At 60.5% G+C, this 49,855-nt stretch carries 45 protein-coding genes; 21 read left to right on the forward strand and 24 right to left on the reverse strand.

All coding sequences use genetic code 11. From position 1 onward, the window contains the following. Nucleotides 1–166: 166 nt before the first annotated feature. A complete protein-coding gene (locus ACQRCA_RS06185; RefSeq protein ID WP_427719526.1) occupies nucleotides 167–1,105 on the reverse strand; it encodes a radical SAM protein in 939 nt (312 codons plus the stop codon). Nucleotides 1,106–1,639: 534 nt separating this feature from the next. Between ACQRCA_RS06185 and ACQRCA_RS06190 the strand changes: the two genes are divergently transcribed. The 3 genes from ACQRCA_RS06190 (at nucleotide 1,640) to ACQRCA_RS06200 (ending at nucleotide 4,563) form a co-directional block, all read left to right on the forward strand. Then, nucleotides 1,640–2,839 (forward strand): MraY family glycosyltransferase, encoded by a 1,200-nt coding sequence (locus ACQRCA_RS06190; protein WP_427719528.1) that lies wholly within the window; start codon nucleotides 1,640–1,642, stop codon nucleotides 2,837–2,839. Nucleotides 2,840–2,998: 159 nt separating this feature from the next. After that, the gene (gene trpS, locus ACQRCA_RS06195) at nucleotides 2,999–4,048 is read left to right on the forward strand and encodes a tryptophan--tRNA ligase (protein ID WP_427719529.1); all 1,050 of its coding nucleotides are present in this window, start codon (nucleotides 2,999–3,001) and stop codon (nucleotides 4,046–4,048) included. Nucleotides 4,049–4,269: 221 nt separating this feature from the next. Continuing rightward, the gene (locus ACQRCA_RS06200) at nucleotides 4,270–4,563 is read left to right on the forward strand and encodes a DUF6485 family protein (RefSeq protein ID WP_195838532.1); all 294 of its coding nucleotides are present in this window, start codon (nucleotides 4,270–4,272) and stop codon (nucleotides 4,561–4,563) included. 420 nt (nucleotides 4,564–4,983) lie between these two features. Here ACQRCA_RS06200 and ACQRCA_RS06205 read toward each other — a convergent pair whose 3' ends face one another. The 6 genes from ACQRCA_RS06205 to ACQRCA_RS06230 all read right to left on the reverse strand — a co-directional run bounded on the left by ACQRCA_RS06205 (nucleotide 4,984) and on the right by ACQRCA_RS06230 (nucleotide 11,539). Further along, a complete protein-coding gene (locus tag ACQRCA_RS06205; protein WP_427719531.1) occupies nucleotides 4,984–5,304 on the reverse strand; it encodes an MGMT family protein in 321 nt (106 codons plus the stop codon). Between the two features lie 193 nt (nucleotides 5,305–5,497). After that, nucleotides 5,498–6,352 carry a DegV family protein gene (locus ACQRCA_RS06210; protein WP_427719533.1) on the reverse strand — a complete coding sequence of 285 codons (855 nt, stop codon included), beginning with the start codon at nucleotides 6,350–6,352 and terminating at the stop codon, nucleotides 5,498–5,500. 119 nt (nucleotides 6,353–6,471) lie between these two features. Then, complete coding sequence (locus ACQRCA_RS06215) at nucleotides 6,472–6,921, reverse strand: MarR family winged helix-turn-helix transcriptional regulator (protein ID WP_154515655.1); 450 nt, start codon at nucleotides 6,919–6,921, stop codon at nucleotides 6,472–6,474. A 169-nt stretch (nucleotides 6,922–7,090) separates the two neighbouring features. Beyond that, entirely contained in the window at nucleotides 7,091–7,810 is a 720-nt protein-coding gene (locus ACQRCA_RS06220; protein WP_427719535.1) for a B3/B4 domain-containing protein, read from the reverse strand. 224 nt (nucleotides 7,811–8,034) lie between these two features. Continuing rightward, nucleotides 8,035–9,705, reverse strand: a complete 1,671-nt coding sequence (gene pckA, locus ACQRCA_RS06225; RefSeq protein WP_427719537.1) for a phosphoenolpyruvate carboxykinase (ATP) — start codon at nucleotides 9,703–9,705, stop codon at nucleotides 8,035–8,037. A gap of 262 nt (nucleotides 9,706–9,967) precedes the next feature. After that, nucleotides 9,968–11,539 (reverse strand): L-lactate permease, encoded by a 1,572-nt coding sequence (locus ACQRCA_RS06230; RefSeq protein WP_427719538.1) that lies wholly within the window; start codon nucleotides 11,537–11,539, stop codon nucleotides 9,968–9,970. A 178-nt stretch (nucleotides 11,540–11,717) separates the two neighbouring features. Between ACQRCA_RS06230 and ACQRCA_RS06235 the strand changes: the two genes are divergently transcribed. Beyond that, nucleotides 11,718–13,292, forward strand: coding sequence for a lipopolysaccharide biosynthesis protein (locus tag ACQRCA_RS06235; RefSeq protein ID WP_427719540.1), 1,575 nt, complete (start codon nucleotides 11,718–11,720; stop codon nucleotides 13,290–13,292). A gap of 317 nt (nucleotides 13,293–13,609) precedes the next feature. Here ACQRCA_RS06235 and ACQRCA_RS06240 read toward each other — a convergent pair whose 3' ends face one another. Beyond that, nucleotides 13,610–14,449 (reverse strand): metallophosphoesterase, encoded by an 840-nt coding sequence (locus ACQRCA_RS06240; RefSeq protein ID WP_427719542.1) that lies wholly within the window; start codon nucleotides 14,447–14,449, stop codon nucleotides 13,610–13,612. Nucleotides 14,450–14,711: 262 nt separating this feature from the next. Here ACQRCA_RS06240 and ACQRCA_RS06245 point away from each other — a divergent pair, with 262 nt between their 5' ends. After that, the gene (locus tag ACQRCA_RS06245; RefSeq protein WP_427719543.1) at nucleotides 14,712–16,412 is read left to right on the forward strand and encodes a potassium/proton antiporter; all 1,701 of its coding nucleotides are present in this window, start codon (nucleotides 14,712–14,714) and stop codon (nucleotides 16,410–16,412) included. A 239-nt stretch (nucleotides 16,413–16,651) separates the two neighbouring features. On the opposite strand, the gene ACQRCA_RS06250 is transcribed toward ACQRCA_RS06245, so the two are convergent. Continuing rightward, the gene (locus ACQRCA_RS06250) at nucleotides 16,652–16,843 is read right to left on the reverse strand and encodes a hypothetical protein (RefSeq protein ID WP_427719544.1); all 192 of its coding nucleotides are present in this window, start codon (nucleotides 16,841–16,843) and stop codon (nucleotides 16,652–16,654) included. A gap of 115 nt (nucleotides 16,844–16,958) precedes the next feature. On the opposite strand from ACQRCA_RS06250, the gene ACQRCA_RS06255 reads away from it, so the two are divergent. The 5 genes from ACQRCA_RS06255 to ACQRCA_RS06275 all read left to right on the forward strand — a co-directional run bounded on the left by ACQRCA_RS06255 (nucleotide 16,959) and on the right by ACQRCA_RS06275 (nucleotide 21,906). Then, complete coding sequence (locus tag ACQRCA_RS06255; protein WP_427719545.1) at nucleotides 16,959–17,315, forward strand: nucleotide pyrophosphohydrolase; 357 nt, start codon at nucleotides 16,959–16,961, stop codon at nucleotides 17,313–17,315. After that, nucleotides 17,308–17,907 carry a GIY-YIG nuclease family protein gene (locus tag ACQRCA_RS06260; protein ID WP_427719546.1) on the forward strand — a complete coding sequence of 200 codons (600 nt, stop codon included), beginning with the start codon at nucleotides 17,308–17,310 and terminating at the stop codon, nucleotides 17,905–17,907. The genes ACQRCA_RS06255 and ACQRCA_RS06260 overlap by 8 nt, the downstream gene beginning before the upstream one ends. Next, nucleotides 17,841–19,049: a DNA/RNA helicase domain-containing protein gene (locus ACQRCA_RS06265; RefSeq protein ID WP_427719580.1), complete on the forward strand. Its 1,209-nt coding sequence runs from the start codon at nucleotides 17,841–17,843 to the stop codon at nucleotides 19,047–19,049. The genes ACQRCA_RS06260 and ACQRCA_RS06265 overlap by 67 nt, the downstream gene beginning before the upstream one ends. A gap of 499 nt (nucleotides 19,050–19,548) precedes the next feature. Then, nucleotides 19,549–20,673 (forward strand): 3-phosphoserine/phosphohydroxythreonine transaminase, encoded by a 1,125-nt coding sequence (gene serC, locus ACQRCA_RS06270; RefSeq protein WP_427719548.1) that lies wholly within the window; start codon nucleotides 19,549–19,551, stop codon nucleotides 20,671–20,673. Nucleotides 20,674–20,742: 69 nt separating this feature from the next. Continuing rightward, the gene (locus ACQRCA_RS06275; protein WP_427719549.1) at nucleotides 20,743–21,906 is read left to right on the forward strand and encodes a phosphoglycerate dehydrogenase; all 1,164 of its coding nucleotides are present in this window, start codon (nucleotides 20,743–20,745) and stop codon (nucleotides 21,904–21,906) included. 348 nt (nucleotides 21,907–22,254) lie between these two features. Here the strand turns inward: ACQRCA_RS06275 and ACQRCA_RS06280 are convergent, their stop codons facing one another. Then, the gene (locus tag ACQRCA_RS06280; protein ID WP_427719550.1) at nucleotides 22,255–23,304 is read right to left on the reverse strand and encodes a hypothetical protein; all 1,050 of its coding nucleotides are present in this window, start codon (nucleotides 23,302–23,304) and stop codon (nucleotides 22,255–22,257) included. A gap of 154 nt (nucleotides 23,305–23,458) precedes the next feature. On the opposite strand from ACQRCA_RS06280, the gene ACQRCA_RS06285 reads away from it, so the two are divergent. Then, the gene (locus ACQRCA_RS06285; protein ID WP_427719551.1) at nucleotides 23,459–24,679 is read left to right on the forward strand and encodes a M20 family metallopeptidase; all 1,221 of its coding nucleotides are present in this window, start codon (nucleotides 23,459–23,461) and stop codon (nucleotides 24,677–24,679) included. Between the two features lie 39 nt (nucleotides 24,680–24,718). Further along, the gene (locus ACQRCA_RS06290; RefSeq protein WP_427719552.1) at nucleotides 24,719–25,396 is read left to right on the forward strand and encodes a DUF1015 family protein; all 678 of its coding nucleotides are present in this window, start codon (nucleotides 24,719–24,721) and stop codon (nucleotides 25,394–25,396) included. 127 nt (nucleotides 25,397–25,523) lie between these two features. On the opposite strand, the gene ACQRCA_RS06295 is transcribed toward ACQRCA_RS06290, so the two are convergent. The 3 genes from ACQRCA_RS06295 to ACQRCA_RS06305 form a co-directional block, all read right to left on the reverse strand. Next, a complete protein-coding gene (locus tag ACQRCA_RS06295) occupies nucleotides 25,524–26,159 on the reverse strand; it encodes a histidine phosphatase family protein (protein WP_427719553.1) in 636 nt (211 codons plus the stop codon). Between the two features lie 17 nt (nucleotides 26,160–26,176). Next, a complete protein-coding gene (locus tag ACQRCA_RS06300) occupies nucleotides 26,177–26,719 on the reverse strand; it encodes a histidine phosphatase family protein (RefSeq protein ID WP_427719554.1) in 543 nt (180 codons plus the stop codon). An 80-nt stretch (nucleotides 26,720–26,799) separates the two neighbouring features. Next, on the reverse strand, nucleotides 26,800–27,471 hold the full coding sequence (locus ACQRCA_RS06305) for a nitroreductase family protein (protein ID WP_427719555.1): 672 nt from the start codon (nucleotides 27,469–27,471) through the stop codon (nucleotides 26,800–26,802). 235 nt (nucleotides 27,472–27,706) lie between these two features. On the opposite strand from ACQRCA_RS06305, the gene ACQRCA_RS06310 reads away from it, so the two are divergent. Together ACQRCA_RS06310 and ACQRCA_RS06315 are read left to right on the forward strand one after the other, a co-directional pair. Next, a complete protein-coding gene (locus tag ACQRCA_RS06310; RefSeq protein ID WP_118099399.1) occupies nucleotides 27,707–28,309 on the forward strand; it encodes an HdeD family acid-resistance protein in 603 nt (200 codons plus the stop codon). Continuing rightward, nucleotides 28,310–28,792 (forward strand): YaiI/YqxD family protein, encoded by a 483-nt coding sequence (locus ACQRCA_RS06315; RefSeq protein WP_154515742.1) that lies wholly within the window; start codon nucleotides 28,310–28,312, stop codon nucleotides 28,790–28,792. A gap of 132 nt (nucleotides 28,793–28,924) precedes the next feature. Here ACQRCA_RS06315 and ACQRCA_RS06320 read toward each other — a convergent pair whose 3' ends face one another. Next, nucleotides 28,925–30,007: a putative manganese transporter gene (locus ACQRCA_RS06320; protein WP_427719556.1), complete on the reverse strand. Its 1,083-nt coding sequence runs from the start codon at nucleotides 30,005–30,007 to the stop codon at nucleotides 28,925–28,927. A gap of 171 nt (nucleotides 30,008–30,178) precedes the next feature. Between ACQRCA_RS06320 and ACQRCA_RS06325 the strand changes: the two genes are divergently transcribed. From ACQRCA_RS06325 to ACQRCA_RS06345, 5 genes are all read left to right on the forward strand, one after another. Next, nucleotides 30,179–31,147, forward strand: a complete 969-nt coding sequence (locus ACQRCA_RS06325) for a 3'-5' exonuclease (protein WP_427719557.1) — start codon at nucleotides 30,179–30,181, stop codon at nucleotides 31,145–31,147. 438 nt (nucleotides 31,148–31,585) lie between these two features. After that, entirely contained in the window at nucleotides 31,586–32,776 is a 1,191-nt protein-coding gene (locus ACQRCA_RS06330; RefSeq protein WP_427719558.1) for a hypothetical protein, read from the forward strand. 411 nt (nucleotides 32,777–33,187) lie between these two features. Further along, complete coding sequence (locus ACQRCA_RS06335) at nucleotides 33,188–33,556, forward strand: ArsR/SmtB family transcription factor (protein ID WP_117794534.1); 369 nt, start codon at nucleotides 33,188–33,190, stop codon at nucleotides 33,554–33,556. A gap of 63 nt (nucleotides 33,557–33,619) precedes the next feature. Then, complete coding sequence (locus ACQRCA_RS06340) at nucleotides 33,620–33,838, forward strand: cation transporter (protein WP_117583778.1); 219 nt, start codon at nucleotides 33,620–33,622, stop codon at nucleotides 33,836–33,838. Between the two features lie 99 nt (nucleotides 33,839–33,937). Further along, nucleotides 33,938–35,890: a heavy metal translocating P-type ATPase gene (locus tag ACQRCA_RS06345; protein ID WP_427719559.1), complete on the forward strand. Its 1,953-nt coding sequence runs from the start codon at nucleotides 33,938–33,940 to the stop codon at nucleotides 35,888–35,890. A gap of 98 nt (nucleotides 35,891–35,988) precedes the next feature. Here ACQRCA_RS06345 and ACQRCA_RS06350 read toward each other — a convergent pair whose 3' ends face one another. From ACQRCA_RS06350 to ACQRCA_RS06385, 8 genes are all read right to left on the reverse strand, one after another. After that, nucleotides 35,989–36,759, reverse strand: coding sequence for a Cof-type HAD-IIB family hydrolase (locus ACQRCA_RS06350; protein WP_427719560.1), 771 nt, complete (start codon nucleotides 36,757–36,759; stop codon nucleotides 35,989–35,991). A 6-nt stretch (nucleotides 36,760–36,765) separates the two neighbouring features. Next, nucleotides 36,766–38,625 carry an ABC-F family ATP-binding cassette domain-containing protein gene (locus ACQRCA_RS06355; protein ID WP_427719561.1) on the reverse strand — a complete coding sequence of 620 codons (1,860 nt, stop codon included), beginning with the start codon at nucleotides 38,623–38,625 and terminating at the stop codon, nucleotides 36,766–36,768. A gap of 297 nt (nucleotides 38,626–38,922) precedes the next feature. Next, a complete protein-coding gene (gene pstB, locus ACQRCA_RS06360) occupies nucleotides 38,923–39,795 on the reverse strand; it encodes a phosphate ABC transporter ATP-binding protein PstB (RefSeq protein WP_427719562.1) in 873 nt (290 codons plus the stop codon). Next, nucleotides 39,792–40,718 carry a phosphate ABC transporter permease PstA gene (gene pstA, locus ACQRCA_RS06365; protein WP_427719564.1) on the reverse strand — a complete coding sequence of 309 codons (927 nt, stop codon included), beginning with the start codon at nucleotides 40,716–40,718 and terminating at the stop codon, nucleotides 39,792–39,794. The genes pstB and pstA overlap by 4 nt, the downstream gene beginning before the upstream one ends. Then, complete coding sequence (gene pstC, locus ACQRCA_RS06370) at nucleotides 40,711–41,619, reverse strand: phosphate ABC transporter permease subunit PstC (protein ID WP_427719566.1); 909 nt, start codon at nucleotides 41,617–41,619, stop codon at nucleotides 40,711–40,713. The genes pstA and pstC overlap by 8 nt, the downstream gene beginning before the upstream one ends. 24 nt (nucleotides 41,620–41,643) lie before the next feature. Continuing rightward, nucleotides 41,644–42,579 (reverse strand): phosphate ABC transporter substrate-binding protein, encoded by a 936-nt coding sequence (locus tag ACQRCA_RS06375; RefSeq protein ID WP_154515770.1) that lies wholly within the window; start codon nucleotides 42,577–42,579, stop codon nucleotides 41,644–41,646. Between the two features lie 292 nt (nucleotides 42,580–42,871). Continuing rightward, on the reverse strand, nucleotides 42,872–44,308 hold the full coding sequence (locus ACQRCA_RS06380; RefSeq protein WP_427719569.1) for a M20 family metallopeptidase: 1,437 nt from the start codon (nucleotides 44,306–44,308) through the stop codon (nucleotides 42,872–42,874). Nucleotides 44,309–44,362: 54 nt separating this feature from the next. Beyond that, complete coding sequence (locus ACQRCA_RS06385) at nucleotides 44,363–45,025, reverse strand: HAD hydrolase-like protein (RefSeq protein ID WP_427719570.1); 663 nt, start codon at nucleotides 45,023–45,025, stop codon at nucleotides 44,363–44,365. A gap of 156 nt (nucleotides 45,026–45,181) precedes the next feature. Between ACQRCA_RS06385 and ACQRCA_RS06390 the strand changes: the two genes are divergently transcribed. Beyond that, nucleotides 45,182–45,340 carry a DegV family protein gene (locus ACQRCA_RS06390; RefSeq protein ID WP_427719572.1) on the forward strand — a complete coding sequence of 53 codons (159 nt, stop codon included), beginning with the start codon at nucleotides 45,182–45,184 and terminating at the stop codon, nucleotides 45,338–45,340. A gap of 187 nt (nucleotides 45,341–45,527) precedes the next feature. Here ACQRCA_RS06390 and ACQRCA_RS06395 read toward each other — a convergent pair whose 3' ends face one another. Together ACQRCA_RS06395 and tgt are read right to left on the reverse strand one after the other, a co-directional pair. Continuing rightward, a complete protein-coding gene (locus ACQRCA_RS06395; RefSeq protein ID WP_427719574.1) occupies nucleotides 45,528–46,286 on the reverse strand; it encodes a TIGR00730 family Rossman fold protein in 759 nt (252 codons plus the stop codon). Between the two features lie 233 nt (nucleotides 46,287–46,519). Further along, entirely contained in the window at nucleotides 46,520–47,659 is a 1,140-nt protein-coding gene (gene tgt, locus ACQRCA_RS06400; protein ID WP_427719576.1) for a tRNA guanosine(34) transglycosylase Tgt, read from the reverse strand. 233 nt (nucleotides 47,660–47,892) lie between these two features. On the opposite strand from tgt, the gene ACQRCA_RS06405 reads away from it, so the two are divergent. Continuing rightward, nucleotides 47,893–49,665 carry a hypothetical protein gene (locus ACQRCA_RS06405; RefSeq protein ID WP_427719578.1) on the forward strand — a complete coding sequence of 591 codons (1,773 nt, stop codon included), beginning with the start codon at nucleotides 47,893–47,895 and terminating at the stop codon, nucleotides 49,663–49,665. The last annotated feature ends 190 nt before the right edge of the window (nucleotides 49,666–49,855 follow it).

Raw genomic sequence — 49,855 nt, forward strand, 5'->3', positions numbered from 1 at the left:
CCGGGGCTTTTTTGACTACTTTTCGGATGTAGCTCGACCCCCACCGGGAGCAGTCTTTTTGGGACGGGGCTTTTTTAGCTACCCAGGCAGATAGCGAAAACGATTTGGACGATTAACGGCAGGGGCAGCTAAAATAGCCCCGTCCCAAAAAGACTGCTCAAAAGAGCTACTTTGCACTGGTGAGGACGCCGGTTGTGTCGAACGCTGGGGTAAAGCTCTCGTCTACCGCGCCGCCCTCTTGCCAGAACATCGTCGTAAAGCCCAGGTCGTCGGCATGGTCGAGCACCCGCTCGTACTCCTCGCGCGTCACGGCTCGCGCCAAGTCGCCGCCCTGCTCGCGCATGAGAGCATTGGGCGTGTACTGGTTCATGACCGAGATCGGCACATCACCCACCGTCTGCCACACCAGGTCTAGCACGCGACACGAATCGTCCGCATGCCCCGGCAACACCAGGTGACGCACGATCATGCCGCGCTTCATGAGCCCATCCTCGTCCACCAGCTCTCCCCCACGGCGCTCAATCTCGCGCGCCATTTGCGCCAAACCCGACACGGCCACACGCGGGTAGTCCTTAATGTGGGAGAGCGACTGCGCAAGCCCCGCATCGGCATATTTAAAGTCGGTTAGCCACACATCGACCAGATCGCCGAGCGCCGCCACGGCACTCGCGCGCTCATAACCGCTTGTGTTGTAGACGATTGGAACAACCAGTCCGCGCGCCCGTGCCGCGGCAATCGCAGCCGGCAGCAGGTGCGCGTAGTGCGTCGCCGTCACCAAGTTAATATTGTTCGCGCCCTGGTCCTGCAGCTCCAACATAATCTCGACCAGGCGCTCGGGCGAAATTTCAAGCCCAAAATTGCCCGTCGAGATCTCGTGGTTCTGGCAATAGACGCATTTGAGCGAGCAGCCGCTAAAGAAAATCGTGCCCGAACCGGCCTCGCCCGAGATAGGCGGCTCCTCCCACATATGAAGCGCCGCACGGGCCACCTTGAGCGTGTCGTTAGCACCGCATACGCCGCGCGCACCCTCATCGCGCGCCGCACCGCAACGGCGCGGACACAAATGGCAGGCGGGCGAAAAAAGTTCGGTCAACGACGTCGGCATAAAAACATGCTCCAAAACAACGATTCAGCAGCTCAAACGCAAAAGGACCAACCGCGCAGACGGCTCGAGCCCAAGGCGCCGTAATCGTCCGACACGATTTTTGTAATGTCAAGACTGGAATCGATAAAGTGCAGCTTTATGATGTAGGTATTCCGCCCCCCGCGGAGCAACTGGGTGAACCGTCGCGTTTATTTAGGGAGCCCACACAGTCGTACGTAGTACAGGTATCCTTCGTTGTTAAGGACGCTGGAACGGTCGATGAGGGCACCCACCTGTTTTAGGTGGGTTCATTTTCGTAACGTGGGGGGTGGTTTTCTTTTGCCGTTTTTGCCAAAAATAGCCATCGCAGATCCCGTATGACACCCAACGGCACTCGGCAGAACCCCCGCCACCATCCCAATATCTGGTAAGCGCGTGATTATCGATCGGCGCGATTCCCCGCACCCCCTTTGGTCGAGTATCATGGGTCAGCTATACCCTTTGCGGCATGGCATCCTTTGACCTTTTCCTTCGACGCTTGGCGGTTTTTGATACATGGCTTCATCCACGAGCTACATACCGTTCCTTTGCGTGGCAGCCGCGGCATATATCACGACCTTCCTTACGGTGCCCCTGGTTAAACGTCTGGCAATCAAGCTCGACGCCGTTGACTATCCTTCAAAACGCCGTATCAACACCAAGCCCATCCCGCGCTTGGGAGGTACGGCGGTCTTTTTGGGCCTGGTCGTTGCCTGCATCGTTCAGATTATGGGCACCTGGCATCTGGGCTGGCCGCCCGTCTTGGTCCCGCATCCGCGCCTGCACATTAGCTACCCCATGCTGGCGCTTTCTTTTACCGTCATTTTTGCGACCGGCGCGATCGACGACGTCTTCCAGCTTAAGCCCAAGCAAAAGCTCGCCGGCCAGGTCCTCGCCGCGCTCATCGCCTGCGTGGGTGGCCTAAAAATCGGCGTCATCGTCAACCCGGTTGCCCCCGGCGAGATTATGCTCGGCTGGCTCGCCTATCCCATCACCGTGGTCTACCTGGTGGCGTTCACCAATATCATCAACCTCATCGACGGCCTTGACGGCCTGGCCACAGGCATCTGCGGCATCGCATCGTTCACGATGTTCTCGATGGCCGTTCTCTCGGGCCGCATCGATGCCGCCGCGCTCTCCATCGCGTTGTTTGGCGCCTGCCTGGCCTTCTTGCGCTACAACTTCAACCCCGCGAGTATCTTTCTGGGCGACTCGGGGTCGCTGCTGCTGGGCTTTGCGCTGGGCTCCATTTCGCTGCTTAATGTGAGCCGCACTGCCGCGCTCACCTCGCTTATCATTCCGCTCATCGTTGCCGGTGTGCCCATCATCGACACGTTTAGCGCCATCGTGCGCCGCAAGCGCGCCCACATTAGCATTGGGCAGGCCGACAAAGGCCACATCCACCACCGCCTCATTCAAGAGGGCTATAACCAAAAGCAGGCTGTGCTGCTTATCTATGCCTGGTGTGTCCTGCTTTCGGCCGGTGCGGCCGCCATCAACCAGGTCGAAGTCCCCATGCGCGTGCTCATCTTTACCGTCCTTGGCATTGGCTCGGCAGCCTTCGCCAAGCACCTGCACCTGTTTGAGCCCGTGCTACGCCACCATTACAACAAGCGCACGCACGAAGACGAGCTGATAACCCCCGACGACCCCGCCTTTAAGCAGGAGGAGCAAGCGGCCGAGGAGCGTAAGGGAGAGCGCCACCACAGGTATTAAGGTTTGCTGCAGAAGGTTGTTCTGCTTACCGTCGGCCGCTCGTGACCGCGCCTCGACCGCCACGCATGCCTCGCCTTACCACCCCCTTGCTCACTTTCGCCCGCCCCTCTCAATAAACGCGTTATTATCTTGACCCATGAACATACGTTAGGAGCAATCATGCCAAACGAGAACAGCTACGAAGTCGCGCTGCAAAAGAGCAACGCCATTCGCGAGGGCCTGGCCAAGACGCCCGAGAAGTTCACCATGCTTTCCGGCGACCGCCCCACCGGCCGTCTGCACCTAGGCCACTACTTTGGCACCCTCAAGGGCCGCGTGGAGTTGCAGAATATGGGCGCCAAGACCAACGTGCTCATTGCCGACTACCAGGTCATCACCGACCGCGACACCACCGAGCACATCCAGGACAACGTGTATAACATGGTCATGGACTACCTTGCCTGCGGTATCGACCCCGACAAGACCATGATCTACACGCACTCCGCCGTGCCCGCCGCCAACCAGCTCATGCTGCCGTTCCTGTCGCTGGTCTCCGAGGCCGAGCTGGCGCGCAACCCCACCGTCAAGGCCGAGATGGAGGCCTCGGGCCACGAGCTCACCGGCCTTCTGCTCACCTATCCGGTACACCAGGCCTGCGACATCCTGTTCTGCAAGGGTAACGTTGTGCCCGTCGGTCGCGACCAGCTGCCGCACATCGAGCTCACCCGTACCATCGCCCGCCGCTTTAACAACCGCTACGGCAAGGTGTTCCCCGAGGTCGACGCGCTGCTGTCCGAGACCCCGCTGCTGCCCGGCCTGGACGGCCGCAAGATGAGCAAGAGCTACGGCAACGCCATCAATATCTCGATGACCGCCGAGGAGACGGCCAAGCGCATCAAGAAGAGCCAGACCGACTCCGAGCGCATGATCACGTTCGACCCCGAGAACCGCCCCGGCGTGTCCGGCCTGCTTTCGACGGCTGCCATCTGCACCGGCCGCTCCGAGGTCGAGATTGCCGAGGAGATTGGCATGGGTGGCTCTGGCCAACTCAAGAAGTACGTGACCGAGGCCGTCAACGAGTACTTCGCACCGATCCGCGAGCGTCGCCAGCGCTATGAGAACGATCTGGACTATGTGAAGGACGTGCTGCACGAGGGCAACCGTCGTGCCAACGAGATCGCCGAGCAGACCCTGGCCGAGGTTCAGGACGCCATGGGCATGGTGTACTAGTCGAGAGCAATAAACAACACTCAAACTAAACCGCCGCGATTGGCACAATCCTCGTTGCGGCGGTTTTGTTTTCTTCAGAGGTCGGTCGCCGAGATATTCAGCCGCTTGGCAGAACCCCTAAGTCGCAAGCACCTTGAGGCTATATCCTGTTAAGCAATGACACCCTATTGTTTAACATGCGGCAGCTTTTACGGCAGACCCGACCGACCGGAAGGAGTCCCATGAGCTCAGTTGCGTTTTGTACCTGCAACGACCGGAAATGCCCATTTAACCCTGTCAACCACGAGAAGGGCTGCACACCGTGTATCGCTAAGAATCTGCACGAGCACGAGATTCCAACGTGCCTGTTCAACGCGATTTCTCCCGATCGGCTTGAGGCCGATAAAGACGAGTGGTCGTGGCAAGCGTTCGCGCGGCATGTAGAAGCATATCTGGGAAGCGACAGCCCAAGAATCCCCGCAGGCGAAGAAGCGCCGCAGGGATTTACCAAGATCGGTTGCTGTAAGCGGGACTAACAATCAAAGTTAGTGCCCCCCCTAAAACCAAACGTCAGTACCTCATTATGGGATAACAGACCTGATGGGTTTGCCCCATGCTTACAGGAAAGCGCCCGCCGACCATGGCAGCCGACGGGCGCTTTCCTGAAGTACACCGTTGAATCGCACAGAGGGGAGGAATGCAATCAAACTCAACAGGGCAGGCTTTTTCATCGCCTATTGCCTGCTCCGTTGCTGCATACAATATAGTTCACCATTGTTTACTTTGCAGTATCAAACCGCGCCGCCACACCTTCTCCATAAGTTAGCCATGGTAAACCTGCCAATTAGGGACAGGTTTATTTTGGCAGGTTTTATCTGGGGAAACATCAATGGAGCCAGCGTTCCACCACAAAGAGGACAGCCAGCTTTGTGGTGGTTTTGGCCACGGCAGAGCCGCTAGAGCCCTGCTGGCCAACGACAGGCGGCCAAGTCGACGTGCACGGGGTCGACAAACGTCACGCCCTCCCCCAGCAGAAGTTCGCGCTGAGCATCGGGGCCGCCAAACGCAAAGCCCTCGCAAATGCTGCCATCGGCAAACACCACACGATGGCAGGGAATCTCGCCGGGGCGCGGATTGCTGTGCAGCGCATAGCCCACGTACCGCGCACTTCGTGGACGGCCGGCGAGCAGCGCCACCTGGCCGTACGTGGCAACCATCCCCTCAGGGATCTGCTCGACTACCTCGTACACCCGCTCAAAAAAGCCCTCAGACGCCATCGATGCTCCTTTCCGCCCGCAACAGCATAAATCAAATGATCCCTCGGGGACGGCAGGGTTGCTGATCATTTGCGGCCTCCGTGAGGCCGATGGTCCGCAACCCCGTCATCGCCGAGGGATCACATGGCATGGCAGGTAGCGTTTGCCCAGATAAAACCTGCCAAAATAAACCTGTCCCTTTTTGGCAGGTCGGTTAGTTGGCAGGTTGGAAGAAGGCTACGGCTACGGCACCGGGGCCTACATGGGTGCCGATGGTGGCGCCGATGGTATGAACGGGCAGCTCGCCCTCGGTGTGGCCAGCCCACAGCGCGGCGCTATCCTCGATATACTTCTTGAGCACCGCATCCGAAAGGCCCGTATAGCCGAGCGCCAGCGGCATGGAAAAGTCGACGCCGCCCGCCTTTTCGACCTTTTGGTTCAGCAGGTTGCGACCGTTCTTGGAACCGCGCGCCTTGCCCAGCTGCACGATCAGACCGTCCTCGGCAGCCACCACGGGCTTTACGTTGAGCAGCGTACCCACGGCGCCGGCCGCAGCAGACAGGCGACCGCCGCGCACCAGGTACTCCAGCGTCTCGAGCAGGCCGATAACCACCACGCGGTCGCGCACGGCCTCAACCGCCGCCGCGATCTGGGCAGCGTCACGGCCCTCGTCCACCAAGCGCAGGGCATACTCGACCAGCACGCGCTCGCCCAGGGTGACGTTGTTGCTGTCTACCACGAACACATCGCCGCCCGGTGCCTCGGCAAGTGCGGTACGGGCACTCTGATTGGTGCCGGAAAGCTTAGCGCCCACGGTAATAATCACGGCCTCATCGCCGGCTTCACGAACCTCGGCGATAGCCTGCGAAAACGCGTACGGGTTGACCTGGCCGGTCTTGGGCAGCTCGTCGCGCTCCACGAGCATCTCGTAAAAGCGCTGGTGATCGATGTCGACGCCATCCATGTACACATCGGTACCAAAGGTAACGGACAGCGGCAGAACAGCCAGTGCCGGGTGCTCCGCCGGCGACATATCGCTTGCGGAATCGGTAATAATGCGGACGGACATAGCGAATCCTTTCTTGCGCAGGTCCCGCGCAGGGAATTTTGACAGCAATGCCCCGGCACGGTATACGCGCTCAAACGGGACGATGCAGTTGTTAATGGGAAGCAAATGCCTAGGCGGCCCTACAGCTCGCGCAGGGTGTCGAGAATCGTACGCAGCGACGCGTACATCTGCTCGCGCTGCTCCACGCCCATGGCCTTGCCGGTGGCGTCGAGCACCTCGCGAATAATGCGATCGGCCTCATTCATGCTCTCGCCGCCCAACGTGGTCAGGCGAACCGGGGCGCGATACTTAACGGCGGCATCGCCCGAATCGTCGACCTCGACGTAGCCGCCCTCTTCCAGATGCGCCAGCGTGCGCGAGACGGCAGCGCGGGTCACGCCTGCCATGCGGGCGAGGTCGGCACCAGTCAAGCCGTCCTTGCTGCGCTCAAGATAGTACAGGCACATGATATCGGAACCCTTAAGGCCCAGCCTTGCGCCCTCAGATGCCTTAATGCGCTGGATCTCCTTGTAGAGCCCGCTAATCAGTCCGACAAAGTCCTCAAAACGTGTCTCGTCGTTCTGCTGCATGGGAGACGACCGCCTTTCGCTTGCATGATGCTAACGGGTAAACATCTTAGCCACATGCCCGAACCCCCGTACCCAAATATCCCAATTGTTAACTCATCAACATAAAAACCACCACAAAGGGGATAGCACCTTTGTGGTGGTTTGGGGCATCAATAGGTTCTAGGCGCCACTACAGTTCCACGCGCGGGTTATCGCGGGTCACAAGCGTCTTAACGACAACCGTCGCTCCCAGATAGCGCTCAAGCAGCTCGGCTAAGCGATCGATCGCGGCCTGACAGTCCCCTATCCGCTCGGGCTCAACACACTCAATCGCCAGGAACGCATCGGCAGAATCGTCGGACAGAGCCGTTCGAACGCCGTCGCGCCAGTTCCAGCAGCGGCACACGGCACCCGCATCATCGATGTAGGCGAGTTCGCCGGGCAGCGTCGGGTCATCCGCCTCCTCGCCAAGCGGCAGGAATGCATCGCCACCGTCGGTCACCTCCAAGCGAAGGTCTCCCTCAATCGCGTGCAAATCCTCGCCTCCCACGGGCAGCGCGTAGGTCAGCGACACCGTGTTGTAAATATCCACCGCCGGTGTGATATGACCGACCGGTTTGCCCTTGAGCACGCGCTTGAGCAAGTTCTCGATCGAGCAGCGGGCGCCCTTTTTAGTCTTGAACAGGCGATAGGCCTCGCGCCATGCCTTGACCGGCGCGTTCTCGCTGATGGTATCGCTTGTCAGGTGGCGCTCCGCATCGATATTGGCGCGATCGAGCAGCGCCGCAATCGCGTCCACGTCCTCTTGAGGAATCGTAGCCGCGGGCTTCATGCCCTCCACGACCACGACGCCGACCGCCGCCTGTGGAAATAGCTCCCAAAATGAATCCTCGGCAATAAAGCTCTTCATACGTGCTCCTTTCGCAATTCGCGCCAACGCGAGCGCCTAAACAAAAAGCGCCCTTACAACGGCCACCTTCAAAGTCCTACGGTGCCGTCACAAGAGCGCTTACGCTGTCCCCATCCGGAGAAGGGGACGATATGTCAGGCGCATTGTAACCCGAGTCATCCACACGAGCAAAACCACCACAAAGGCGCCTGCCTCTTTGTGGTGGATATGGACTCGAGGCGACGCTAGTGGCGGAGTCCCAGCAGGCCGCGGCCGCGATGACGGGCCTCGGCGGACACCTGAGCGTGCGGGCCGGCGGCCTTGACGGACTCGGGCAGGTGCGAGTACTTCTTCTCGAAGTTCTCCTCGAACATCACCGCCAGGTTGTGCGCGGCCTCGTCGTAGCGCGCTGTGCTCTGCCAGTACTGGCGCGGCACCAGGATGCCGTCCGGCACACCGTGGCACGTGGTGGGAATGTCGACATTAAAGATATCGTCGTGCAAGAACTCGCTGTCCTCGATGGTACCGTCGAGGGCGCGTGCGACCAGGGCGCGCGTGTAGGCAAGCTCGATGCGATGGCCCACGCCATAACCGCCGCCAATCCAGCCGGTGTTGAGCAGATAGACGCGGGTGCGACCGTCGGCGATACGCTCGCCGAGCATCTTGGCATAGACCATAGGGTCGAGCGGCATAAACGGCTCTCCGAACAGCGAGGAGAACGTGGGCGTGGGCTCGGTGACGCCGACCTCGGTACCGGGGATCTTGGCGGTGAAGCCCGTCACAAAGTGATACATGGCAGCATCGGCCGTCAGGCGCGAGATGGGCGGCAGCACGCCAAAGGCATCGCAGGTCAAAAACAGCACGACGCTCGGGGTGGTGCCCATGCCCTTGGTCCACGCGTTGGGGATATGCTCGACGGGATAGGCAACGCGCGTGTTGTGCGTGATCGAGACGTCATCGTAGTTGGGCTTGCGGTTCTCGTCGAGCACCACGTTTTCGCAGATCGCGCCAAAGCGAACGGCATTGAAGATCTCGGGCTCGTGAAACTCGTCCAAGCCCTCGCACTTGGCGTAGCAGCCGCCCTCGATGTTGAAGATGCCCATGTCGGACCAACCGTGCTCGTCGTCGCCGATCAGCAGGCGCGTGGGATTGGCCGAAAGCGTGGTCTTGCCGGTGCCGGACAGGCCAAAGAACACCGCGGTCTCGTGCGTGACGGGATCCATGCTGGCCGAGCAGTGCATGGGCAGCACATCGTCCTCGACGGGCAGCAGGTAATTCATGACGCTGAAGATGGACTTTTTAATCTCACCGGAGTAGCCGGTGCCGGCAACCAGAATCACGCGCTCCTGGAAGTTGATGACCACGGCGGCGCTGGAGTTGAGGCCCTTGATGGCGGGGTCGCACTGGTACCCGGGTGCCGCGAGCACGCAAAAGTCCGGCTCGCCGGTGCGCGCAATTTCGCGAGCGAGCGGACGGGCGAGCATCTGCTTAATGAAGAGCGCCTGGCTCGCGCGCTCGCAGGCAACGAGCAGGCGACGCGTGTGGTTGCGGTCGGCACCCGCCATGCCGCGCGTGACGAACACGTCGCGCTCGTTGAGGTAGTCAACGATGCCGGCCTTGATGGCCTCGTAGCTCTCAATCGAAAGCGGGCGGTTGACGGCGCCCCAGGCGATCTTGTCGTGAACATCGGGGGTGTCAACGATAAAGCGGTCGTTGGGAGAACGGCCGGTGCGCTCCCCCGTCTCGATTACCAGCGCGCCGTTGGATGCCATGCGGCCCTCTTCACGGCGGATGGCGTGCTCGACGAGCTCCGCAGCAGGTAGATCGACCAGCAGACGCGGCTGATTCTCGGCGGGATCTTCGACCAGCGTAATACCAAAGTTGGACAGAACTTCTGCAGGGGTAACACCAGGCATGGGGCCTCCTTTAAAAGCGCGTCACGCGGGCGAGGCGCGCACTTTACTCACGTAAAGCCCGTTGTACCCGATATGCAAAAACGTTTTTGTGGCAAGGGGGGCAAGCCCGCCCAACGGTCAAAAATCGCAGGCAAGCGGCCTAGTCATTGGGTAGTCATTGGGGACGTTCTTAAACGACGAGTCGTTGGGGACACTCTTGAACAGGCAACATTCAAGGAGTGTCCCCGGATGCCGGCACAAAAGGAGCGTCCCTAAGTGCCAACTATAGCGGCAAGCCTTGGCCGAGCATGGCGATGGCGCTCATAAGGACCAGCATGCCGGCGGCATAGGGCAGGACCGCGCCCAGGAGCTCGGCATCCTTGCCGCGCACGTGCACGGCGGCCAGGCCAATGGCAAGCGTCTGCGGCGAGATCATCTTGCCGGCGGCGACGCCAAGCGCGTTCAGCGCGACCATCCAGTAGTCGCTCACGCCCAGCGCGGTGGCAGCCTGGCTCTGGATGGGACCAAACAGCATGCCAGAAGACGTGCCCGAACCGGTCACGAACGCACCGACCGCGCCGATCCACGGAGCCAGAATCGGGTACAGGCCACCGGCGACCGCAATGCAAAACGCGCTGATCGAAGAGATCATGCCCGCATAGCCCATAACCTTGGCACAGCCCAGAACCGAAAGCATGGTAATGACCGTCGGCATCATCTGCTTGACGGTCGCGGCCAGCACCTTGCCCATCATGCGCGGCGAAGCACCCTGAATGGCGCCGCCGACAAACGCCGCCAGGAAAATCCAGACGCCCGGCGTGTTGATCCACGAAAACGTGAGCGTGCCGGGGTTCTCGCCGCAATACACCTGCACCTGGCTCGCAAACGGTGCGAGCGCAGCATGCACGGCAGGCACCAGGTTAGACGTTCCCAACAGCAGCACAAAGATCAGGATGAAGCACGACCAAGCCGAAAGCGCCGACTTAGCGGTGAGTTGCTCGCCGGCCTCGATATTCATGTGGAAGCGTGCGTCCAGATGCCCCGACTTCTCGGCACGCATGGCAAGCGCAGCTGTCAGCGCGAGCGAAACGATGGAACCGACGACGACGGCAAGCTCGGGACCCACAAACATAGCAACGACAAGAGCCGCACCGGCAAAGGACACGCCGGAGAGCACGGCGATGCCCGCCACGCCGTTCAGGCGCTCGGCAACGCCCGCAACATTACCCTGGTCATCGGCGACACGACCCGCAACCAGCACGATAAACAGCGGCATCATCACAAAGAAAGGCGCCAGCTGCACCATCTGAACGGTCGCCAAATGTAGCGGATCCAGGCCCACCAGACCGGCAACGGACACCGTGGGAATGCCAATGGAGCCGTAGGGCGTGGGCACGCCGTTGGCCAGCAGACAGATGAGCACGGCGGGCACGGCCTCAAAGCCCAGGCCCGCGAGCATGCCGGCGGGAATAGCAACGGCGGTGCCAAAACCGGCCATGCCCTCCATAAAGCCACCAAAGCACCAGGCCACAAGCAGCGCCAGCAGACGGCGATCGCTGCTGATGGAGGTAATCATGCTGCCGATTACGTCCATGGCGCCCGTGCGAACGCACAGGTTATACGTGAACACCGCGGCGATGATTACCAAAACGATGGGCCACAGGGCCATCAAAAAGCCTTCGAGCGAGGCGGTCGCGATCTGCGCTGCCGGCAGGTGCCACCATGCGAAGGCAAGCACGCACGAAAGGACAAACGATCCGATGGCGGCTTTCCAAGCTGGCCATTTAAAGCACAGCAGCATCACGACAAGCCAAATGATCGGCACAAGAGCCAGCAAGAATGCGGCGACGTCCATAGGTAGAAGCTCCTTGGTGCCGCGCGGGCGGCATCGTGGTGTCACGAAACTTTAACAGGATACCGCACGCTCACCGACAATTTACTGCCGCCCCCCGAAAATATTGAACAATCCGTTCAAAAACATGAGTGACACCGTCGCGTCTATACTAGAACGCAGCAATAGAAAGGACTCCGCCTTGAGCATCTCGCCCCTCGATAGCATCCGCCGCGCCATCGCCCGCCGCAACGGCATCGCCAACCCCGCTGTATCGGGCGGGGCGCACGGACAGGGCGGACGCATCGAGAACGGCCTGTTCCCCGCATCGCACACCGCCGAGGAGCTCGCGCGTATCCAGGAGCTGAGTCAGCGCAACGCCGGCGGGCCAAATAGCGGCCAAGCCACGCGTCGTCGGCGCGAGCGCGATCGCCAGCCCGGCCCCATCCACCGCATGGTCAATGCCTGGTGGAACCGCCTGCTCGGCGCCGTCTACGGCGGCGGCTTCTCCACGCAAGAAGCCGAATACGAGGAGCACGCCACCAGCCGCGACTACCTTTGGAACACCCTGGGCACCGCCGTGTGGGGCATGGCGTTTCCGCTGCTCACTATCGTGTCTACGCAGCTTGTAGGCGCCGAAGAAGCCGGCAAGTTCTCCATCGCCTTTGTCACCGGCACGCTCATCATGATCGCGTGCAACTACGGCGTACGCAATTTTCAGGTCTCGGACATCGACGAGAAGACGTCCTTTGCCTCCTACCAGCTCAACCGCTGGCTTTGCGGAGCTCTCGCCCTAGGCTGCGGCCTCATGTACAGCAGCGCCCGCGGCTATGACGCGCAGATGGCGACGATCGGCCTGGGCGTCTACCTCTATAAGGTGATCGACGGCATCGCCGACGTGTACGAGGGCCGCCTGCAGCAGGCCGACAAGCTCTACCTAGCCGGCATGAGCCAAACGCTGCGTTCCGCCGGCGTCATCGCGGTCTTTAGCGTGGCGCTGTTCCTTACGCGCAGCATGCCCATCGCGGCCATGGCCATGGGCGTCGCCGCCATTGCCTCACTCGTGCTGGTCACCGCCCCGCTCGCCCTGCTCGAGACCGAAAAATCGCGTCGCGTGAGCATACGCGAAGTCGGCCGCCTTTTTGCGCAGTGCGCCCCGCTCTTTGGCGCGCTCTTTTTGTTTAACCTTATCGAGAGCATGCCCAAATTTGTGATGGAAGGCACGCTGGCCTACAAATATCAGCTGTATTTTAATGCCCTATTCTTTCCGGCGCAGGCCATTTTGCTGAGCATTGGATTTATCTATAAACCGCAGCTCTTGCGTTTGTCGAGCATTTGGGCTAACCCGCGCAAGCGTCGCCGCTTTGACTTAATTATTGTCGCCGTCATGGCGCTGATCTTGGGTTTCACTGGCGCATGCGCCGCGTTTATGGCAGGCCCCGGCATTCCCCTTATGAGCTTTATGTACGGCCTCAACTTTGAGCGCTACCGCACATTGGCACTGCTGATGGTCGTCGCCGGCGGCATCACCGCAGCCATCGATTTTATCTACGCCATTATCACAGTGCTGCGCCACGCCGGCGATGTCACCAAGATCTACCTCATTTGCTTTGCCGTGAGCGTGGTGATGCCGATGGTCCTCATCAACCTACTGGGGCTAATGGGTGCCGTCGTGAGCTACCTGGCTATCATGGCCCTACTGCTGGTGCTGTTGATTGTCGAGTACGCCCACATTCGCCAGCGCATAGAACGAGCCCGCAACCCGTACGGTGTCTAATTAGCTGCCTCGGCCACCGGAATTTGCGATGGAATTACCCGGGCTGGGGTCTCGTTGCGGACAATATACATCACGCAAAACTAAGTGAGTAGACTTTTACCGAATCCCCGACCACACCGACAAAGCACAAGTCTGTGACCTGCGGTTTTATTGAGGCAAATATGTTGGGTGCTCGGCATTTCCAAAAAAGTCTACTCACTTAGCCAGCGGGCAGCCAAATGATTATGTAATCCCCGCCCCAGAAAAATCATTTGATGGGCAGAAGGGCAAAAGTAGTCAAAAAAGCCCCGTCCCAAATTAGCTACCCTTTGCACCGATTACTCGCCAGGGAGAATGTTTGCATAGAACTCCGCACCATCATCCAGGCGCAGGATGCCCACGCGGCCGAACTCGGAGCCGGTGGCGGCGGCGCAGTCGATGTCGATACGGTCGGGAACGCCGGCGGTATCCTCGCCGCCCAAGCGCACCATCTGTCCGCGGCCCGACTCCTCATCGAGCCCTGCCAGGCCGCCAACCTCGCAATAGCGCCCCAGCGACACCGTTGGCGTGTGGCCGCTCACCACGACCGGACCCTTGCCCTCGGCAGATAGCAGCCCCGTCGGGGCATCCCAATAGCCATGGCGAATCCACAGCAAGTCATCGGACGACTGCACGGCAAGCATTTGCTGCAGCAGCTCGCTATCGGCATCGACCGCTCCCCTGCCGTCACCGCAATCGACACCATGCTCAAGCAAAAACGCACGCGCTGCCTCGGTCTGAATGCCGGCGTGCACCAGCAGATACGGTCGCTCGGCAGTCTCTGCCACCGCATAGAGCGGCAGGGCGGCAGCCCAGCGTACCAGCTCCTCGTATGCCTCAAACTCCATTTCGTTGAGCTGCTGGCGCGTGGTCCAACCGCCGTTGATGTCCCAGGTCTCAGCATCAAGCGGGTCCTGGCCAATGATCGCGTCGAGCATAATCTGCTCGTGGTTGCCCTTAAGGACGTGAGCGTTGGGCAGCGATCGCACCAAGTTAATGACGCCGACCGGATCGGGCCCGCGGTCGATCATGTCGCCCAGCACATACAGCGTGTCGTCGGACGTTAGCGAGATCTTGGAAAGGGCCTCGTCCAGCGCGCGCACGTGCCCGTGAGCATCGGATGTCACATAGATCGCCATGGAACGCCTTTCCCTGCATTACGGCCGAAGCCCGGAGCCACAACTAAAACTTCAAGTTGAACTTAAACGTTACCCATTGTACTCCGTTGCAATAAAGCTGAAAAGTAGATACGAGTCGCCGCCAATGGTCTAGAAAAACGGCGCCGCCTGTGACGATATCGCGAACGCCCTCCGTTCAACCCATAAACCCACCATCTTTGGGTACAAATAACCGCAGATAACTGACCGTGCCACGCCAACCTCCCAGGAGCGGACACTATCCATGAACCAGATCCTTCTGTTTATTGGCCTCGTTATCATTTTGTGCCTGACCATCAAACCCGTCGGCAAAAAGCTCCCCTTCCCCACCCTGCTCATCTTTATCGCGCTGGGCATGCTGCTGGGCGTCAACGGTCCGGCGCACATCGACTTTAGCGACTACGCGCTCACCGAAACCGTCTGCAGCACGGCGCTGCTGTTCATCATGTTCTACGGCGGCTTTAACACCTATATCGACCGCGCCAAACCTGTCGCCGTGCCCGCGGTGCTGCTGAGCACGCTCGGCGTCGTCATTACCGCCGGCATCACGGGCGCCTTTGCACACTTCGCGCTAGGCTTCGACTGGATCGGCGGTCTGCTGCTGGGCTCGGTCGTGGCGTCGACCGACGCAGCGAGCGTCTTTAGCGTGCTGCGCGAGCACAACCTTTCGCTGAGGGACGGCACCGACTCGCTGCTCGAGGTCGAATCGGGCTCCAACGACCCCGTCGCTTACATGCTCACCGCGGTACTCGCCACGCTCGCGGCGGGCGGCGACATTAACATCCCTGTGCTGCTCGCCAAGCAGATCATCCTGGGCGTGGGGCTGGGCCTTGTCATCGGCTGGGCATCGGGCCGCCTGATCGAGCGCGCGCACGCAACGGCCGAGGGCGCGCAGACCATCTTTTTGTTCGCCGTGGCGATCGTCGCCTACGCGCTGCCGAGCTATCTAGGCGGCAACGGCTTTTTAGCCGTGTACCTTGCCGGCATTGTGCTAGGCGCCAGCGACATCACCGGCAAGGTCGAGATGGCGCACTTCTTTGACACCCTCACCGAGATGGCCGAAATGACCATCTTCTTTTTGCTCGGCCTACTCGTGACGCCCGCACGCCTGCCGCAAATGCTGCTACCGGGCCTGGCACTCATGGCGTTTATGCTCTTCGTGAGCCGCCCCATCGCCGTCGGCCTGCTGCTGGCGCCCTTTAAGACGAGCCCTCGCCAGGTTGCGCTCGTAAGCTGGGCGGGCCTGCGCGGCGCGGCCTCGGTCGTGTTTAGCCTCTTTGCCGTGGTGGCCGGTGTTCCCGGCGGTCACGACCTGTTTGACCTGGTGTTTGTGATTGCCGTGGCGAGCATTGTGGTGCAGGGCTCGCTGCTGCCGGCGATGGCGAAAAAGCTCGACATGATCGATGCGGCCGGCGACGTGCGCCGCACCTTTAACGATTACCGCGACGAGGACGGCATGTCGTTCGTTAAGCTCAAGGTGGGCGCGGGCCATCCGTTTGCCGGTCGCTCGCTCGCGGACATCGGCAGTGCCACGGACATGCTCGTAGCCCTGGTGCTGCGCGACGGCGCGCACCCGGTGCTGCCCAACGGCGATACCATAATTGAAGAAGGCGACCTTCTGGTTATGGCCGCGCCGACGTTTGAAGAGCGTGCCGAGGTTACGCTGCGCGAGGTCACCGTGACACCCCACGGCCGCCTGGCGGGGCTGCGCCTGCGCGACGTGCCACAAGGCAAGCACCCCTTTATCGTCGTGATGCTCAAGCGCGACGGCCAAACGATCATCCCCGACGGCAACACCCATATATACGCCGGCGACAAAGCCGTCATCGCCACCCTGGCGTCGCAGCGGCCAGGGGGCTGCCGTCCCGAATTGGCTACATTTGAGCACCAATCGCCCCGGCTGGGGTCTCGTTGCGAACAATTAGCGCCTCTCAAAACTAAGTGAGTAGACTTTTGCCGAATCGCCGACCACGTCACCAAAGCATAAGTCTGTGACCTGCGGGCTTGTTGAAGCAAATTAGTCGTGTGCTCAGGATTTCCAATAAAGTCTACTCACTTAGCCAGCGTGCGATCAAAATAGAACGGTCGCGAGCTCATTAGACTCCATTGCGACGGCTTATCGTGCATTTTCGCGCAGCTGCGGGTGCAGGCGACCGTCCCAAATTAGCTATCCTTGTCACATTCCTAGTTATCGTCGACGGCAAAATCGCGGAGGTCGAGGCCTTCGCGTTCGGCTCGGGCTAGGAGCTCTTGGGGCGACTCGTCCTCGATATCCACTACGTCGAGCATGGCAGCAGGAAAGCCCACGCCAGCCGCACTCCCCGCGCGATCGAGCAGACTCTCGCGCAGCTGGTCTACGTCCACATCGATCTTCATGGTGTAACCTCCTACCGGGGAATCGCGTCCAAACAAACCGCACATCCCAAATGATGTGCAATAAACCCCAGATACGGTCATAATAAAATAATGAACATCAGGGAGGTTGCGGACGATGGATAAGCTCGATGCCATGACGGAACAAGTCAGGGATTTTTGCGACGATCGAGGCTGGCGCAAATATCACACGCCAAAAGAGCTTGCCATCGGCATGGCGACTGAGTCCTCCGAGCTCCTTCAGCTCTTTCGTTTTATGAGCGACGAGCGCATTGCAGAAATGTTCGAAGACGCCGAGCAACGTCAAGCCATCGAATACGAAATTGCCGACACGCTCCTTTTCCTCCTGCGTTTCGCTGATTTAAATGAAATCGACCTGCCAGCGGCGCTTTCGTCCAAGCTCAAACGCAATGGCGAGCGCTACCCCATCAACGCATCATCCAACGAATACAGAAAGGCGGGCCACCGTGAGTAATGAGTTCGCCCTTCGGCAATACACGCTTCCCCTGCCCCAGCCCTTTGAGACAAGCGAATCGCTTCAGGACTTTGGAACGCCAAAGCCTGGAGCCCATCATGACGAAAGTTGGCCCGTCCTTTACATTCTTACCAACAGCAGAAACAAGACGGCATACATCGGCCAAACAACCAACTACCAGCGCCGTATGAAACAACACGCTGCAAACGTGGACAAGGATTTCGATCGAACACTTCTGATCGACAACCCTACATTCAATCAATCAGCGACATTTGAGTTTGAAAACAGGCTCATCGAACTGTTCTGTGCCGACGAAAAATACCAGGTCACCAATGCCAACAACGGCTATGCCCAATTCGATTATTTTGAGCGGCCTCAATATCGCCAGAAGTTCCGGACCTCTGGACAAAGCTTCGCGAAGAAAACTACGCGATTCATCCGATTGAAGAGCTCGAGAACTCCGATCTGTTCAAGTTCTCGCCTTTCAAGACGCTTACGCCCGACCAATACGAAACGATCGAGACGATTTATAAACGTCTCGAACAGGAGCATGAAGACACAAAACATGGCGGCTCAAAAAGAGAACGTATAACCGTCGTGAATGGCGCGCCGGGAACAGGTAAAACAATCCTCGCCATCAGTCTCATGTTCAAAATCAAAAATGAGCCCAACCTTTCCGGCCTGCGAGTCGGTTTTGTCGCCCCGATGGATTCTCTGAAGAAGACCCTCAGGAAACTCACGCACTTCCTTCCAGGGTTAAAGCCTGGCGATATCTTGAGCCCCAGCGATGTTACCAAAAACGATCGGTATGACATCCTGCTTGTCGACGAAGCACATCGACTAGGTAATTATCTAAGCATGGGCTCCGGCATCAAGGCCTTCTATAACACCTGCGATCGTCTCGGCCTCCCACATACGAGCAACCAAGTTGACTGGATATTCAAATGCTGCGACAAGGCATATCTGTTTTATGACCCCAAGCAGCAAGTCAGGGCATCCGGCCTCAATCGAGACGGCCTTGAGCATCGACTCAATCAGCTCGAAGAAGCGGGCATTGAAACTGAAGAGTTCAGCCTAAGCACACAAATGCGCGTACGCGGTGGTGACGAATACCTCGATTTTGTCTATGACTTACTCAACAACAAGGCGTATATGCATACCGGCATGAAGTTCAACGAACTCTTTTCGTCGGAGCCCTACGATTCGCGAGCCGGGGATCCGGACAGCGATATCCCCAGATACCAGTTTGGAATCGTCAACCAATTTGAGGATTTCTGTTCCCTGCAGCAAGCCAAGGAAGAAGAAGTTGGTCTATCCCGCATGACAGCAGGCTTTGCGTGGAAGTGGGAGACGAAGAAACACAAAGACGCGTTCGACATCGTCATTGAGGGCATCCCCAAACGTTGGAACTCGAGTCAAAAGGATTGGGTTAACTCCCCCAACGCCGTCAACGAGGTTGGATGCATCCACACGGTGCAGGGCTACGACCTCAATTACGGATTCGTCATTCTGGGGCCAGACATTTACTACGACACCGATAAAGGAGCCGTCTGCATTAACAAAGCGAACTTCAAAGATGCTGTCGCAAAGAAAAAGGCGAGCGAAGATGAGCTACGGAAGATTATCGTCAACGCCTACTATGTCCTCATGACGCGTGGCATGCTGGGAACGTATCTCTATGTGTGCGACCCCGCACTCAAGGAGTATTTGTCGCGGTATATCCCGGTGATTTAGACGCAGGACAGACGTCGCAAATCTAAGGCGTTACTCAAACGTTAAACACACGAACATATTTTCGTGTTTTATACTTGAGCTAGACAACCGCAGCATGGTATAAAAGAGCTGCGTTCCGCTATGGAGGGCAGTCAAGGGCCGGGGGATCCCCCCGGCATTTTCTTTTTTGAAAGGCTGTTTCATGAACGAACTGCCCGCATTCCCCGACAAATCAAGGCGCCGCCCAGAAAAGATCAACTCGAGCGACGAGCGGGCACGAGTCCAGCACTCCATCGCCCGCGGCTACGCTGACCTTGTCAACAGTCGCGTGCGCCCCTGGAAACAAGCGAAGACCGAGGCAGATCGGATGCGAGCCATCAGGTAAGGTCACCCCTCCCCCATGTAACCATCCTGTAAATCATAGCAGCGCAGTCGAGTTTTACCGTGATGCGGTCGCGCCTGGCGCTCCACTGTGCTAAAGTATCCCGAACGTTCAAACGACTACGAGGGGAACTAGAAGATGGCACGTGTGCACAACTTCTCAGCTGGCCCGGCCGCGCTGCCTACAAGCGTGCTCGCCGAGATCGCCGACGAGATGATGGACTACCGCGGTTGCGGCATGTCCGTGCTCGAGATGAGCCATCGATCTAGCATGTACCAGCAGATCATCGACGACGCCGAGGCAACCCTGCGCCGCCTGCTGAGCATCCCCGACAATTACCGCGTCCTGTTTTTGCAGGGCGGCGCCACGCTGCAGTTTGCGGGTATCCCCATGAACCTCATGCGCCGCGGCCGCGCCGGCTACGTCGTGACCGGCAACTTTGCCAACAAGGCGTACAAGGAGGCCGCCAAGTACGGCGAGGCCGTGCTGCTCGCGAGCTCCGAGGACACCAATTTCGACCGCATTCCCACCATGGCCAATATCAACGCGCGCATTGCCGCCGAGGCCGCGGGCGACGGGCTCGACTACGTCTACATCTGCCAGAACAACACCATCTTTGGCACCATGTACCACGAGCTGCCCAATTGCGGCGATGTGCCGCTGGTCGCCGATGTCTCGAGCTGCTTCCTGTCGCAGCCGCTCGACGTCGAACGCTACGGGCTCATTTACGCCGGCGCGCAGAAAAACGCCGGCGCCGCGGGCGTGACCGTGGTCATCGTGCGCGACGATCTCATCGCAGATGGCCCCGCCTTTGCGCAGACGCCGCAGTACATGGACCTTAAGGCCCAGGCCGCCAAGGGCTCCATGCTCAACACGCCCAACACCTTTGGCATCTACGTATGCGGCAAGGTGTTCCGTTGGGTTGAGCAGACCGGCGGACTAGCCGCCATGGCCGAGCGCAACTGGGCCAAGGCCAACCTGCTCTATGACCTGCTCGAGCACAGCGAGCTGTTCCATGACACCACGCAGGCCGACAGCCGCTCCATCGCCAACGTCACCTTCCGCACCGGCGATGCCGAACTCGACGCGGCCTTTGTCGCAGGCGCGGCCGAGCACCAGATTCAAAACGTCAAGGGCCATCGCCTGGTGGGCGGCATGCGCGCGAGCGTCTACAACGCCGTAACCATGGAAGATGTGCAGGCACTGGCCTCGTACATGAAGGACTTCGAAGCGCAGCATAGTTTGAGTCCGCGATCTAACTAGCCCGCAACCCGCGGGCCGACCAGCCACTTCAAACCACTTGTTATAAACAAACCCGCTAAGGAGTTTTTCATGCGCAAGATCAAAACCATCGACGACATAACCAAAGACGGCAAGGTCGAGTTTGGCGAGGGCTACGAGTTTGTGGGCACCGCCGAGGAGGCCGACGCCATCCTGATGCGCTCCACCGACCTGCACGGCTACGAGCTACCCGAGGGCATCCGCGCCATCGCCCGCTGCGGCGCCGGTGTCAACAACATCCCCATCGAGGAGTACGCCAAGAAGGGCGTCGTCGTCTTTAACTCCCCCGGTGCCAACAGCAACGCCGTCAAGGAGCTCGTCCTGGGCATGCTGGTGCTTTCGAGCCGCGGCGTGGTGCAGTCGATGAACTGGGTGCGCGACAACGCCGACGACCCCGAGATTCAGGTCGACGCCGAGAAGGCCAAGAAGGCCTTTGTGGGCCGTGAGCTCAAGGGCAAGCGCATCGGTGTCATCGGCCTGGGCAACGTGGGTTCCAAGGTCGCCAACGCCTGCGTCGATCTGGGCATGGACGTCTACGGCTACGATCCGTTCATTTCCGTCGAGCACGCGTGGGTGCTGAGCCGCGAGGTGCAGCGCGTGGGCACGCTCGAGGACCTCTGCCGCGGCTGCGACTACCTCACCGTGCACGTGCCCAGTAAGGCCGACACCATCGGCATGATCAGCACCGAGCAGATCGACCTGCTGGCCCCGGGCGCCGTGCTCATCAACTATGCGCGCGAGACCATCATTGACGAGGACGCCGTTGACGCCGCCCTGCGCGCGGGCAAGCTGAGCTGGTTTAGCTGCGACTTTGCCACGCCCAAGACCGTCAAGATGCCCAACACGTTTATCACCACGCACTCGGGCGCCGGCACCGGCGAGGCCGAGGCCAACTGCGCCGATATGGCCATCAGCGAGCTCAAGGATTACCTGGAGAACGGCAACATCGCGCACAGCGTCAACTACCCCGCCTGCAGCATGGGCAAGGCGCGCGCCGCAAGCCGCATTGCCTGCCTGCATGCCAACGTGCCCAACATGATCGGCCAGATCACGGCAATCCTGGCCAAGGACAACGCCAACGTGCAGCGTATGACCAACGAGTCCGCCGGCGAGAACGCCTACACCATGTTCGACACGGACGAGCACCTGGATAGCAGCACCATCGAGGCGCTCAAGCAGATTCCGTCGATGTATCGCGTACGCGTGATCAGGTAGCGTCGGCGCCAAGCCTGCCAGACAGGCAATGAAGCTCATTCGGCCCCCGTTTTCGCGAAACGGGGGCCGATTTCGTTGCTCCGGCTGGTTTTGAAAATGCTACCCAGAATAAGTTTTTTCGGATAATAGACAGTACTACCCAAATCACTAAGCACACCTGCTTTGATAAACACCTTTATCAGTGGTTTTAGTAGGTAAAAATCGATCTCTATATGCCAAATTTAAGTTGACTGTCCATTTTCCGAAATAACTTGTTCTGGGTAGCGTTTTTAAAGCCTATTTCAAAGAGCAACTGAAGCCTTTTCGTGACCAAACCCTAGCTCACGCGACCGTTTTCCACCCGCACGGCTACATTCCCGCCCAATCGATAAAAATCTCCTCACGAAGCCGCCGTTCGAGCTCCTGCTGCCGCGGCGTCTTGTCTTTCAACGGCACATCGAGATAGGACATGATGAGTTCCATCACCACGCGGAAGGCATCGGAGTCGACCAGCTGGCCATAGGTCATCAGAACGACAGGATATCCCATCGCTTGAAGGGCCGTCGTTCGATCGGAGTCCGAGATCTTGGATTCTATGGATCCGTGAATGGCTTTACCTTGACATTCAACCAGGCACTCTCTGCTGCCGTCCTTATTTGACAGCAGGATATCGGCGTAGCGCCTATCAAGCCCCGAAATCAGGCGGGCGCTGCGCGTCATGCGAATCTCAACGTTATTGGTAAGGCGCAGCCCTTCGCCGCCGCGCAACCTCGTAAGGCCAAACAGCATCGAAGCCTGGACCTCGAGCGGCGATGCCACAACCCCCGTAATGCATTTCGCGGCACGCGTGAACGATTTAGCACCGCGGAGCCCCTGGATCTTATTGGCGAACTCTGTAAGTTCAGAGAGCTCAATCAAGGGAGGTCGTTTCCACAGGTCCGTTGGATTCCCCGAGGTATCCTTTACGTTTTCCCAGCCCGACCGTGCGTCACCCCACCGGCTCCCATACGCCTGCTCAAGCGCCGACTTTACCTGAGACGCAATCTTGCACACGGCAAAGGTGCCGCACATCTCATACATGCACATGATCAGGCGCTCGTTTGAGACCGAGGAAGCCAGGGTCAGCAGGGTAAAGAGCGGGGAAGCGACATCAAGGCCAAACTCTGTCTGCCGCACGGAATCAAACGGCCTCTCCCCGTTCCAGACATGCCTGACAATGCGGCCGCCCTTGCGCCCGCAGAGGCCCTGCGCCAACACGTGTAGCGGAGTGCCCAGGAAATGCTTGACGAGCGGGTGCTCACAAAGGCGTTCCCTGCGCGGATCGTCCACAGAATCAGGCAGGTCCGGCATTATTGCCAAGACCTGTGGAGGTATCCGGTGATACCGAAAGGCAGATATGTCGCACAGCATGTCGTCCATGAAGGATACGTACCCATTGCGTCGTTTGTGAGCCTGCCCGGACGCCAAACGCGATGGCTCGGCCTGTGAACGGTTAATACTGCTACGCGCACGTCGCGAATCTTCCAGGTGGCTTACAATCGGTTTTGGAAACAAACTGATTGTGAGGTTTCGTATGGTTGATGAGAACTTTGCCTGGCGGCTTACGCAGGAGCTCGTGAAGATTGATAGCTCGGACCCGGGCGCCTACGAAGGCGAGATCGAACACTTCATTAAGAGGCTCATTGAACAGCAGCTGGCGCAGCTTGATAGTCCTGCGCTCGATGCCGTGCAGGTTGCAGAGCTCGAAGTACTCCCCGGGCGCCGCAACCTTATGGTCACCGTGCCGGGTGTGAGCGACGAGGCGCGACTCGTCTACATCTGCCATATGGATACCGTCACCCTAGGAGATGGCTGGAACGCGGACACACCGCCACTCGGGGCGACTGTGCGAGACGACAAACTCTATGGCCGGGGCGCCTGCGACATGAAGGGCGGTCTGGCCTGCGCCATTGCCGCACTGGTCCATACGCTCGAGCGCGTGGCGGCGGATGGTGAGCTGCCCCACCGCGGCTTCTCGCTTATTTGCTCAGTCGACGAAGAGGACTTTATGCGCGGCTCCGAGGCCGCCATCGATGCCGGCTGGGTCGGCTCGCGCGAATGGGTGCTGGACACCGAGCCCACCGACGGACAGATTCAGGTGGCGCACAAGGGTCGCACGTGGTTCGAGATCGAGATGACCGGCGTCACGGCGCATGCGAGCCAGCCCTGGAAGGGAGCGGATGCCGTCGCCGCCATGGCCGAGGCCGTCTGTGCGCTGCGCCATGCGTTCGCGGCGCTGCCCGTGCATGATGAGCTGGGTCCTTCGACCATCACGTTTGGACAGATCGAGGGCGGCTATCGCCCCTATGTCGTGCCCGACCGTGCCAAGGTCTGGGTCGATATGCGCCTGACGCCGCCGACCGATACGGCCGCCGCGACGCGCATGGTAGAGCAGGCCATCGCCGACGCCGAAGCCACAGTCCCCGGTTGCCATGGAAGCTATACCGTGACAGGCGACCGACCCGCCATCGAGCGCGATCCGGTCTCTCCCCTTCTAGCCGCGCTCAAGCGTGCCGCCGATGACGTGACAGGCGCGGACGCGACTGTCGGCTTCTTTACCGGTTACACCGACACTGCCGTCATTGCCGGCAAGACGGGTAACCGCAACTGCATGAGCTATGGCCCCGGCTCGTTGGCGCTCGCACACAAGCCAAACGAGCATGTGCCCCACGCCGACATCGTTCGATGCCAGCGGGTGCTGATCGCGCGCGCCAACAACACGCTCTGGGGCGCGAATAGCCAAGTTGGGGCATAATAAGCCGCAAACAAACCGACTCGCGCGTTAGGACTGTCCATGAAAGCTCTTCCGTTTCCCTGCATCCGCCCGGCTCAGGACCGTGTGCTCGAGGCGCTGCCGCAGATGGGCGACATCCTGAGCGGCAACGACGCCCTGCGCGGTGCGATTGCCGATGGGCTCATGCTCAAGGATCCGGGTGCGGCGTATTACGTGTACGAATGCTCCGGAGAGCCAGGGCGCGTGACGGGCGTTGTGGCAATTTGCCCGGTCGGCGTACTGACGGGCGACGACGCAGCTTCCGCAGATGCGGCCGCCGCCCGTACAATCGCCGAGCTCAAGGTGCAGCCGCGCCCCGTGTCGCTCGCCTACGAAGCCTCGCCCGTCATGGATATCATCCTTGGCGCCGCCAAAGAGGGCGCATCGCTCTACGCCGTCACCGATCCCGCAGGCATTACGCATCGCGTATGGGAAGTCAAGCGCGAGGACGCCGTTGCCGCCATCCGAGCCATGCTCGATCAGGCACCGGAGCCGGCACTGGCCGACGACCCCGCCTACGCTGCCGCGCTGGCAGGGGCGGCGCAGCTGCTGGCCGATGAGGCCCGCGCAGCCGGCACCTACACGGGCAAAGAGCCGTTCAACTTTTCCGTGGCCGTGCTGTTCCCCGCCGCGCAGGTCAGCGGCGGCGCGCCGCAGGTTCCGACGGGTCTGCTCACCCACCAGATCGCACGGTTCTAACGGGGCCTAAACGCCCAGCACAAAGACTCGGCAGCTCAACAAGCAAGGGGCGGGGATACATGCGCATGCACCTCCGCCCCCTTCGCATCGAGCAATTATGTCGGCGATCCGAATCGCCGCGCCCGCGCTACCCACGCTGCGGGCCCGCTGCCGCCACGAGCGGCTCTAGCCCCAGCTCACGCGCGTAATCCTCCTGCGTAAAGACTTCGACCAGTTCAAACGTATCGGTTGCATCGTCAAACGCAAAATGCAGAACCGAGCAGTTGCCCGGCACGCGCTCGCGCTCGTCGGCCGCCGCTCCCCTAGAGTGGTCCAAAAACTCCTTGATGGCCGAGGCATGGCTCACCGCGAGCACGCACGAATGGTCCGGGCGTCGCATAAGATCGGTCAACGTCGTCACCATGCGCTCACGTACCTGCATCTGACCCTCACCGCCAAACTGACGATAAAAGTCACGCCACGGACGCTCGGGCATCAGCATCACGCGCTCGGCCTCGAAGTCGCCAAAGAACCACTCGCGCAGGCCATCCAGACGCTCGTAGGCAAGGCCCGGCCACAGGTTGGCGATAGTCTGCTCGGTGCGGTGCAGCGTCGAGGTGTAGGCGTGATCGGGCTCAACGCCACGCGCACGCAAGAACATACCGGCACGCGCCGCCTGCTCGCAGCCCAACTGCGTGAGCGGCGAATCGCTCCATCCCTGAATAATGCGTTTAAGGTTGAATATTGTCTGTCCATGACGGACCAGATACAGATCTTTGTTCATAGGGGTCCTTTCGTTCGTTACCAATCAAGGAGCGAAAACGCCCCGTCGCAATAGCCAAAATGAAGCACGGCACCGTTGTCGGGCTGCTCTCCCCCGCCGGTCACGTATCTAAGAAACTCCTGGCAGGCAGAGCCATGAGAGACCGCAAGCACACGATCGTGCTGCGGTCGGGCCATAATACGGGACAGCGCCGCGACCATGCGCGCCCGAAGCTCGCCTTCCGACTCGCCACCAAAGGCCACCGGATAATCGCCCCAGGGCTGCGGCGGCATATCGCGATTTGATGTGCCCTCCAGCGTGCCCAGGCGCCACTCGCGCAAATCATCGACCGGCTCTATGGGAAGATCCTCGCCAACGATCAGCTCGGCCGTGTGGCGCGCCCGACCCAACGGAGACGAATACGCGTGGTCAAAGGAGATACCGCGCGCCTCAAACGCCGCGCGCGTCGCCAGTGCCTGCTCGCGCCCGCGCTCCGTGAGCGGCGAGTCTTGCCAGCCCTGCAAAATGTTCTGCACGTTAAGCTCGGTCTGCCCATGCCGAACCAAATACAGATCGGACACACGCCCTCCCCTCGTACCACCACAAAGGGGACAGGCACCTTTGTGGTGGCTTGCCGCCGGATCGCGCCGCAACGACGCAACTACACCAGCACGTCGGCAAGCGGACGCTTGGGCACGTGATGCACCTGCGCCTCGTCGCGCCAGTAATTAATAGAACCGTCGGGGTTGGAATCGATCGCGTCGATAACCTGCGTCTCGGCCGGCACGCCAAAAGCCATGATCAGCTTGAGCTCGTACTTGTCGTTATCGAGCCCCATCGCATCGATCGCGCGGGGCGTAAAGGCCTTGAACATGCAAGCCGCCACCTCGGGCGTTGCGCTGCGCGCGGCGAGCATCATCGTCTGAGCCGCGATGCCCGTGTCGACCTCGGTGATAGGCGCGGCGGGCTTGCCGGGAACGGTGCGCTCGGCAAGAACTGCAATGTAGCCGGTCGGGCGCTCGCCCTCGGCAGGACCCGGCCAGTCCTTGAGCGCGCCGGCCCATGCGAGCTCGTCAAACACGCGAGCGCAGTCCTCGGCACCGCTCACCACATGAAAACGCAAGCGCTGAGCATTGGCGCCACAGGGAGCCAGGTGCGCCAGCTCTGCCAGCTCGAGCAAAAACTCGCGCGGCACGCGCATGGACTCGTCAAAACGGCGGCATGTGCGGGCGCGGCGAACCAGCGCATCAAACGCATCCAGGCCAAGCTTTTCGCAACCCTGCTTTGCCATCGACTCAGCGCTCGAAGGCGCCGCGGGAACAGCTTCGTTCATAGGGACCCCCAATAAAAGCCAATTGTTCTTAGGAAAATCTAACCTAAAACGCAGGCAATAACGAACAGAGCTGCAATGTTCTACACCTGTTGAATAGAAAATCGCGACGTGGGGAACAACGGAAACAAATCGGGGCCTTTGGGTTACGTTTCGCCCTCCCCGGCCCATACGCCAGCGCCTTTAGGCGATACTGGTTGTAACGATCACGGCTTACGCCGCACGGAAAGGAGGCCTCATGGGCATCTTTAAGAATGACGACCAACAATCGAGTCTGTTTGGATTTGACGAGAAAAGCATGGCAGGCAAGGCGATTAAAGCCGTGCGCTGGATCTACGCCGCCACGGGTGTCATCGCGCTCATCGCCGGCATCGCGCTGCTGTTTGCACCCGCTAAGACCCTCGTCTTTTTGACGACCGTACTGGGCTTCTACTTTGTGATCACGGCTGGCGTCAGGCTGTTCACCGCCATTTTTGAGCCGCTGCTGCCCGCCGGCTGGCGCGTCACGAGCATCCTCGCCAACCTGCTCATCATCTTGGGCGGCGTGGTGATCCTGCGCAACCAGGCGCTTTCGACCGCGACGCTCAGCACGCTTGTGGTGGTCGTGGCCGGCTTTGGCTGGATTGTCGAGGGCATCATGTCGATTCTGGAGTCCGAGCTTTCTTCCAACCGCGCCCTCGCCATCCTGAGCGGCGCGCTCTCCATCATCGCCGGCGTGTTCGTGTTCATCTATCCGCTGTGGTCGGCAAAGATGCTCGTCATCTTTACCGGCGCTGCACTCCTGGTGTTTGGCGTGACGCTGGTTATTCGCGCTATCCGCTTTGGCAAGCTGGTGCACTAGATGCCGCGAACGCTGTTTATTGATGCCGACGCCTGCCCGGTCACGCGTGAGTCGATCGACTGCGCGCGACGGGCGGGTGTTGCCGTGGTTGTCGCCGGCAACAGCACGCAAAACCTGGAGCGGCACATTCGCCGTGACGACCCGCGCGATGCCGAGCACGCGCGACGTGGCTTTTGGGTCACAACGCTCGACGTGAGCGTAGGCGCCGATAGCGCCGACTTTGCCATTATCGAGCGTCTGCAGGCGGGCGACGTGGTCGTGACGCAGGACATTGGCCTGGCGAGCATGGTGCTCGGTCGCGATGCCGCCGCCATCGGCGTGCGCGGGCGCGTGTACGACAAAGCCACCATCGATATGCAGCTGTTTATTCGTCACGAAGAAAAGAAAGTGCGCCGCGCCGGCGGTCGCACCCGTGGACCGGCAGCCTTCACCAGCGAAGACCGCGCCCGCTTTAAGCGCAACCTCACCGACCTGCTGCGCTAACCAAGGTAGATTTTTGGGACATGCCTAAAAATCTACCTTTTTGTTTTGGCGATTGGCGCGCATCCAACGCCGGTCATGGCGGTAGATGTTTGAGGCATGCCCCAGTTTTTACGGGATACCTCAAACATCTACTTAGAGGCCAAAGGCGGAAAGGATAAGGCCCCAGCCGGCGCCGATGACGTACATCATGACCAGGAACACGGCGTTTTCCCGGGCGCTGCGGTTGGTGCGGAACAGTACCAGGTAACCCACGCCGGCAGAAATGAGTGTACCGGCGAGCATCGGTGCCAGCTGCAGCGCGCCTTCCAGATACAGCTGCGTAATGACCACGCTCGCCGAGCAGTTGGGAATGAGGCCGACAAGCGCCGAACCCAGGACAGCGAGCGTCTCGTTGCCGCGCAGGAACTGCTCGATCGCGGACTCGCCAAAGGTCTCGAGCACGGCGACCAGAATCAGCGTCACCAGAAAAATGAATACCGAAACCTGTACGGTGTGCGAGATCGCGCTGCGGATAATCGACAGGACAGGCGCGCCTTTGTGTGAGTGGGAGTGACCGTGGTGGTGTTCGTGCTCGCCCTCGTGTCCGTGATCGTGGCCATGTCCGTGGTCACGCTCGTCCTCGTCTTCATCACAACCGCAATGGTCGCGCTCGCACAGCTCATGGATGTGGTCGGCGCTCACGCCCGCCTCGGCCACCTCGTCGATGATGTCACCGCCGCTGTGATCGTCATGCGCGCAGTTAACGTGCGCCGGATTGGCAGCGGTTCCCAACACGGTACGGCGGATCGCCGCATGAGCACGGGCGTTGCGACGCAGGCCGCGAATGGCGGCATCCACGATAAAGCCCGTGACCAGCGCGATCAGCGCCTTCGAAGCCAAAAGCATCGCCATAGTCTGCACGGGAACCTGCTCGGCAAGTAGCAGTGGCAGCATCTCGTCGGAGGTCGAGAGAAACACCGCCACCAGGGTGCCCAACGTCACGACGCGACCGGCGTACAGCGTTGCCGCCATCGCCGAAAAGCCACACTGCGGCACCATGCCCAGCAACGAGCCAACCACGGGGCCCGCGGCGCCGGCACGCTTGATGGCGCCGTTGACGCGATCGCCTGCCACATGCTCTAACGTCTCGAGGGCCAGATATGTCACCAACAAGAACGGCACCAGCGAGAGCGTGTCCTTGCCGGCGTCGAGCAAAATATCAATCAGCAAATCCATGACGGATGGAACCTTTCGTGTCTTTCGGCAGCATTGTAAAAGTCCTAGCGGTCAACTAGGGTATTGTAGTTGTCCTAGGCGTGATGCCAATAGTTGCCTGTGGTAAACTATCATCTCGCCACATCTCAATGACCCCGAGCCGCACGACGCGGCCCGTCCAAGGAGCAGTATATGAACGTTTCGCAAGCACTCGAATACGAGCGCCAGCCGTTTATCCCCATGTTCATCTATGGCGATCACGCCGCCATGGAGTCCGAGCGTCAAAAAGGCGAAGAGGCCCTCAAGGTGCTCGAGACCGAGTACTTTACCGCCGAGGGCGACCCTGGCTTCGACTTTGCCACCGTGCGCGACCTGGCCGACCGCAACCGCGACCTATGCGACCAGATTGGCGAGGCGCGCCTGCGCAACGTGACGCCCGTGACGCTTTCGCGCGGCCTGTCCGACGCCGATACCTGCGCCGCCATCGGCAAGATGCAAAAGCGCACCGCCGCGTCCGTCATGCGCGAAATCCGCGGCGACCGCGACGCGCTCGGCGTGGCGTACGCCCGCAAGCCCATCCAGGGCACGGTGCTCGGCATCGACATCGAGACCACCGGCCGTGCACCCGAGCGCGGCTACATCATCAACGTGGGCTGGGAGATCATGGAGCTCACCAGCGACGCCGTCCCGCACGACGCCGAGGCACACTATTGCGGCCTGCCCGATATCTACCGCGGCGAAGATGTGCCGCTGTCGAATATCCATCACATCACCTGGGACGACATCGACGGCAAAACGCCCTTCCGCGAGAACAAGGAGCTGCAAAAGCAGCTGCTCAAGCTCATGAAGAAATACCCGTACATGGCGCACAACGCCGCCTTTGAGGACAGCTGGTTCAAGATCCATCTGGACGGCTATGCCGAGGCGCGCCGAGCCGGCAAGATTATCGTCATCGACTCGCGCCAGATCTGCCGCAGCCTGGACGCCGACGTGCGCTCGCTCCCCCGCGAGTCCGCACCCGCCGCACTCGAGAACTGGGCACGCCGTCGCGGCACCCTCGCGCCCGACGCCAACGAGCAGCACCTGGGCCTCGACGACACCGACCTCATGCTCCGGACGGTGCAGGCCGAGTTCAACCTCAAGAACCTGTTTGCCAAGTAGATTGCCAAGCAGAGGCGCCATTCGCGAGCAACACTTGCCGGACCATAGCGCCCCGCGCAAAAGCGACACGCCGAGGCGCTCCTCTCAAGCGACGCAATACGGGCCGATGTCCAAGCGGATATCGGCCCGTTTTTCGCGCCGTACAACGCGGCCCTCCAGTCCCCGATGTCTAGCCGCCGCATAACCAAGAACTTCATCTGCGCATGTTCAAGCCAAATTGCACATTTTTGTTGACGCCGCCTTTGCATCAAAACGATGCTGATCAGCATCAGTTGTGGAGGTCTGCGTAGCCAGCGAGCTGCGATAATGCTCCAAATAGCATCTTTCTCCATCATTGGCGTCAAGCGCTTGGACAGCTTTTGTTATGCCGCGACATTTTGCCTTGGCGTTCATTGCGAACCCCGCTGCCTGGTCTGCCATGCTATCTGTATGAGTATCGTGCTTTCACATAACACGGCAAAAGCGGTCTACCAAGCCGCATACTCGGTATCCGCAATTGGCACCGAGCCCTGCAGCCCTGCCAAGATCTACGGGGCGCGCCCCAGCAAGGATCTGCTCGACTCTGCCGCCGACTGGCTCGCCAGGCACAACGTCGCTCTGGATAACGATGCCCCGCTCGATACAACGGTGTTCGAGCGCGCAAACGTGCGCAGCATGACGGGCTGCAAGTGCCACGTATCATCCAAGCGATTCGCGGGCTCGCGCTTTATCAAGCTTGCCGACGACATCTATATTGTCGGCGTCGAACTCTGTGCGCTTCAGGCCGCAACCTATCTTCCCTTTCGAGAACTTGTGGAGTACTACTTCGAACTGTGTGGAGCCTATTCCCTTGGGCACGATGCCTCGACATCCTATACCGAGCGCTTCGCGCTCACCTCGACTTCGAGCCTTAAACATTTCTTTAACTCCCTCATCGACTGCAAGGGCCTCGAACTTGCCCGAAAAGCCATCCAATGCGTGCGGGACGGATGCCGATCGCCGATGGAAACGGCGTTTGTCATGATGCTCACGCTACCCAGGCGCGAGGGCGGTCTTGGCATTAGCGAGATCGAGACCGACTACGAAGTAAAGGTCACAGCTGCTGCAAAGAATCTCACGCGGCGCGAAAAGTTCTATATGGATGCATATCTCAAGCGGTCCCGAACCGACATCGAATACAACGGATTTCAGCACGATGCCGAAGAAGACCGCGCCATTGACGAAGAGCGCAAGAACGCGCTGGCGTCCATGGGCTACGGAATCATTACCGTCAGTCGCTATTCCTTTATGCACGCCAGCGCCTTCGCCAGGGTTATGGAGGCAATCCAGCGAAAGGAGGGCATTCGCCCATCGCGCCTGCCCAAAGATTTCGCAATCAAGCAAGAAGAGCTGCGACAATTTGTGCTCAGGAGATTTATCGAGGAAAAGAAGCGTATTGAGGAGTTCCTCCGTCAAGACGCAGCGCAGGGTAATGCACTTGAGCTCGAGCGCGCAGTGCTCGAGGGCATCTCGCTGGACGACCCGACGATCAACAATGTCCCGGCCATCGACGACATGCAAGTCATCGAGCTGGATTGCCCGGAGTTCGCCCAAACAAGCACCTCCACACCCGAAGGCAGGGTGTACGGGGCCAGAACTGAGGCGGACTGACAGGGTGGGTACCCCGGCGACGTGCAAAAACGGGAGTTTTCAGCAGAGCCGAGCATCCGAGGGCGGCCGAATTGCCCCATTTTACACCGAAGCCGCTGTTTTCGATGTAAGTTAGGCAACAGCTGGGGAATATCTATTGCCATTTGCACTCCAGTAAAGCCCTGTGGCGGCAAACGACGCCGTATCATGCAATAAATAACCCCTCGTCGATGCTGAAAACTCCCGTTTTTGCACGTCGCTAGGGTACCCACGTTGGCATCGGCGGCCTTATCAGCACCAACCAATGCCCTTAGCCGCCTCCGGGGCCAATCGACAGCAAAAAATTTCGCAAATTATATTGACATATGAACATGCGCTCATATACTCGGAAGTAAGTTATATGAGCACATGTTCATATGAAAGGATATTGCAATGAGCGAACACGCCGATGAAATAAGGACCGATATCGACACCACCATCGTGCCCGACATCCCCACCACTTGCTCGCCCGAGGACCTTCCCGACGAGGAGCTGCTGTACGACCTTGCCGACTTGTTCAAGGTTTTCAGCGACACCACGCGTATCAAGATCCTCTACGCTCTCATGGGCCGCGAACTCTGCGTGGCCGACATCGCCGAGGCGACTGCGACCTCGCAGTCCGCGGTGTCGCACCAGCTGCGCACGCTCAAACAGTCGCACCTGGTTAAATTCCGGCGCGACGGGCGCAATATCCTCTACTCGCTCGCCGACGATCATGTCTACACCATGCTCAACCAAGGCATGAGCCACATCTGCGAATAGCGACCAACCACGGTACCAGCGCGGTCTGCACCCAAGCCGCAAATACAGGGAAAGGAACCCATCATGAAAAAGCAGTTCAAGCTCGACGAGATCGACTGCGCCAACTGCGCGCGTGAGCTTCAGGACGAACTCGCCAAGCTCGAGGGAGTCAAGTCCGTATCGGTCAACTTTATGACTCAGAAGCTGACGCTTGAGGCCGACGACGCTGAGTTCGACGAGGTCCTTGATCGCGTCGTGGAGTTCACCGCCGACGCCGAGCCGGACTGCGAGATCATTCTCTAGCCTGCGCATACGCTGATACGCAAGGCCGCGCTTGTCGCGGCCTTTGTCGCGATGTTATATGAGCAGGTGTTCATACATTCAAATGGGAGGATACGAGTCATGGCCACCGCCGACCCCAAGAAGAAAAAGAAGAAGCGCAAGAAAAAAGAGTCACTCGAGCATAAACGCAACCGCATCCTGGTAGCGCTGGGTATTTTTGTCGTGGTGTACGCCCTCGATGAGCTCGGCGCCCTCACCGCCGCATTCGGCACCCCAGGCAACATCTACGCCAGCTTTGTGCTGTTCCTCGTGCCGTTTTTGATTGCCGGCTACGACGTGCTCCAAAAGGCATTCAGCAACATCCGCCGCGGCAAGGCGTTCGACGAGAGCTTTCTCATGGCCGTCGCGACCATCGGCGCGTTTGCCACGGTGCTCTTCCCCGATACCGACCCGCACATGGCCGAAGGCGCCGCCGTTATGCTGTTCTACCAGGTCGGCGAGCTGTTCCAGGCATACGCCGTGGGCAAGAGCCGCAAATCGATCAGCGCCATGATGGACATCGCGCCCGATTACGCCAACGTTGAGCAGGCTGACGGCACGCTCGAGCAGGTCTATCCCGATGACATCGCCGTCGGCACTGTCATTGTCATCAAGCCCGGCGAGCGCGTGCCCATCGACGGCGTTATCGTCGAGGGCGTAACCCAGCTCGACACCGCCGCCCTCACCGGCGAGTCGGTCCCCCGTACCGCCAAGACCGGCGACGATATCATCAGCGGCTGCATCAACATGACGGGCCTTATCCGCGTACGCACCACCAAACCCTTTGGCGAGTCCACCGTCGCGCGCGTCCTGGAGCTCGTGGAGAATGCCAGCGAAAAGAAAGCACGCACCGAAAACTTCATCACACGGTTCGCCCGCGTCTACACGCCCGCCGTCACCGGCGCGGCAGCGGTGCTCGCGCTCGGCGGCGGCCTGGTGACCGGCGCCTGGTCCGATTGGATCCTGCGCGGCCTGACCTTCCTCGTCGTCAGCTGCCCCTGCGCACTCGTAATTAGCGTGCCGCTGAGCTTCTTTGGCGGCATCGGCGGCGCGTCCAAGCTGGGAGTTCTCATCAAAGGCTCCAACTACCTCGAGGCGCTCGCCGATGTGGATACCGTCGTCTTCGACAAAACCGGCACGCTCACCAACGGCACGTTCTCGGTCGTCGCGGTGCACCCCGAGGACGGCTATACCGAGCAATCGCTGCTTGAAGTCGCAGCCCTCGCCGAGTCGTTCTCCGACCACCCCATCGCGCAGTCGGTGCGCGCCGCCTTCCAGGGCCAACTCGACCCCAAGCGTGTATGCGACTCCACCAACGAAGCGGGCCATGGCGTGACGGCGAACATCGACGGCAAGCACGTCGTCGTCGGCAACGCCAAGATGCTCGCCGCGTCCGGCGTTGAAACACCGGACTGTGAGGTCGTCGGCACTATCCTCCATGTGCTGGTCGATGACGTCTATGCCGGTCACATCGTAATTGCCGACACCGTCAAAGCCGATGCCGAGCAAACGATTCGCGAGCTGCACGCCGCCGGCGTCAAGCGCACCGTCATGCTCACGGGAGACCGCGAGGAAGTGGCCGCCGCCGTGGCCAATCAGCTGGGAGTCGATGAGTTCCACGCGCAGCTTCTGCCAGGTGACAAGGTCGAGCGCGTCGAGGCATTGCTGGCAACCGAATCGGGCAAGGGCAAGCTCGCCTTTGTGGGCGACGGTATCAACGATGCGCCCGTGCTCACCCGTGCCGATGTGGGCATTGCCATGGGCGCCATGGGCTCCGACGCCGCAATCGAGGCAGCGGACGTTGTGCTGATGGACGACAAGCCGTCCAACATTTCCCGCGCGATCCGCGTGGCTCGCAAGACCATGACGATTGTTTGGCAGAACATCATCTTTGCACTGGGTATTAAGATGCTGATTCTGGTACTCGCGGCGCTCGGCATCGCCAACATGTGGCTCGCCGTCTTTGGCGACGTGGGCGTGGCGATCATCGCCATCCTGAACGCCATGCGCGCGATGGGTGTCAAGAACCTGTAGCATGCGTGGCTGTCCGGCCGGGCGACGCGGCACACAACGCGCAAGGGGCGTCCCCAACTGCCGGCAGAAAAGGAGCGTCCCCAAGTGCCGAGCCGCAGCTATAGCAGCCCAAAGTGCTTTGCGGCGTTGTAAATTCCGTCGTCGTCCACGGCGGTCGTCACGTAGCTCGCCGCAGCCTTTACCGTGTCTTGCGCGTTGCCCATGGCCACGCTCGTGCCCACGGCGGCAAACATCGACAGGTCGTTCTCGCCATCGCCAAAGGCAATCGCCTCGCTCGCGTCGATGCCCAGGCGCTCCAGCGTCGCCGCCACGCCCAGGTCCTTGCCGCCGTTGGCCGGAATAATGTCGCAGAACAGGTCGCACCAGCGCGTGGTGAGCGAATGCGACACGGCGTCGGTCACTATATGCTCGTCGGCAGGATCCACAAAGGCGCAAAACTGGTAAACCGGCGCGTCAAAAGCGTGCTCAAACGGCTCCTCGTGGTAGTCGATTCCCGCGTTGTTACCGGCCGTCACCACGCGCTCGGACAGGCGGTTCACAAACGAGTTCTCGCCCTGCATGCACAGCGAGTCGTAGCGCCCCTCGGCCACCTGGTCCACAATCACCGCAACGTCCTCCGGATCAATCGGACAGCTGCGGTAGACGCCCTCGGCATCAAAGCAGTGCTGGCCCGAAAGCGTAATATACGCATCCCAACCAAGATCGAACAGCCAATCGGGCATCTGGTAGGTCGGGCGGCCCGTGGCGATCACGCACGCAATCCCCTGCTCGTGAAAGCTGTCGAGCACTTGCTGCGCCGACGCCGGAATCCGGTGCGTCTTAAAGCTCAGTAGCGTGCCGTCGATATCGAAAAACGCGGCTTTGATCATCCTCGTCTACTCCTCGCCCTCGAGCTTCTCGCTCGCCTCGAGCCACGCCATCTCCAGCTCATCCATAGCGGCGTGAGCCTCGTCGATCTTTGCCTGCTGCTCGCCCAGCGCCGTGTAGTTGGTGGGGTCGACCTGAGCCATCGCGGCCTCGGCCTCCTCCACGCGAGCGCGCTGCGTCTCCATCTTGCGCTCGAGCGAGCTCACCTCGCGGCGGAGCTTCTGGCGCTCGGCGTTGGAAAGGCCATTGGGCTGACCGCTCGCCTTGGGCTTTTCGGCCGCAGCTGCCGCGGCACCGGTGTCGAACGTGCCGGTCTTGGCGCTCGGCGCACCCACGGGCTCGCCCTCGGCGGTGGCATTGCACAGGCGCAGGTACTGGTCGACGCCGCCGGGCATGTGCGTCAGGTGGCCGTCGAGCAGCGCCCACTGCTGGTCGGTCACGCGCTCCATCAAAAAGCGGTCATGCGTTACCAGAATCAACGTGCCGGGCCAACCATCGAGCAGGTCCTCGACAATCGCCAGCATGTCGGTATCCAGGTCGTTGCCGGGCTCGTCCAGGATGAGCACATTGGGCTCGTCCAGGATCGTCAGCAGCAGCGACAGGCGACGGCGCTGTCCGCCCGAAAGATCGCCGATACGGCTCCAGAGCTGCTGCGTCGTAAAGCCCAGACGCTCGCAGAGCTTCTCGGGCGAGGTCTCCTTGCCATCGATAACGTAGTACTTCTTGTAGTTGCTGAGCACCTCGCGGATCGTGTCGCCCATGTAGGGCTCGAGCTCCTCGAGCTGCTGCGACAGCACGCCAAAGCGCACCGTCTGGCCAATCTTCACGCGGCCGCGCAGGGGCGCGATCTTGCCCTGAATCACATCGAGCAGTGTGGACTTGCCGGCGCCGTTCTCGCCCAAAAGACCATAGCGGTCGCCCGCACCAATGAGCCAGGTCACGTCGGAGAGCACTTGCTTGGGCGCGCCGTCGGTATCGGCATAGCCGGCGTCCACGTCGACCACGTCGATAACCTGCTTGCCCAGGCGACTCACCGCCAGGCGCTTGAGCTCCAGCTCGTCGCGCACGGGCGGTACGTCGGCGATGAGCTCGCGAGCGGCCTCCACACGAAACTTGGGCTTGGTGGAGCGCGCCTGTGCGCCGCGGCTCAGCCACGCGAGCTCCTTGCGCGCCATGTTGCGACGGCGCTCCTCGGTAACGGCGGCCATGCGGTCGCGCTCTACGCGCTGAAGGATATACGCGGAGTAGCCGCCCTCGAAGGGGTCGACCTGGCCGTCGTGGACCTCCCACATGCTGGTGCAGACCTCGTCCAAGAACCAACGGTCGTGCGTGACCACGAGCATGGCGCCCTGGCCGCGCTGCCAGCGGGCCTTTAAGTGGCGCGCGAGCCAGTTGATGGTGCGCATGTCCAGGTGGTTGGTGGGCTCGTCGAGCATGAGCACATCGTAGTCGCCGATCAGCAGGCGCGCGAGGTCCACGCGGCGGCGCTGACCGCCCGAAAGCTCGCCCACCGTGCCCTCCCAGGGCACATCGCTAATAAGGCCGGCCAGGATCTGGCGCGTACGCGGGCTCGAGGCCCATTCGTACTCGGGCGTGTCGCCGACGACGGCATGATGCACGGTGTCGGTATCGACCAGGTTGTCCTTTTGGCCGAGCAAACCAATCGTGGTGTCGCGGCGGTGCGTCACGCGGCCGTCGTCGGGCTCCAGTGTGCCGGCGAGCACACTCAACAGCGTCGACTTGCCGTCGCCGTTTTTGCCGACGATACCAATACGGTCGCCCTCGCCCACGCCGAGCGTCACGCTATCGAAAATATGCTTGGTGGGAAACTCTAGGCTGACGGAATCGCATCCCAAAAGAATCGCCATATGCCCTGCTCCTTCGTAGAAATTCAACGTTGTCCATGATAGCAGCGAGCCCCACCCCAAAACCTACCAAAAAGGGACAGGTTTATTTTGGCAGGTTTTATCTGGGCAAACGTCAGAGCAGTCCAAGGGCACTCCGTGGTAAAACGTTAAACCTGCCAAAATAAACCTGTCCCTTTTTGGTAGGTCAACGGCCGCACGCGACACAAAAAGGCGGGCCATCTCCCGCAAGAGATGACCCGCCTCTCCAATCAGTCCCGCGGCAACCATGGCCGCCGCGGGCCTCAAGCATGTCCCGGACTAGGAGAACATGCCGGTGAGGTAATCATTCAGCCGCTTATCCTTGGGCCGTTGGAAAATCTCGTCGGTCTCGTCGTACTCGACCATATCGCCCATGTAGAAAAACGCCGTGCGGTTGGACACGCGCGACGCCTGCTCCATGTTGTGCGTCACGATGACGATGGCGCGGTCGGCAACAATCGATGACATCAGGTCCTCGATTGCCAGCGTCGAGATGGGGTCGAGCGCCGAGCAGGGCTCGTCAAACAGAATCACATCGGGATTGAGCGCCAGCGTGCGCGCAATGCACAGGCGTTGCTGCTGGCCGCCCGAAAGCGCGTAGGCGCTCTTGTCGAGCTTGTCCTTGACCTCGTCCCACAGCGCCGCGCCGCGCAGGCTTTCCTCGACCATGCGATCGAGCTCGTCGCGGTCAGTAATGCCGTGGCGTTTGGGCGCAAACGTGATGTTGTCACGAATGGACTTGCGGAAAGGGTTGGGCTGCTGAAACACCATGCCAATGGAGCGACGCAGCTCGTAGGTGTTCTCGGTCTTGGTGTTCACGTTGCGCCCGCGGTAGTTGATCTCGCCCTCCACACGGCAACCGCGAATCTCGCGATTCATAAGGTTGAGGCTGCGCAAAAAGGTCGACTTACCGCAGCCCGAAGGCCCGATGAGCGCCGTGATCTCGCCCTTGTGAAAATCGAGCGACGTATCGTGCAGCGCATGGTGGTCGCCATAGTACACGTTGACATCCTTGGTGGAAAGCACGACCTCGTCGCTCACGGCTTTGCCGCTTACGCGCACGCGCTTCTCGCTCTCCCCCACGCTCGACAAAAAGTCCTGGGTCTCGGACGCGGCCGCTTCGGTTGCGGGCGTTGCATTTATCTCGCTCATTCGGCCGTCATCCTCCTTGCCAGTTGCTTGCCCACGATACGGGCGACTACGTTAAACAGCAGCACGCAGATCATCAGCAGTGCCGCGGTGCCCCAAACAATCTGCTGTGCCTCGGGGCTGCCCTCGCCATAGATCTTATAGATGTGCACGGCGAGCGACTCACCGGGGCGGAACACGTTCCAGGCACAGGTGGGGCTCGACAGGTTAAAGCTCAAGAAGTTCAGACGCACCGGCGAGCTCATGCCCGAGGTAAAGAGCAGTGCTGCGGCCTCGCCAAACACACGGCCGGCCGAAAGCACGATACCGGTCACGATGGCGGGCATGGCCTCGGGGATCAGGATGTGCAGCGTGGCCTCCCAGCGGGTGAGGCCCATAGCCAGGCACGCATCGCGCTGGGCCTGCGGCACGTCCTCGAGCGCCTGTTGAATCACGCGCACCAGGATGGGGATGTTGAACATGGTGAGCGCGACGGCGCCGGAGATGATGGAGTACTTCCAGCCCAGCTGCACCGAGAACACCAGAAAGCCGAACATGCCGACGACGATGGAAGGCAGCGAGGACAGCGTCTCGATGGCGGTGGAGGCGATGTCGCGGATGGGGCCGTCCGGCGCGTACTCAACCAGGAAGACCGCGCCGCCCAAGCTGATGGGCACCGAGATACCTAGGGTGATCAACAGCAGATAGAACGAGTCGAACAGCTGGTAGAGCACGCCGCCCTGGGTTCCGTTGGCGCGCGCGGGCTGCGTGAGAAATCCCGGCTGGAACAGCGTCGAGATGCCCTCGAACAGAATATAGGCCACCATGGAGACGACGATGAGCATGACGATGGCGACGATTGCCGTCAGCACGCCCGTGGCGATGCGGTCCTGCTTTTGGACGCGCCCGAGTCTCGCCTCGTCGATATGAATGCGCGTGCTAGCCACGAGCCTTCGCCCCCTTGCGGCCGATAAGGTGGATGATCAGGATAAAGATGAGGCTCATGCCCATCAGCAGCAGACCGAGCGCCCACAGGACGTCGTCTTGGGCCGAGCCCTCGGCATAGACCGCCATAGACGTGGTGAGCGTGGTGGTGATGGTGGACGCCGGCGACAGCAGCGACGTCGGCATGGCCTCGATGCCGCCGATAACCATGCGCACGGCAAGCGTCTCGCCAAAGGCGCGGGTCATGCCAAGGATGACCGCGGTCATGAGCGACGGCATGGCGGATTTGAGCACCACGTGCCAGATGGTCTGCCAGCGGGTGTAGCCCAGCGCGAGCGAACCCTGACGGTAGCTATCGGGCACGGCACGCAGGCCATCGACCGAAAGGGTGGTCATCGTCGGCAAGATCATGACGGCCAGCACGATGGCGCCGGGCAAGATGCCCAGGCCCGTGCTCACGTGGAAAACGCTCTTCATAAGACCGACGACCACGTGAAAGCCGACCAGGCCAAAGACGACCGAGGGAATGCCGGTCAAAAGCTCAATAAGCGGCTGAAACACCTTGGAGCCAAACTTAGGGCTAATCTCGACCGCAAAGATGGCAGAGCCGATGGCGATGGGCAGCGCGATAAGCGTGGAGAGCACCATGACCGCAAACGAGGTGACGATCAGGGGCAGGGCGCCGGTATAGGGCAGGCCGTTTTCGGCCGTGTTGGCCAGGTCCCACTTGGTGCCGGTAAAGAACTCGACGACCGAAACGCCGTCCTTGAGAAAAGCCGAGAGGCCCTTTTGGGCGACCATAAAGATGAGCGCGGCAACGACAAGCGTCACGAGCGCTACGCACGCGCCCGTGACGCCCAGGCCCACGTTCTCAAGGTCGCGCTTTGGCAGCTGTTTTGCCATTGCAAACCTTTCCGGGGCGATTACTTATTTAGCGGAGACCTTGCCGCTGGCGTCCTTGACAACCTTCATGGCAGAGACGGGGATAAAGCCCTGCTCCTCGACGAGCTTGCCCTGGACGTCGTCGGAAAGCATGAACTCCAAGAAGGCTTTGGTGGCATCGTCGGCGTCCTTTGCGCAGTACATGTGCTCGGTCGCCCAGATCTTAAAGGAGTCGTCGGTGACGTTTGCGCTCTTGGGCTCCACGCCCTCGACCTTGATGGCGTTGAACTTGGAGTCGTCGAAGTGCGAGAAGTCGAGGTAGGAGATGGCGTTGTCGGTGCTGGCCATCTGAGTCTGGACGTCGCCGGACTTGTCGAGCTCGGCGTCGCCCTTAAAGTCGACGGCCTCGTCACCAAAGACGGCGGCCTCGAAGGTGGCGCGGGTGCCAGAGCCGGCCTTGCGGTTGAGAACGACGATGGTGGCGTCGTCGCCGCCGACCTCCTTCCAGTTGGTGATCTGGCCGGAGAAGATGCCCTTGAGCTGCTCGAGGGACAAGTCGTCGACCTTCACGTTCTTGGAGACGACGGGACCCATGCCCACGACGGCGACCTCGTGGTCGACGAGGTTCTTGACCTGGTCGGCCTCGAGCTTGGTCTCGGCGAAGACGTCGGAGTTACCGATGGTGACGGTACCGGCGGCAACGGCGGTCAGGCCCTTGCCCGAACCGTTGCCCGAGCCAGAGACGGAGACGTCCGGGTTGGCGTCCATGAACTTCTCGGCAGCGGCCTCGACGAGAGCCTGGAACGAGGAGGCGCCGTCGTAGGTCACCTCGCCGGAGACGGACTCGGCAGCGGCGCTGCCCTTGTCGGCGGCGTTGGAAGCGCCTGCGCCGCCGCAACCAACGAGGCCGAGGCCCACGAAGCTCGCAAGACCACCAGCGAGGCCGAGGAACTGACGACGAGAATAAGCCTGATCGAGCATGATCTTCCTTTCATACATGCGACTCGCGGGCACCCTGCCCGCTTTGCTGTTTGGAAAGATACGGCCTCGATCGGGCGGTGCCCGCGCCAACTGCGGATTCTTACGGGCATTTGATAGACCCTTACCGCGAGCGCGACTCGGCTTTACAAACGAATAACAAACCCGCCCCCAAGCATGGCCCGCCTTTACACCAATAAAAACAAAGTTGCGGTGAAATAGTTCCTGCTTGGCCATCAAATGGCCCATTCTAGGAACTATTCCATCGCAACTTAGATTAGGAAACCGCGTAACCTTAAAGCTCTAATTCATTCAAGCGCAAAATCGCCACGATGTAGATCTTGAGCGCCTGCTTGAGCTGTTCCTCGTTGGCGCACTCGTTGGGGCCGTGCATCTGGCCGCCCCATGCGGGCAGCTCCAGGCCGGTTTCCTCGGGGCCAAACGACACGGCGCGGGCAAAGTTGCGCGCGTACGTGCCGCCGCCCATGGCAAAGGGCTCGGCATGCTTGCCCGTAAACTCGTTATAGGTATCAATAAGCGCCTTCACGGCCGGATCGTCGGCGGACACCGAGAACGGCACCTTTGCACGACCCACACGGCACGTCACGCCAAAGCGGCCCACGAGCGGCTCGAGCTGCTCGCAGATGGTATCGGCGCTCGTGCTGTCGGGGAAACGTACATCGATGACCTGCTCAATATGGCCATCCATCACACGGATAACACCGGGGTTGCACGTGAGCGGACCAAACGCCGGGCTCGTCGCGTCGATACCCAGGCCGTGGCCATAGGCATCCGCATGTACAAAGGTCAGAAACTTGACAAACTCGTGCTCGGCGGGCGTCAGCAGGCGCTCGTCGCGTGCACCAAACGCGTCCTCGGCCTCGCGCAGATACGCCACGATGAGGCCGACGGCATTGATCGTTCCCTCGGGCATCGAAGCGTGACCGCCAATACCGTGGGCGAAAATCTGCGCATGCCCGTTATCGAGCGCCGTGATCTCCAGGCGGTCGGCGTTCTCAACGGGCGCCGGCAGCTCATCGGCGGCAATCGCGAGCTCGCAGATAGACTGCGACGGAATGGCGTTGCTCGCCTCGGCACCGCTCCACGATACGATGCGCCCGCCGTCAATCTTGGAGCTCACAAACGTCGCCCCAAACTGGCCCTTCTCGGCATTGCAGACCGGGAACTCGGCATCGGGCGTAAACAAAAAGTCGGGGTCTGCGTGGTTCTCCAGATAATGGTGAACGTCGGACATGCCCACTTCCTCATCGCAGCCCAGCAGCGCGCGGAAGGTATAGCGCGGCACAATGCCGTGCTTGATCAGGTAGGCACCGGCGTAGAGCGACAACACGGCCGGGCCCTTGTCGTCGATCACGCCACGACCGAGCAGCCAGCCCTCGCGGCGCTCCATCGCAAACGGGTCGGTGTTCCAACCGGGACCGGCGGGCACCACATCCACATGGCAGATGGTCGCAAGCTGCTTATCGCCGCGGCCGGGAATGTCGGCGATGCCCACATAGCCCTCGTCGTCGCTCGTCTGGTAGCCGAGCTTTTGCGCAATGCCGAGCGCACAATCGAGCGCATCACGGACCGGGCGGCCAAACGGCGCACCGGGCTCCGCATGGGCAGCAACGGCCACAGACGGATAGCTCACCAGCTGCTCGATATCGGCAACGACATCTTCCCAGATCTCGTCGACATACTCGGTAACGCTCTGCTCCACCTGATTCATGGACGACCTCCTTACCAATGAGCGACGGCCACACCCGCCCCTCGCATAACGTCATTAGATGGCAAAAAGTTTAGCAAGCTCGGCCACCGAGTGCACCACCGCATCGGCACCCGCCGCCTCGTGCTCGCCCGGCACCGCCGCGCCCGAATAGATGCCAATGCACGGCACGCCCATTGCGTGCGCGCCCTCCACATCGTTAAAGCGATCGCCGATCATCACGGCATCGTCCGCCGTCGCGCCGAGCGCCGCCAGGGCATCGCGAACCGAATCGGCCTTGGTCTCGCGCCCCTGCGGCGGATTCATACCGACCACCGCCTCAAACTGCGAAAGCCCCAGCTCGCCCACCATGTCGATGCACTTTGCCTCCATGCGCGACGTCGCCACGGCCAAGTGATGCCCCTGGGCGGCCAGGCCATCGAGCAGTTCGGGAATTCCATCGAACACGGGGTACTCTTCCGGTCCCAGCTCATCAAAAAAGGCACGGTACTCGTCGGCCACCACAAGCGACTCCTCGCGCGAGAAGCCGTAAAAGTCGTGGAAGCTCTTCCACAACGGAGGCCCGATCATGCGGCGCAGGTCACCCATCTGCGCCTCAGAAAACCCGCGCGCAGCCAGCGCTTTACGCGTCGAGGTCATCACCGCCCGGCCCGTATCGGCCACCGTGCCGTCAAAATCAAACAGCACGACCGGCCGCTTGCATATCTCCAGTGCCTCCATCGACATCCCTCTTCCCCAGTTGAAGATTTCCACACCGACACTTCAAACTGTTGACTATTCAACAATTGAACCTAGCAATGTAGAGCGACTCTACTATACTTGTCGCACTTTGCTCTCAGAAGGCGGCGCCGTCGCGCCCCAACGAAAGGTGCAATTATGTCTTTTGCCATCATAACCGACTCCACGTCGGACATCTCCCCCGCCCGCGCCCAAGAGCTCGGCATTTACGTGATTCCGCTTCATGTGATTATCGAAGGTGAAGACCTGCTCGACCAGGTGCAGGCCAGCTCACGCAGATGCTCAATATTCGCCTGACCGTTTCGCCGGAGTGGAAATCGGGCAAGATCAAGGCGATCAAAAAGGGTCGTGGCGCCAAGCGCATCGTCGCCAACCAATCCCTATTCCACCGCAACTCAGAAGCAGTTCATTTGGGACGGGGCCAAAAAGACTGATATCAAACGTTTCAGACCAGTCTTTTTAGCCCCGTCCCATTTTACCTACCCTACATCAGCCCGCTCAGGGCGATGTCGACGGCCTCGTTGAGGTCATCGGTGATGTGGACGAGGTCTGGATCGAGTGGGCTGATCATGCCGGCATCCATCACCGGGCCGTTGAGCCAGTCGAACAAGCCCTGCCAGTATTCGCTGCCCACCAAAACAAGCGGCATGCGCTTGACCTTGTGCGTCTGCACCAGCGTGAGCACCTCAAACATCTCGTCGAGCGTACCAAAGCCACCGGGAAACACGATGGCGCCCGAGCTGTATTTGACAAACATGGTCTTGCGCACAAAGAAGTAACGGAAGTCCATGCCGAGGTTCACGTATTTGTTGAGCCCATGCTCGTGTGGAAGCTCAATACCCAAGCCGACCGACTTGCCGTTGGCGCTCGCCGCTCCCCTGTTGGCCGCCTCCATAATGCCAGGACCACCGCCGGTGATAACCGCCACGCCGCGCTGCGCGATCTTGCGGCCGACCGTGCGCGCCGCCTTGTAGAGCGGATCGGTCTTGGGCGTGCGGGCACTGCCGAAGATGGTCACCGCGGGCCCGAGCTCGGCAAGCGCGCCGAAGCCATCGACAAACTCGGCCTGAATGCGCAGCACACGCCACGGGTCGGCGTGCAACCAGTCAGTCGAGTCCTCGGGCGCCAGCAGGTTGGCGTAGGTGTTGTCCTTAGGAATCATAGGGCCGCGCATAACCACGGGGCCGCGTCGGTACGTCTCGTCGTAGGCCGGCTCGCCCTCGACGTTCTCATTCTTAATCATGGGATACTCCTATCGAAAATAGAAACGGGCGGGGTCGACGCCATGCGTCAAACACCCGCCCGAACATCAACCATTCGGTATGGTACCCACGATGCATCAAACGCTTGCAAGGCATCGGTCAGAGGTCGTGCAAGCGATGCCGACGCATGCGATGCCCGGCGCCGATTACGCACGGTCGATTGGCACGTAGCCTCGACACCGCGCGAGCGCCCCCGCAAGCGCACCCGCAGCTCTTAGTAATCCACTGCCGCGGGGCTGTTCATCCAGTCGCTCACGAACGCACCGTAACGGCCCTCGATAATGGCCTGGCGGGCACGCTGCATAAGGTTGAGCAGGTAGTAGATGTTGTGCATCGAAAGCAAAATGCCGCCGAGCATCTCCTTCTGCGTGACCATGTGGCGAATGAGCGCACGGCTGTAGCCGCCCGTGCACACCGGGCAGGTGCAGGTGGGATCGATGGGGCCGTCGTCGTGCGCAAAGCGGGCATTGCGGAAGTTAAGGCGACCCTCGCTCGAGAACGCCGTCCCCATGCGGCCGGTGCGCGTCGGCAGCACGCAGTCGAACATGTCGATGCCCACGCCTACACCACGCACGAGCGTCGTCGGGTTGCCGACGCCCATCAGGTAGCGCGGCTTATTTTTGGGCATGTACTCGCTCGCGAGCGGTGCCAGCGTCTCAAACATGGTCTCGTGGTCCTCGCCCACCGAGTAGCCGCCAATGCCGTAACCGGGGAAGTCACCGCACTCCTCCAGATGGCGCAGCGAACGCAGGCGCAGGTCCAGATGCATGCCACCCTGAACGATGCCAAAGAGCGCCTGGTCGTCGCGGGTATGAGCTTTATAGCAGCGCTCGGCCCACATGCTCGACAGCTCAACGGCGCGCTCAACGTAGGCGCGCGTGGCGGGATAGCCCGGGCACTGGTCGAGCTGCATGCAGATGTCGGAGCCGAGCTTCATGGCGATTTCCATGTTGTCCTCGGGCGTCCAAAACACGTGGCGGCCGTCGTAGTCGTTGACGATAAAGCGCACGCCCTCGTCGGTGAGCTTGACGGCGTCGTTGTGGCTGAACACCTGGAAACCGCCGGAATCAGTGAGGATGGGGCCATGCCAGTTCATAAACTTGTGCAGGCCACCCAACTCGGCGATGGTATCCTCGCCGGGGCGCATGGACAGATGATAGGTATTGGCGAGCACGATCTGGGCGCCGAGCTGCTTGACGGTCTCGGTAGGGATGCCCTTGACGTTTGCCTTGGTGCCCACGGGCATAAAGATCGGCGTCTCGATGTCGCCGTGCGGGGTGTGCAGCACGCCGGCACGCGCATGCGTCGTCGGATCCTCGGCGATCAGGTCGAATTTAAATAGGCTCTGGTCCATAAACTGGAACTCCTTGGTTGCGGTTCATACGCAAACCATTATAAAGACCGCGGCAGGTGAACAGCATAACGTCTTTCGGAGAAGGGAATGTCAAGCGCAAACTGAATAGAGCGGCCAAATTTTTGCTATCCAAGCGAGCCATCGAACACGTTTTGAAACTTTGCTGCGGCGCGCGGGATGCCGGAGCGAAACTTTATCATAGGGTGACAAACAACGATGAGGAGCACATGCCTATGACAGACGAGCTGGACCCCCAGACTCAGCAGCATATTGATGATTCCGCAGACGTCGCCGACGACTGCAGCACTCCTACCTGCGTCGCCGCTTCCGTCGATGCATCCGCCGAAGATGCGCACGCCGCTGCGGATAAGGCAACAGACACAGGCGATACTGTCGAGCATGACGAAGGCGAGCAACTGGAGTCGAACGACACCGAGCCCGACGCGGACCCCGCGTCACAGGCGGCAGGCCCCATCGAGATATCTTCGGAAGAAGAGCTCGATGCCGTCATGGACTCCATGATGGATGCCGTCAAAGCGATGAAAGACGCCGTGGCTGACGCCGATGTGGACGCCGAAGAAGAGAAGGCCGCCGAGGCCGCATCGACCTTCGTGCCTGGCGAGACCCCCGTTGCCGACCAAGGCAGCACCGTACCTTCGTTCTTACAGCTCGAGCACCCTACAATTGGCGCAGATGCAGTTGACCCGCACACTGCCGGCTTTTCCGTGATCGAGGGTGGCACCGGCAATATCGCCACGTCGCAGGCGCCCGATGCGGGTACGGCCGACGCCGGTCACCCGACCGCTCCACACGCCCCTGCAGCCAGCCGCGATCTGGGAACCGCCGTCTCAAATACAGCAAACGCCGTAGGCACTTTTATCGCCCAGGGCGCCTCTGCCATGCGCGAGATGAACGCCGCAAAGAAGGCGCTCGCGGATGCTCGTGCCCACCTGGCCGAACTTGATCAGCGCATCGCCGATCAAGGCGAGGAGCTCGAGACGCGCCAGGATATCGCAGGCCGCTACGACCAAATCGTCGCCGAGCAGCGCCAGGCAATCGCCACGGCTCAAAAGACCGCTGCGGCGGCAGAAATCGGCCGCGATACCCATGCCGCCAAGACAACAGAGCTCAAAGCGCAGCTCGAACAAATAAAAGAAGAGGACGACGCCACCGAGCGGCGTCTCAAAGCCGCACTCGATGCCGTAGAGGCGCGCGAAGCCAGCTCGCGCGAGACCGGTAACCGCCTCGTACGACGTCTCGAGGACTCCAAGCGCATCCGCGACAAGGTACAGGCCGAGCGCGACGCCGGCGTTGCCGCAGCGCAGCAAACCGTCGACGCCACGCGCGCTCAACTCGAAACGTTGCGCCGTGAGTATGCCGAGCTGCAGCGCAATCCCTCGGCAAATCCCGCCAACTATACGGTGCGCACCAGCGAGCTTTCGATGCAGATCTCCGACACGGCTGATGCCCTTCGTAAAGCCGAGGAAGATGTCCCGCGCATCACCGCCGATCTTGAGCACTCGCTCGCAGCCGCCGAGCACGCCGTCGAGCAGGCGCAAGCCCCCATCGCCGACGCCAAGCGCGCCCATCAGGCCGTGACGGCCGAGGCCGATGCCGCGCGCGACGAGCTGCAGACCGCAAAGGCGGCCGCTGCAACGCGCCAGCGCGAATTACGCGAGAAGATCGTCACCGAGGACAAAGCGCGTCAAGAGCAAGAGCAGGCTATCGCCAATGCCCAGGCGGACGTCGCGCATGCGCAGTCGATCATCGAGCAGGCGACCGAGGTGCACAACCATCCCGAGATCACCGAATCGCTCGCGGGCTCCCTGGCTCGCGATAAGGACGAGCGTGCCGAAACCGAGCGCGAAGTGGCTCAGCTCGAAGCCGCCGAGAACGACGTGCGCGAGCGCACCCGCGACTCACGCGTCAAATTCACCGGCGCAATCGTCTGCATTGTCACCGTAATCCTCGTGATCGTCCTGATCTGGCTGTTCGCGAGCAAGTAAACCAGCTGCCAAAAAACACTCACCGCAACGTTTTGATTGGTGCAAAGGGGCCAGGCTACTTTGCACCAACTTGGTGCATATAAAGCAGTCTCCATTGCACCAACAACGTTTGCCCAGATAAAACCTGCCAAAATAAACCTGTCCCTTTTTGGCAGGTTGAACCACGGCAACGCCAATGTTTTGGCGAAGT

Source organism: Collinsella sp. SGI.095 (assembly GCF_050314535.1).
In the GTDB taxonomy this organism is placed as follows: domain Bacteria; phylum Actinomycetota; class Coriobacteriia; order Coriobacteriales; family Coriobacteriaceae; genus Collinsella.

Excerpts from the sequence above, each read along its gene's own strand:
- ACQRCA_RS06185 (WP_427719526.1), bottom strand. The coding sequence starts at position 1,105 with ATGCCGACGTCGTTGACCGAACTTTTTTCGCCCGCCTGCCATTTGTGT.
- ACQRCA_RS06190 (WP_427719528.1), top strand. The coding sequence starts at position 1,640 with ATGGCTTCATCCACGAGCTACATACCGTTCCTTTGCGTGGCAGCCGCG.
- trpS (WP_427719529.1), top strand. The coding sequence starts at position 2,999 with ATGCCAAACGAGAACAGCTACGAAGTCGCGCTGCAAAAGAGCAACGCC.
- ACQRCA_RS06200 (WP_195838532.1), top strand. The coding sequence starts at position 4,270 with ATGAGCTCAGTTGCGTTTTGTACCTGCAACGACCGGAAATGCCCATTT.
- ACQRCA_RS06205 (WP_427719531.1), bottom strand. The coding sequence starts at position 5,304 with ATGGCGTCTGAGGGCTTTTTTGAGCGGGTGTACGAGGTAGTCGAGCAG.
- ACQRCA_RS06210 (WP_427719533.1), bottom strand. The coding sequence starts at position 6,352 with ATGTCCGTCCGCATTATTACCGATTCCGCAAGCGATATGTCGCCGGCG.
- ACQRCA_RS06215 (WP_154515655.1), bottom strand. The coding sequence starts at position 6,921 with ATGCAGCAGAACGACGAGACACGTTTTGAGGACTTTGTCGGACTGATT.
- ACQRCA_RS06220 (WP_427719535.1), bottom strand. The coding sequence starts at position 7,810 with ATGAAGAGCTTTATTGCCGAGGATTCATTTTGGGAGCTATTTCCACAG.
- pckA (WP_427719537.1), bottom strand. The coding sequence starts at position 9,705 with ATGCCTGGTGTTACCCCTGCAGAAGTTCTGTCCAACTTTGGTATTACG.
- ACQRCA_RS06230 (WP_427719538.1), bottom strand. The coding sequence starts at position 11,539 with ATGGACGTCGCCGCATTCTTGCTGGCTCTTGTGCCGATCATTTGGCTT.
- ACQRCA_RS06240 (WP_427719542.1), bottom strand. The coding sequence starts at position 14,449 with ATGGCGATCTATGTGACATCCGATGCTCACGGGCACGTGCGCGCGCTG.
- ACQRCA_RS06245 (WP_427719543.1), top strand. The coding sequence starts at position 14,712 with ATGAACCAGATCCTTCTGTTTATTGGCCTCGTTATCATTTTGTGCCTG.
- ACQRCA_RS06250 (WP_427719544.1), bottom strand. The coding sequence starts at position 16,843 with ATGAAGATCGATGTGGACGTAGACCAGCTGCGCGAGAGTCTGCTCGAT.
- ACQRCA_RS06255 (WP_427719545.1), top strand. The coding sequence starts at position 16,959 with ATGGATAAGCTCGATGCCATGACGGAACAAGTCAGGGATTTTTGCGAC.
- serC (WP_427719548.1), top strand. The coding sequence starts at position 19,549 with ATGGCACGTGTGCACAACTTCTCAGCTGGCCCGGCCGCGCTGCCTACA.
- ACQRCA_RS06275 (WP_427719549.1), top strand. The coding sequence starts at position 20,743 with ATGCGCAAGATCAAAACCATCGACGACATAACCAAAGACGGCAAGGTC.
- ACQRCA_RS06280 (WP_427719550.1), bottom strand. The coding sequence starts at position 23,304 with ATGGACGACATGCTGTGCGACATATCTGCCTTTCGGTATCACCGGATA.
- ACQRCA_RS06285 (WP_427719551.1), top strand. The coding sequence starts at position 23,459 with ATGGTTGATGAGAACTTTGCCTGGCGGCTTACGCAGGAGCTCGTGAAG.
- ACQRCA_RS06290 (WP_427719552.1), top strand. The coding sequence starts at position 24,719 with ATGAAAGCTCTTCCGTTTCCCTGCATCCGCCCGGCTCAGGACCGTGTG.
- ACQRCA_RS06295 (WP_427719553.1), bottom strand. The coding sequence starts at position 26,159 with ATGAACAAAGATCTGTATCTGGTCCGTCATGGACAGACAATATTCAAC.
- ACQRCA_RS06305 (WP_427719555.1), bottom strand. The coding sequence starts at position 27,471 with ATGAACGAAGCTGTTCCCGCGGCGCCTTCGAGCGCTGAGTCGATGGCA.
- ACQRCA_RS06310 (WP_118099399.1), top strand. The coding sequence starts at position 27,707 with ATGGGCATCTTTAAGAATGACGACCAACAATCGAGTCTGTTTGGATTT.
- ACQRCA_RS06315 (WP_154515742.1), top strand. The coding sequence starts at position 28,310 with ATGCCGCGAACGCTGTTTATTGATGCCGACGCCTGCCCGGTCACGCGT.
- ACQRCA_RS06320 (WP_427719556.1), bottom strand. The coding sequence starts at position 30,007 with ATGGATTTGCTGATTGATATTTTGCTCGACGCCGGCAAGGACACGCTC.
- ACQRCA_RS06325 (WP_427719557.1), top strand. The coding sequence starts at position 30,179 with ATGAACGTTTCGCAAGCACTCGAATACGAGCGCCAGCCGTTTATCCCC.
- ACQRCA_RS06335 (WP_117794534.1), top strand. The coding sequence starts at position 33,188 with ATGAGCGAACACGCCGATGAAATAAGGACCGATATCGACACCACCATC.
- ACQRCA_RS06340 (WP_117583778.1), top strand. The coding sequence starts at position 33,620 with ATGAAAAAGCAGTTCAAGCTCGACGAGATCGACTGCGCCAACTGCGCG.
- ACQRCA_RS06345 (WP_427719559.1), top strand. The coding sequence starts at position 33,938 with ATGGCCACCGCCGACCCCAAGAAGAAAAAGAAGAAGCGCAAGAAAAAA.
- ACQRCA_RS06350 (WP_427719560.1), bottom strand. The coding sequence starts at position 36,759 with ATGATCAAAGCCGCGTTTTTCGATATCGACGGCACGCTACTGAGCTTT.
- ACQRCA_RS06355 (WP_427719561.1), bottom strand. The coding sequence starts at position 38,625 with ATGGCGATTCTTTTGGGATGCGATTCCGTCAGCCTAGAGTTTCCCACC.
- pstB (WP_427719562.1), bottom strand. The coding sequence starts at position 39,795 with ATGAGCGAGATAAATGCAACGCCCGCAACCGAAGCGGCCGCGTCCGAG.
- pstC (WP_427719566.1), bottom strand. The coding sequence starts at position 41,619 with ATGGCAAAACAGCTGCCAAAGCGCGACCTTGAGAACGTGGGCCTGGGC.
- ACQRCA_RS06375 (WP_154515770.1), bottom strand. The coding sequence starts at position 42,579 with ATGCTCGATCAGGCTTATTCTCGTCGTCAGTTCCTCGGCCTCGCTGGT.
- ACQRCA_RS06380 (WP_427719569.1), bottom strand. The coding sequence starts at position 44,308 with ATGAATCAGGTGGAGCAGAGCGTTACCGAGTATGTCGACGAGATCTGG.
- ACQRCA_RS06385 (WP_427719570.1), bottom strand. The coding sequence starts at position 45,025 with ATGGAGGCACTGGAGATATGCAAGCGGCCGGTCGTGCTGTTTGATTTT.
- ACQRCA_RS06390 (WP_427719572.1), top strand. The coding sequence starts at position 45,182 with ATGTCTTTTGCCATCATAACCGACTCCACGTCGGACATCTCCCCCGCC.
- ACQRCA_RS06395 (WP_427719574.1), bottom strand. The coding sequence starts at position 46,286 with ATGATTAAGAATGAGAACGTCGAGGGCGAGCCGGCCTACGACGAGACG.
- tgt (WP_427719576.1), bottom strand. The coding sequence starts at position 47,659 with ATGGACCAGAGCCTATTTAAATTCGACCTGATCGCCGAGGATCCGACG.
- ACQRCA_RS06405 (WP_427719578.1), top strand. The coding sequence starts at position 47,893 with ATGACAGACGAGCTGGACCCCCAGACTCAGCAGCATATTGATGATTCC.